The following is a 57,671-nucleotide window of genomic DNA, read 5'->3' on the forward strand; positions in this document are numbered from 1 at the left end:
GCGGAATGGAGAAGCGCCGCGTGAAGGAAATGATACTCTTGAGCTCGGCGCTCTCGCCACCTTTGGAAATCGCCAAGACGACGTCGTCGCGCGCAATCATGCCGAGATCGCCGTGATTGGCCTCCGCCGCATGCACGAAAAAGGCAGGCGTTCCCGTTGAGGCAAATGTCGCCGCCAGCTTGGCGCCGATATGCCCGCTCTTGCCGACGCCGGTGACGATCACGCGTCCGGAGATGTCGCCGATGACTTCGACGGCCCGTGTGAAAGGACCGGCCAAGCCATCGTCAAAGGCCTGTTCGAGCGCTTCAAGACCGCGTCTTTCGGTCTCTACCGTGCGTTTTGCCGACTCGAGCACGCTGTTTTCAACGAGGTTTATCGCTCTTCTGATCATGAAGTTGCGTTAGACCTTTTCACTTTCCAAGTCCACCCCGCAGTCTTTCCGAATTGTGAACAGCGCCGGCCGCCGGCAACGAATGGTTAACCACAAGGCTTTACCTTTGGGTAAGAACCGAAAGCATGTCAGGCGCGAATTGCATGGGCCAGCCAAAACAGACGAGCAGTGTGACGCCGCTCCGCGCCATGAGCTGTGCCGTCTCATTTGCCGTGCTCACTGGCCTGCTTCTCAGCCAGACGGCAGCCTTCGCGCAGTCCGCCTCGCAGCCCGCAAACAGCCGCTCCGCCACCTCTCAGGACAACCACGCCACCAACAATGCGGCATCCGCCGCCGGTTTCGATGACGAGACCGACGATACCGCCACTCCTGCGGCAAACGGCGCGACTGCGAACGCGGACGGTGCCCAGCAGCGGCCCGCCATACCGGATGCCCAAGCCGGCGACGACATTACCGGCTCCATCCTCGACGAGGACATCCGCCGGCTGAACACCCGTGAAGCGCCGGTCGATGAGGCACTGCCGCGCCGCAGGGCTGCCGAAGGCGCCTCGACAGAGGAAACGCCGGGAATCCCGATCGGCACGTTTGTGCTCCGCCCGAGCGTCACCCAGAGCATCAACACCGAGACCACCAAGGACGACAATACGACGCAGCGGCGCGCCTTTCTCGAAACCGATGCGGCAGCGACCCTGACCTCGGACTGGGGCCGGCATCAGTTGACCGTGACCTCGGAAGGCGCCTGGCAGAAGAATGTCAGCGGCGAGGGTGAGGAACAGCCTTCCTTCAAGCTCAACAGCGACCTCAGGCTGGATCTTCCCGACGATACGACCGCGCACCTGACCGCTGGCTATAATTTCTACCGCGAGGATACGGACGATCCCGACGCCATCGCCAACGCCGCGCAGCAGTCGGACGTCCAGGAATTTTCGGCCGGCGCCTCCGTCCAGCGCGATTTTGGCATCCTGCGCGGCACGACTGCACTTGCGCTGACACGCTCGATCTATTCGGACGCTAAACTCTCGAACGGCACGACCGTCTCCCTCAGCGACCGCAATCAGACGACGGGCACGTTGCGTGGCCGTGTGGGCTACGAACTGTCACCCGCGCTCATCCCCTTCATCGAGGCCAACATCGGCCGCACGGTCTATGACGAAACGCAAGACTCCGCCGGCTACGAGCGTTCGGGCCATAGCTACGGCGCCAAGGCCGGCGTCGAGGTCGATCTCGGTGAAAAGCTGAAGGGCGAAGTCGGTGTCGGCTACGAGATGGCGGATTTCGAAGACAGCCGGCTATCCTCGATCGATACGGCCACACTCGATGCAAGCCTGCTCTGGTCGCCGATCCGCGGCACCGATGTCAACCTCGACCTGCAGACGAGCATCCAGCCCTCGACCACGGCGGGCGAAAGCGGCTACGTTTCGCACGCGCTGACGACGACGGTCACCCACCAGTTGCGCGACAATCTGGTCGGCACGATGATCGGTGGCGTAATATGGCGCGATTATCCGACGGATAGCACCATCAACGACGAGCTCGTCTATACCGCTGCGACCGGCCTTACCTGGAACATCAACCGCTATCTCGATCTCACCAGCACACTCGGCTACGAGCTGACGACGCGCAAGGAAGGAAGCGATTCGCAGCAATGGCGAGCCGGCGTCGGTCTCAAGCTGAAACGCTAAGAATGACGACCAAAATAGAGCGCCGCGTATCTGTTGGGACACGCGGCGCTCTATTACATTGAATCTACAACTTATTTCAGGCCGGCAAGCAGTTCCCTGAAGCCGCCTTCGACGGAGGGGCGGATATCGGCGCGTTCGAGGGCGAAGGCGACGTTTGCCAGGATGAAACCGTCCTTGGCGCCGCAGTCGTAGGTCGCGCCGCGGAAGTGGTAACCGGCGAAATCCTGTTCCTTCAGCAGCTTTAGCATGCCGTCGGTAAGCTGGATCTCGTTGCCGGCGCCGCGCTCCTGGGTTTCGAGGATCTTGAAGATCTCCGGCTGCAGGATGTAGCGGCCGTTGATGAAGAAGTTGGAAGGCGCAGTCCCCTTGGCGGGCTTTTCCACCATGCCGGTGATACGGAAACCGTCGCCGATCGCCTCGCCAACGCCGACGATGCCGTATTTATGCGCTTGGTCGGGCGCGCATTCCTCGACGGCGATGATATTGCCGCCGCTCTGGCCGTAGAGGTCGATCATGCCCTTCATGCAGCCCTTGTCGCCCTTCATGATCATATCGGGCAGCAGCAGTGCGAAGGGTTCGTCGCCGACGATCTCGCGGGCGCACCAGACCGCATGGCCGAGGCCGAGCGGCTCCTGCTGACGGGTGAAGCTCACCGTGCCGGCCTTCGGCAATTGCTGGGCGAGAAGGGTGATTTCAGCCTTCTTGGCGCGCTCGCGCAGCGTCTGTTCCAACTCGAAATGGATGTCGAAATAATCTTCAATGACGTGCTTGTTGCGTCCGGTGACGAAGACCAGATGTTCGATCCCGGCCTCGATCGCCTCATCGACGACATATTGAATGATTGGCTTGTCGACGACGGTCAACATTTCCTTCGGAACAGCCTTTGTCGCCGGCAGGAATCGCGTTCCCAACCCGGCAACCGGAAATACTGCTTTACGAACTTTGTTGTGTTGAGCCACACCCGGCCTCCTGCTTCGATCACATCGCTTTGGAAATAGAGCTTTTTAGCTTTAACTAGTATAGAATTGCTACTGTTTTGCAAATGGTGACCGCAGCGGATCGCCATGGTAAAGATTTTGTTGACTCCGTTCCTGTAGTCTCGGGTCTGGGCGGATAGGATGTCCCGCTGCACCAGAAACTGAAGATGACGGATACGACTGTCGATGACCCAGAATCACAAAAACTCCCTTCGTGGTCTTGCTCTCGCCCTCATTGTCGCTGCCCAGGTGGCACTGGTCCCCGACAACGCGAAAGCTGATTCCCGCTTCCAGAAATGGATCGCGGATTTTTACCAAACTGCCGCTCAGAGTGGCATCAGTAAGGCAACTTATCAAAAGGCCTTTTCCGGGGTGAGCGAGCCCGATCCGACCGTGCTCGAAAAGGCCGCCTACCAGCCGGAATTCACCTCGAAGATCTGGGACTATGTCGATTCCCGCGTCAACCCCTATACCGTCAAGATCGGCCGCGAGATGGCTGCCAAGCATGCAAGGACGCTCGCTGCGATCGAGCAGCGTTTCGGCGTCGACAAGACCATTCTGCTGGCCATCTGGTCGATGGAATCGAATTATGGCGCGGTTCTCGACAAGGACGACCGGCTGCACTACGTGCCGCGCGCCCTGGCAACGCTTGCCTACGCCGATCCGAGCCGCGCCAAATTCGCCAAGAAGCAGCTGGTCGCGGCACTGAAGATCCTGCAGAACGGCGATGTGCCGGCACGCGAGATGACCGGCTCCTGGGCCGGCGCCATGGGCCACACCCAGTTCATTCCGACAAGCTACCTGCTTTATGCCGTCGATGCCGACGGCAACGGCCACCGCGACATCTGGAATTCGGTCCCCGACGCGCTGGCGACCTCGGCCAATCTCCTGATGAAGAACGGCTGGGACACCGGCAAGACCTGGGGCTACGAGGTCGTCGTTCCCGCCGCAGTCGCCAAGCAGGCCGGCAAGACCCATACGTTGGCCCAATGGGCGGCACTCGGCCTGACGCGCCCGAACGGCAAGGCCTTCCGCGAGAGCGCCACCAAAGCCATGCTGAAGATGCCGGCCGGGCCCAGTGGCCCGGGCTTCCTGATGACCGCCAACTTCTTCACCATCAAGAACTACAATGCCTCGGATAGCTACGCGCTCGCCGTCGGCTTGCTGGCCGACCAGATCGCCGGCTACGGCGGCATGCAACAGCGCTGGCCGCGCCCGGACGGCGCCCTTGATATCACCGAGAAATTCGAGCTGCAGACCCGTCTGAAGACGCTCGGCTATTACAATGGCGAGGTCGACGGCAATTTCGGGTCGGGTTCGAAGGCGGCAATATCAGCCGTCCAGTCGCGCATCGGCATGCAGCCGGACGGTGAGCCCTCGTTGCCGCTTCTGAACGCACTGCGCCGCTAGATCGGGATGATCCCGGCCGGACCGGCCGGAAATCTCAACCCGCATTTCGATCAACGAAGTAGGGCATGATACCGCCCGAAAACCCCACACACTTTTCGGCATGATGCTCTACAACAGGCCGAACCGTGACCTAGATAGTAGCGGGAGTGGACGCTGGCCTACCCTGCGTGCAAGATGCCGGCAGATGCGGAACTGCCCATGACGAAGAAAACTGATCGCACCCCAATCCGTTGGCTCGTGCTCGCCTTGGCGGCGGCTTCGCTATGCCTTGGCGCTCTTGCGCCGGTGCATGTCGCCGAAGCCCAGGAGCAGCGCTATCAGCGCCGTTCGATCCTCGATTTTTTCCTCGGCCGACGCTATCTCGACGATGCGCCGCAAGCCCCTGATGTCCAGCAGCCGAGGCGCCAGCAGCGCAAGCGCCCACCGCCACCGAAGGCCGTGGTCAATACCCGCACCGCGCCACCCTTGCGGACCGTCGAAGAGGAGCCGGCGGTGCAGAAGCTCGGTGACGCCCGAACGATCCTGATCGTCGGCGATTTCCTGGCCAGCGGCCTCGGCGACGGCCTCACCGCCGCCTTCGAGACCTCGCCAGGCGTCGTCGTCGAAGCCCGCGGCAACGTCTCCTCAGGCCTTGTCCGCGACGATTATTACGACTGGCCGGAACAGCTGCCGAAGATGATCGACGAGCTGAAGCCGGCAATGGTCGTTGTCATGATCGGCGCCAACGACCGCCAGCAGATGGTGACCGACACCGCCAAGGAGAAATTCCGCACCGATGGCTGGTTCACCGAATACCGCCGCCGTGTCCTTTCTTTCGGCAAGGAGGTCACCGGCCGCAAGATCCCGCTGCTTTGGGTCGGCCTTCCTGCCTTCGAATCCGATTCGATGACGGCCGATGCCGTCCAGATGAACCAGCTCTACCGCAACCAGGTCGAAAGCATCGGCGGCGAATTCGTCGATATCTGGGATGGTTTCGTCGACGAAAACGGCAACTTCATCGTCACCGGCTCGGATGTGAACGGCCAGCAGGTACGCCTGCGCACTTCTGATGGCATCAATCTTACCCAGGCCGGCCGGCGCAAACTTGCCTTCTATGTGGAAAAACCGGCCCGGCGCCTTCTCGGCACGCAGGCAAGCCCCGATCTGGTCCGCCTCGACTCCAGCAATCTGCCCGGTCTCGGCCTTCCCGACAATCCGGTCGAACATACCGTGCCGATCAGCCTCTCCGATCCCGATCTCGATGGCGGCGCCGAGCTTCTCGGCGCCAGGCCGCCGCCTATGGCTTTGACGCGGTCGCCGCGCGACCTCCTGGTCGAGCAGGGCGAAATGACGCCCGCACCTCCCGGCCGCGTCGATGATTACCGCCTGCCTGTGGCAAAGGCGCCGGCCGAAGTCTCGGTCAAATAAAAGAGACCGCGCGAGGCGGCCCTCCGCTTCGTCCCGTCTACTTCGCCGTCGCCTGCGGCCAGCTCAGATAATAGTAGTTCTGTCCGATCAGGCCGAAGAAGGCGTTGCTGTCGTTCGTCTGGTCGACATAGCTGCCGTTTTCCTTGACGAAGGCGCCGTCGGAGCCGCGCTCCAGATGCGCATCGAGGAAGTCGCTCCAGCCGCTGACATCAATCTCCTTGCCGGCCTTGCTCTCAGTGTCCGCCTCATCGGGATCATCGACATCCCAGGCGTTGACCGACACACCCTGCGTCGGATCGGTGATGGTGAGCGTGCCCGCTTCCAGGGCAGCCAGCATGTCGTGCGCCTTGCCGCTCTCGCCTTCGGCCGCAGCCGCATCCTGCAGCTGCTGCTTCAGCATCGACATGAAGGAGGCGCTGGTTACGTCGGCGCTATCACCCGTCGTGTCGGACTCATCAGACGTGTCGCTCTGGGCCGAAAGCGTGTCGAGCAGCCCGGAAAGGGCCTGGTTGGAAAGAAGCGAGGCAGAACTCGGATCGAGCCCGTAGCTGCTCAGAATGCTGGCGGCCGACGAACTCTGCGTGTCCTGCGAGCTGTCGTCGGAGCCGCGGAGGTTTTTCAGAGCATATTGGGCCGAAACCAGCCGCGTGCTGTCAAGTGCGGAAACCATTGGAAATGTCCTTGTCGATCATTCGCGGTCTCACGCCGCGGCCGATGGTGAAATGCGTTACGGCCAAAACGGCGGGGCATCTCCGCTTCGGTCGCCGCCGGCTCCTCCTGAGCCCGCGTCCGGCGAAAAATCTCGCTTCCAGGCATTGCCTGAGGCTTGCGGCGCACAGCCTCCGCGTCAAGCCGTCGCACTACAGCGCGGCGCACCATGAAAAAACTCCGCCGGAGGGGCGGAGTTCGTGGTCTTCGGGAAGGTGTGCGGCCGACGGTCAGTTCGGCAGAACGGTCGAACCCATCAATTCCTCGTCGATGGCGCGCGCTGCCTGGCGGCCTTCACGGATCGCCCAGACCACCAGCGACTGGCCGCGGCGCACGTCACCCGCCGTCCAGAACTTGTCGACCGAAGTCTTGTAGTCGCGATCGTTGGCGACGACGTTGGTCGAGCCGCGCTTGTCGGTGTTGAGCGTCAGCTTGCCCTCCAGCTCCTTCAGCACGCTGCCGGTGAACGGCCCGCGGAAACCGATGGCGATGAAGGCGAGATCGGCCCGGATGACGAATTCCGTACCTGGAACCGGCCGCCGGCGTTCGTCGACCTCGCAGCACTTGACGCCGGTGAGCACACCGTCTTCGCCGACAAATTCAAGAGTCGCCACCTGGAATTCACGGACGGCACCCTCGGCCTGTGAGGAGGAGGTTCGCATCTTCGTCGCCCAGAAGGGCCAGACGGCAAGCTTGTCTTCCTTCTCCGGCGGCTGCGGCCGAATGTCGAGCTGTGTGACCTTGACGGCTCCCTGGCGGAAGGCCGTGCCGACGCAGTCCGAAGCCGTATCGCCGCCGCCGACGACGACGATATGTTTGGCGCCGGCAAGGATCGGGTCCGACGGCCAGCCGACGCTGTCGATGTTCTCCCGCCCGACGCGGCGGTTTTGCTGCACCAGATAGGGCATCGCATCATGCACGCCCGCAAGGTCGGTGCCCGGAATGCCCGCCTCACGCGGCGTCTCGGAGCCGCCGCAGTAAAGAACGGCGTCGTGATCGGCAAGCAACTGCTCGACCTTGACGTCGACGCCGACATTGACGCCGCAATGGAAGGTGACGCCCTCGCCCTTCATCTGTTCGACGCGGCGGTCGATGAAGTTCTTCTCCATCTTGAAATCGGGAATGCCGTAGCGCAGCAGGCCGCCCGGCTTGGTCTCGCGCTCATAGAGATGCACCTCATGGCCGGCGCGGCCGAGCTGCTGGGCAGCCGCCATGCCGGCGGGGCCGGAGCCGATGACGGCGACCTTCTTGCCGGTATGGACCGTCGCCGGCTGCGGCCGGATGAAGCCGAGCTCATAGGCCTTGTCGGCGATCGCCTGTTCGACCGTCTTGATGGCAACCGGCGCATCCTCGAGATTCAACGTGCAGGCTTCCTCGCAGGGCGCCGGGCAGACGCGACCGGTAAACTCGGGGAAGTTGTTGGTGGAATGCAGGTTCTGGATCGCCGCTTCCCAGTTGTTGTTGTAGACGAGGTCGTTCCAATCGGGAATCTGGTTGTGAACAGGGCAACCGGTCGGGCCGTGGCAATAGGGGATGCCACAGTCCATGCAGCGCGCGGCCTGTTTCTGCACTTCCGGGTCCGACATCGGGATCGTGAACTCGCGGAAATGGCGGATACGATCCGACGCCGGCTGGTATTTCGCCACCTGCCGGTCGATTTCCAGAAACCCTGTTACCTTACCCATGTTTTCGTCCCTTACCCTCATGACCGCCTCACCGCAGCCAATCTGTCTATCGTCAGTCCCGGTACCCGGGGCAAGTTGCTTGTCTTGACCGTCATTGGACCATATCCCCTGCAAGACATCCGTGCGATCTGAACAGCCTTCGCCGTCGGTATGATCGTCACGGGTCATTGAGATATTTTCGTCATCCGTCACCTGCAGTCAGCTGGTGACGGATGTCCCGGTGCAATTCATTCTGCGGCGATGCCCATCCGGCTGCGCTCCATTTCCTCGAGCGCCCGACGGTATTCGACCGGCATGACCTTGCGGAACTTCGGACGGTAGTCGGCCCAGTTGTCGAGGATCTGCGTGGCGCGGGCCGAGCCCGTATAGTGCAGATGGTTGGAGATCAGTTGGTAGAGGCGCTCCTCGTCATGGCGCGTCATGTCGCCAGAGACGTCGACGCGTCCCTTGTGCATGAGGTCACCACCGTGATGATGCAGCTTCTCCAGCATGTCGTCCTCCTCGGGCACCGGCTCGAGCTCGACCATCGCCATGTTGCAGCGGCTGGCGAAATCGCCGGTCTCATCGAGCACGTAGGCGACACCGCCGGACATGCCGGCCGCGAAGTTGCGGCCCGTGGCGCCAAGCACGACGACAACGCCACCGGTCATGTATTCGCAGCCATGGTCGCCGACACCCTCGACGATGGCGATCGCGCCCGAATTGCGCACGGCGAAACGTTCGCCTGCCACACCGCGGAAATAGCATTCGCCCTCGGTCGCACCATAAAGCACGGTGTTGCCGACGATGATCGAGTCCTCGGCCACGATCCTCGAATTCTCCGGCGGCCGGATGATGATCTTGCCGCCTGAAAGGCCCTTGCCGACATAGTCGTTGCCGTCGCCGATCAGGTTGAAAGTGACGCCGCGCGCCAGGAAGGCGCCGAAGCTCTGCCCCGCCGTGCCGCGAAGCGTCACATTGATCGTGTCTTCCTTCAGTCCGCGATGGCGGAAGCGCTTGGCGACCTCGCCGGAAAGCATTGCTCCCGCCGACCGGTCGACGTTCTTGATGCCGACCTCGAAGGCGACGGGCGTCTTGGCCGTCAGTGCCGGCTGCGCCTGCTCGATCAGCACGCGGTCGAGAATGTCGTCGATCGGGTGCTTCTGCCGGCTCGTCCAGAAGGTCTCTTCCTTGGGAGCGTCGACCTTGTGGAAGATACGGCTGAAATCGAGGCCCTTCGCCTTCCAGTGGTTCAGCATCTCGTCCTTCTCCAGAAGCTCCGAGGCGCCGATGATCTCGTCAAGCCGGGTGAACCCGAGTGAGGCGAGGATTTCGCGCACTTCGTTGGCGACGAAGAAGAAATAGTTGATGACGTGCTCCGGCGCGCCCTTGAAGCGCTTGCGCAGCACCGGATCCTGGGTCGCCACACCCACCGGACAGGTGTTGAGATGGCACTTGCGCATCATGATGCAGCCGGCGGCAATCAGCGGCGCGGTGGCAAAGCCGAACTCGTCGGCTCCAAGCAGCGCCCCGATAATGACGTCGCGGCCGGTCTTCAGCCCGCCGTCCACCTGCAGGGCGACGCGCGAGCGCAGCCCGTTCAGCACCAGCGTCTGCTGGGTTTCGGCAAGTCCGATTTCCCAAGGGCTGCCAGCATGTTTGAGCGACGTCAGCGGCGACGCACCCGTGCCGCCGTCGAAGCCGGCGACCGTGATGTGGTCGGCGCGTGCCTTGGCCACACCGGCGGCAACCGTGCCGACGCCGACTTCAGAGACGAGCTTGACCGAAACATCGGCGGTCGGGTTGACGTTCTTCAGATCGTAGATCAGCTGCGCCAGATCTTCGATGGAATAGATGTCGTGGTGCGGCGGCGGCGAAATCAGGCCGACACCCGGTGTCGAATGGCGGGTCTTGGCAACGGTCGCGTCAACCTTATGGCCCGGCAGCTGACCGCCTTCGCCAGGCTTGGCGCCTTGCGCCACCTTGATCTGCAGCACGTCGGCATTGACGAGATATTCGGTGGTCACCCCGAAGCGGCCCGACGCGATCTGCTTGATCGCCGAACGTTCCGGGTTCATCGAACCATCGGCCAGCGGCATGTAGCGGTCGGATTCCTCGCCGCCCTCGCCGGTGTTCGACTTGCCGCCGATCCGGTTCATGGCGATCGCCAGTGTCGTATGCGCCTCCCTGGAGATCGAGCCGAAGGACATCGCCCCCGTCGAGAAACGCCTGACGATATCGGCCGCCGGCTCGACCTCGTCGATCGATATCGGCTTGCGGCCAATCGCCTCGGCGCTCTTCATCTTGAAGAGCCCGCGGATCGTGTTCATGCGCAGCGCCGAATTGTTCACCATATCGGCGAATTCGCGGTAGCGATCCTCGGCATTGCCGCGCACGGCATGCTGAAGGGCGGCGACCGCATCCGGCGTCCAGGCATGGCTTTCGCCGCGCATGCGGTAGGCATATTCGCCGCCGATGTCGAGCGTCGTGGCAAGAAGCGGATCGGTGCCGAAGGCAGCGTTATGGCGAGCGACGGTTTCCGCGGCGATCGCCTCGAGGCCGACGCCTTCGATCATCGTCGCGGTTCCGAAGAAATACTTGTCGATCAGTTCCGACTGCAGGCCGATCGCATCGAAGATCTGCGCGCCGCAATAGGACTGGTAGGTCGAGATGCCCATCTTCGACATGACCTTGAGGATGCCTTTGCCGACTGCCTTGATGTAGCGGTAGACAACTTCGGAAGCATCCACTTCCTTCGGGAATTCGCCCTTGGCATGCATGTCGAGCAGCGTGTCGAAGGCGAGATAGGGGTTGATCGCCTCGGCGCCGTAGCCGGCGAGCAGGCAGAAATGATGGACCTCGCGCGGTTCGCCGGTCTCGACAACGAGACCGACCGAGGTGCGAAGCCCCTTGCGGATCAGGTGATGGTGCACGGCAGCCGTCGCCAGCAGTGCCGGAATGGCGATCCGGTCCGGCCCGATCTGACGATCGGAGAGCACGATGATGTTGTAGCCGCCCTTGACCGCCGCTTCCGCGCGCTCGCAGAGCCGGTCGAGCATCTCGGGCATGCCTTCGGCGCCACGCTCGATATCATAGGTGAAATCGAGCGTCTTGGTGTCGAAACGATCTTCCGTATGGCCGATCGAACGGATCTTCTCGAGATCGCCATTGGTCAGGATCGGCTGGCGAACCTCGAGCCGCTTGGCGTTCGCCGCGCCCTCGTGGTCGAGAATATTCGGCCGCGGCCCGATGAAGGAAACCAGGCTCATGACCAGTTCCTCGCGGATCGGGTCGATCGGCGGATTGGTCACCTGCGCGAAGTTCTGCTTGAAATAGGTGTAGAGCAGCTTCGGCTTTTCCGACATCGCCGAGATCGGCGTATCCGTGCCCATCGAGCCAATCGCCTCCTGGCCCGTCGTCGCCATCGGCGACATCAGGATGCGTGTATCCTCGAGCGTGTAGCCGAAGGCCTGCTGGCGGTCGAGCAGCGACACGTCGCGGCGCAGCGCCCGCGGCTCCACCGGCTTCAGGTCTTCGAGGATGAGCTGGGTGCGGTTGAGCCAGCTGCGATAGGGATGCGCCGTCGCAAGCTGCGACTTCACCTCGTCGTCGGAGATGATGCGGCCTTCTTCCATGTCGATCAGCAGCATCTTGCCCGGCTGCAGGCGCCACTTCTGGATGATCTTCTCCTCCGGAACCGGCAACACGCCGGCTTCGGACGCCATGATGACGCGGTCGTCATCGGTGACGAGGTAGCGCGCCGGCCGCAAGCCGTTGCGGTCGAGCGTCGCGCCGATCTGCTTGCCGTCGGTGAAGGCAACGGCAGCCGGCCCATCCCAGGGCTCCATCAGCGCCGCATGATATTCGTAGAAGGCCTTGCGTTCTGCGGCCATCGACTGATTGCCGGCCCAGGCCTCCGGGATCAGCATCATCACGGCATGCGCCATCGAATAACCGCCGCGCACCAGGAATTCGAGTGCGTTGTCGAAGCAGGCCGTGTCTGACTGCCCCTCGTAGGAGATCGGCCAGAGCTTGGAGATGTCCTCGCCGAACAGCGGCGAGGAGACCGATGCCTGGCGCGCCGCCATCCAGTTGACGTTGCCGCGCAGCGTGTTGATCTCGCCGTTATGGGCGACCATGCGGTAAGGATGCGCGAGCTTCCACGACGGGAAGGTGTTGGTCGAGAAGCGCTGGTGCACCAGGGCGACCGCGCTTTCGAAGCGCGGATCCGACAGGTCCTTGTAATAGACGCCGACCTGATAGGCCAGGAACATGCCCTTGTAGACCACCGTCGCCGACGACAGCGACACCGGATAGAAATTGCTCTCCTCGCCGTCGAACTCGTCATAGATGCGGTTGGAGATGACCTTGCGCAGCGTGAACAGCCGACGCTCGAACTCGTCGTTGTTTTCGGCATCCTCGCCGGCGCCGATGAAGACCTGCACATGATGCGGCTCGGTTGCGGCAATGGCCGGCGCCTTGGAGAGCGAGGAATTGTCGACGGGCACGTCGCGGAAGCCGATGAAGACCTGACCTTCCTCGGTGATGACGTCCTTGATCACCTTCTTGAAGTGCTCGATCTGCTTTTCATCGCGCGGCATGAAGATATGGCCGACGCCATATTCGCCGACCGGCGGCAGGGTGATGCCCTGCTCGGCCATCTCCTCGCGGAAGAAACGGTCGGGGATCTGCACCAGGATGCCGGCGCCGTCACCCATCAGCGGATCGGCGCCGACGGCGCCGCGATGCGTCAGGTTTTCAAGGATGAAAAGGCCATCCTTGACGATCTGGTGTGACTTCTGGCCCTTCATATGCGCGACGAAGCCGACGCCGCAGGCATCATGTTCGTTGCGCGGATCGTAGAGGCCCTGTTTCTTCGGCAGGCCGGAGGCGGATTTGGACATATTGGCCGTCGCGCGCAGCTCTGCAGCAGCAAACCGGTCAACTTCCATGGATGGCGTCTTCGTCATCATCTTTCCTCCTGTCGAAGCCCGCGGGGCCGCGGGCGGCTTTTCGTCCCGCGCCGCAACCCGAAGATAGGTTCGGCGCATGACAGCGCTGTTGCATTGTGAAGATCGGCCGCAGACATCTGCTTTAAAGGAAAGCAAACCGTCGCGTTCCGCGCCTGCCATTCGCCTCCGCGCGCCGCCCTTGAGGCTTGACGCTCGGAAGAACTATAGCGTGAAAGCCGTTCTGTTCCAGGGCTTTCGGCGCCTCTTCGGTCATAAAGGCCAAAATAGGACAGCAACACTGTCCTAATTCATCAGTTCTATGCCAGAAAGCATTCGGCTCTGCAAGAGCGCTCCGTCAAAAAACGTCAATTTGCGACGGAAGATTGCCTGGGTAGCGGCCATGACGAAAGAAAATTACGTTGTGCCGTATCATTTTGTTTATTAATTGCGTAGTTCAATTTCCGTGATGTGTCGCGGGCGACAACCTTGATCCTGTGAAGCTTTGGCGTAATGTCCGCTGCGGACTTGCCACCCCCTTCCTTTCTCACGGTTTCCCCACATGTTCTTTGCTTCCGATAACTGGGCCGGCGCCCACAAATCCATTGCCGAACGTCTGCTGACGGAATCGACCGGCTTTGCCGCCGCCTATGGCGCCGGCGATCTCGACAGAAAGGTCGAAGCCCGTTTTTCCGAGATCTTCGAGCGTGAGGTTTCGATCTTCTTCGTCGCTACCGGCACGGCCGCCAACTCGCTGTCGCTGGCAAGCGTCCAGCGCCCCGGCGGCATCACCTTCTGCCATTCGGAAGCCCATGTGATCGAGGATGAATGCGGTGCACCGGAATTTTTCTCCGGTGCCGCCCGTCTCGTTGCCGTTGACGGCGAAGCCGGCAAGATCGACCCGGCAAAACTTTCGGCAAAGATCGCAAGCTTTCCCGAGGACGCCGTCCATCACGGCCGCGCCAGCGCCGTGACCATCACCCAGGCGACCGAGATCGGCACCGTCTATTCCCTGCCGGAGATCGGCGAGATCGCCGCCATATCAAGGAAGCGCAATCTGCCGCTCCACATGGATGGCGCCCGCTTCGCCAACGCCCTGGTCGCACTCGGCGCCACCCCGGCCGAAATGACCTGGAGGCGCGGCGTCGACATGCTGTCCTTCGGCGGCACCAAGAACGGCTGCTGGTGTGCCGAAGCGATCATCATCTTCAATCCGGATCAAGCCCGGGAAATGCCGTTCATCCGCAAGCGCGCCGCCCAGCTTTTCTCCAAATCGCGTTTCATCGCCGCCCAGTTCGATGCCTATTTCGAAGACGGTCTCTGGCTCGATCTCGCCCGTCATTCGAACGGCATGGCCGACAGGCTGCGCGCCGGCATCGGCACGAGCAACTCGGCTCGCCTGGCCTGGCCGACCGCATCCAACGAAGTCTTTGCTGTGGTCAGCAAAAGTGCCGCAAAAATTGCGGAGGAAAAGGGGGCCAAATTTTACGAGTGGCCGGTCCCGGCGGCAACGCCCGAACTCGTTTCCGAAAGCGAAACCCTGATCCGCCTCGTCACCAGCTTCGCGACCACCGAAGCGGATGTCGATGGCTTCTTGAAGTGCCTGGCCGCCTGATCGCCTGCCGGAAAGGCCTGCCGGCCCGGCAGGCCTTTCGGTGACGGGCAAGGATTCACGCCGACCTCAGTCCCCTCACCTTTTGCAGAATATCCTCCGACAGTGCTGAAACCAGTGCCTGGTCCGCTCCCTTACGCGGCACCAGCACGAATTCCACGTCCTCCAGCACCGGAAGTTTTCCCGCAGCGATCTCCTTCAGGCCCGATGGTGCCATGCTGCGCGGCTGCACCAGCACGCCCATCCCGGCTCGCGCCGCTGCCGTCAACCCGCTCAGGCTGCCGCAGGTGCAGACGATCCGCCACGGCACCCCGTTTCGCCCGAGCGCTTCGAGCGCGATCACCCGTGTGACGCTCGGCGGCGGAAAGGCGATCAGCGGCAGAGGCCCTGAGGCGAGCACGCGCTCGGGATCGCGCGCCAGCCAGACGAGCGGCTCGCGATAGACGAGTTTTCCGCGCGCATCGCCGAGCCGACGCTTGGCGAGCACCAGATCGATCTCGCCATTGTCCTGCATCTCGTAAAGCACACCGGAAAGCGCAACCGTCAGTTCCAGGTCGACCGATGGATGCGAACGCACGAAATCCTCCAGCACCGCCGGCAGCTGGCTGGTGACGAAATCCTCCGATACGCCGAGCCGCAGACTGCCGCGCAGGCTGTTGCTCTTAAACAGCGACTGCACCTGCCCCTCGATCGAAAGCATGGCGCGCGCATGCGACAGCAGTGCCTCGCCATCGCCGGTCAACATCACCTTATGGGTGTCGCGCGCCAGCAGCCTGCGCCCGAGCGCCGTCTCCAGCCGCTGGATGTGCTGGCTGACCGTCGACTGCCCGAGGCCGAGCCTTTCTGCGGCAAGCGTGAAACTGCCCATCTGCTCGACGGCGACGAAACTGCGCAATTGCGAAAGGTCCAGCATGATCCATATTCTCGATAACTGTTATTCCTTGCATCCTGGATCATAATGGACGACAGAACAATGACTGTTTTATCACGCCGCGAGATCGCCATGCGCCGCTTTCTGCCCGATACATTCACCATCCTGCTCGTCTGCACCGTCATCCTCGCGTCGCTGCTGCCGGCAAGCGGCACATTCGCGGATTATTTCGGTATCGCCACTGACCTTGCCATCGCGCTGCTGTTCTTCCTGCATGGCGCGCGCCTGTCGCGCGACGTCGTCATATCAGGCCTGCTGCACTGGCGCCTGCATCTCGTCATCCTGCTGACCACCTTCGGCATTTTCCCGCTGCTCGGCATGGCGCTCGGGCTGATCCCCGACACGATCCTGCCGCAGCCGCTTTATCTCGGCATCCTCTTCCTCTGCGTGCTGCCGTCGACGGTGCAGTCGTCGATTGCCTTCACCTCGATGGCGGGCGGCAACGTACCGGCCGCCATCTGCTCGGCCTCGGCATCCAACATTTTCGGCATGTTCCTGACACCGCTGCTCGTCGGCCTGCTGTTTTCCGTCGGCGGCCATGGCGGCTTCTCCTTCGATGCATTAGAGCAGATCCTGCTGCAGCTGCTTGCCCCCTTCATTGTCGGCCAGATCCTGCAGCCCTGGATCGGCGACTGGATCCGCGCCAAGAAGAAGATCCTGATGCCTGTCGACCGCGGCTCGATCCTGATGGTCGTCTATCTCGCCTTCAGCACGGCGGTCGTCGAGGGCCTGTGGCACACCTTTTCGATCGCCGATATCGCCGTCGTCATCGTCGCCGACATGGTTTTGCTGGCGATTGTCCTGGTGCTGACGATGTTCGGCAGCCGCTGGCTGGGCTTCAACAAGGCCGACGAGATCACCATCACCTTCTGCGGCTCGAAGAAGAGCCTCGCGAGCGGCGTACCGATGGCGAACGTCATCTTCGCCGGCCAGTCGATCGGCGCGATCGTGCTGCCGCTGATGCTGTTCCACCAGATCCAGCTGATGGTCTGCGCCGTCATCGCCCAGAAATACGCCGCCGCTGCGGCCCGCCGTGCAACGGACAAGGAAATCGACGAAGCCGCCAGCCCGGCATGAAGCATGTCGCGCAAAACTGTGCAGCGGTTTTGCGACAACGACATGCGTAAAAATAAGAGCTAAAGCGCGATGAGCGAATCTGAAAGATCGCGACGCGCTTCAAGCCGAAACAAAAAACGGCGCCCCATAGGAGCGCCGTTCATTTTATCCGATAAGGATCTGATTAGCCGTTGATGATCTGCGCTTCGATGGCTTTCGGAGCCTCGACCGGTTCTGCAGCAATCGTAATCTTGCGGGGCTTCATGGCCTCGGGAATATTTCGCAGAAGGTCGATGTGCAGCAGGCCGTTCTTCAGCGAAGCGGCGATCACCTCGACATGGTCGGCAAGCTGGAAGCGGCGCTCGAAGGCGCGCTTGGCAATGCCGCGGTAGAGGAATTCGCCGCTTTCGGCAGGTTCCTCGTTCTTTTCACCCTTCACGGACAGGACATGGGCATGGGCTTCGATCGAAAGTTCGGTCTCGTCGAAACCGGCAACCGCCATGGTGATGCGATAGGTGTTTTCACCGGTGCGCTCGATATTATAGGGCGGATAGGTCTGCGCCTGCTCCGGCTGGGCAAGGCTGTCGAGCATGGTGAAGAGCCGGTCGAAACCGACGGTCGAACGATAAAGGGGAGAGAAGTCTACGTGACGCATGATGTCCTCCTGTGGAAGCGACGTGTTGCGATGAAGTGCCCCTGAGACCCCATCTTTGGCGGCCTTGGGACGGTTGCGCGGGCCCTGTTCGGCACCCGCAGAAAGGAGATGGTGATGGGATTCGAGGAGTTCAAGACCTTTTCGGAATCGCCTTGATCAGCCCGTGAACCCCGCATGAACGACCGGTTCGGAGCGCGTTCAGGCACATTCGCCTAGAAATTTCCGCGTCGGGTGAATCTGGTCCCGATGGCTGAAGTGCATCCGTCCCTTCTTCTTCAGCCTCAACTTCGGCCGGCCGCGAGCACCCTCATGCTCCTGCCGGCCCTTTTCCTCCAGCCGGCCTTGCGAGCGCCACCGCTTTCCAATCCGGATGCCGTGCGCTATCCCTGAAGGCGAAGCAGTCAGCAGCGGCGCATTGGCAAAGTCATGGATCAGGTTCTCTATTCGACGCCCGACAATCCCGCCCCGGAAAACCGCACGGAGGGGTTCTTCGAAACCCATGACGGCCACCAGCTGCGTTACGCCGTCTTCCGCTCGAGCGCTCTGGTCGCCAAGGGCACGGTCGTCATCCTGCATGGCCGCAACGAATATATCGAGAAATATTTCGAGACGATCCGCGACCTGACGGCCAAAGGCCTCTGGGTCGCGACCTTCGATATGCGCGGCCAGGGCGGTTCGCCGCGGCTGCTGAAGAGCCGCAACCACGGCCACATTCGCCGCTTCGTCGATTACGAGCGTGATCTCGACACCTTCCTCGAAAGGGTGGTGTTGCCGGATACCCGCCTGCCCTTCTATCTGCTCGCGCATTCCACAGGCGGCCTGATTGCGCTGTCGGCCGCGCCCTATCTCACCACCCGTATCGATCGCATGGTGCTGTCGGCGCCCTTTATCGGCCTGACCGGCCAATCGGTCTCGCCTCGCGTCATCCGCGCTCTTGCAGGCACGCTGACGGCCCTCGGCCTTGGTTTTCTGCCGCTGACCTCGAAACTGAAGGAGCCGAACTTCAGCGACAATCCGCTGACCTCGGACGAACACCGGTTCGAGCGCAATGTTGCGATGATGAGGGCTCATCCGGAACTGACGCTCGGGCCGCCGACGGCCCGCTGGCTGATCGAGGCCTTTCGCACGATGGACCGGGTCACCTCGCCCTACCATCTCTTTTCCATCACCATCCCGACCATCGTCATCGCCCCGACGCGTGACGGTGTCGTGCCCTACACGGCGCAGGAGCGGCTTTCGCGTTATTTCCGCGCCGGCCAGCTGGTGCCGATCAACGGCGCCCGCCACGAGATCTTCCAGGAGCGCGATATCTACCGCGCTGCCGCCCTTGCGGCCTTCCACGCCTTCATTCCCGGCAGCGATGCCGAAGAAAACCAAGAAGTCGCCGCCCTCGGCACATGACCGGCCAGCATTGCTGACCGCGGAATCAGCACGGCGGGATCACCGCTGCAGAACGGCGATCGCCTGTTCGTAGACCGCCCGGCTGCCGGCGGCGATGATCGAGCCGCCGTTCTCAGGCCGTCCGCCGTCCCAGGTGGTGATGATGCCGCCTGCCCCCTCGATGACGGGAATGATGCCGCCGACGTCATAGGGTTTCAGACTGTTTTCGATGACGAGATCGATATGGCCGGCGGCAAGCAACGCATAGGCATAGCAGTCGCAGCCGTAGCGGAAGAGCCGCACCTGGCTCTCGATCTCGCGGTATTTCTCCATCTCCTCGCCGACAAAGAGATGCGGCGAGGTGGTGAACAGGATGGCGTTCGAAAGCGCATCACACTGGCGCGTCGCCAGCCGCCGCTCGCCCTCCGGCCCGGTATAGATCGAGCCGTTCTGGTCGGCGAAATAGCGCTCGCCGGTAAAGGGTTGCTCGATCATGCCCATGATCGCCCTGCCATCCCTCTGCAGGCCGATCAGCGTTCCCCACACCGGCACACCGGAGATGAAGGCACGCGTGCCGTCGATCGGATCGATCACCCAGACATATTCGCGGTCGAGCCCGACATTGCCATGTTCCTCGCCGAGAATGCCGTGGCCGGGGAAACTCTCCTCGATCAGCGCCCGGATGGCGAGTTCGGCCGCCCGGTCACCTTCCGTCACCGGATCGAAACCGGAGGAAAGCTTGTTCGTGACATCGAGGCCGGAGCGGAAGCGCGGCAGCGTCTCGGCTCGGGCGGCTTCCGCCAGGCGGTTGAAAAACGAACGGTCAGGAAACATGATGGATCCGTTTGGCTGGCGGGAGTGGCGCTTTTCATAGCGAAAAGCAATGGGAATGCAAACGCAGCAGGCAATTTGGCTCTAACTGCCCAAAGATATCGCAGCGCAATATATTGCTTGACATTTGTGCAATGCAATAGTAGCGTCTCCATACAGTCTTCTGACTGTAAATACCCTCCTTGGGTGTTTCCTCCCTAGACTTAGCCGCGCTCACAAGCGCGGTTTTTTTTGGCCGGGAAGACGAAGGCCAGACGTCAGCGACATCGAAAAAGAGATCTATTCGGCGGCCAGCGCCCGCTCACCGGCAAATTTCTCAACATATTCCGCCATCTGCTGCATGAAGTCCGTGACCGCATCAGCCACCGCAGCGAAATCCTCGCGTTTCTCCAGAGTCAGCTCATCGACGTAGATCGCCCGGTTCACCTCGATCTGCAGCGCGTGCAGTCCGCGCGAAGGCCGGCCGTAATGTTCGGTGATGAAGCCGCCGGCATAGGGTTTGTTGCGGATCGCAGCAAAACCCATTTCCTCCAGGATGGCGATGGCAGCGCGCGAAAGTTCGGCCGAAGCGCTGGTGCCGTAGCGATCACCGATGATGAAATCAGGTCGCGCAGTGCTGCCGGCGACGCGCACATTGCCGGGCATCGAGTGGCAGTCGATCAGCACGCCGAAGCCGAACTGCACATGCGTTCGCGCGATCAGCCGTCGAAGCGCCGCATGATAGGGCTTGTAGACCGCTTCGACGCGGTCGAGCCCCTCCTGCACCGGCAGGCGCCGCGCATAGATCTCCATGTTCTCGGCGACGATGCGCGGAATGGTGCCGAGCCCGCCGGCGACCCTGAGCGAATTGACATTGGCATAGGGCGGCAGCAACCCGTCGAACATCCGCGGATCGAGCTCATAAGGCTCGCGATTGACGTCGAGATAGGCGCGCGGAAAGTTGGCTGCCAGCAGCGGCGCGCCGAGTGCGACGGCCGAGCCGAAGAGCTCGTCGACATAGTGATCCTCGGAACGGCGGATGGCGATGCCCTCAAGCCTGGACTGAGCGATAAATTCCGGTGGATAAATGCGGCCGCTATGGGGGGAGTTGTAGACGAAAGGAATGGTCTGCGACACGGGCTCATGGACCTCAAAAAGCTCGTATTCGCGTATTTCCGGCACTTTCGGCCCTCTTTACCATGTCATGAACTGACTGCTTGGCCCATGTTGCCAGTTGCCCGGCCGCAAGTCCATACTATGTAGGAGGGATGGCGGTCACGCACAGACAATTCACCGGTTGTTTACCGGGTAAAGACTAGTGTAAACGGCTGGCAGCCCACCAAAAACCTATGGATCGCGGTCTGGATTGATGACTCAGAAGATACTTCTCGCCGAAGACGACAACGACATGCGCCGCTTCCTGGTGAAAGCGCTCGAAAAGGCCGGCTACAAGGTCCTTTCCTATGACAATGGCGCCAGCGCCTATGACCGGCTGCGCGAGGAGCCGTTTTCCCTGCTGCTGACCGATATCGTCATGCCCGAGATGGACGGCATCGAGCTGGCGCGACGCGCCACCGAGCTCGACCCCGACCTGAAGGTGATGTTCATCACCGGTTTTGCCGCCGTGGCGCTCAACCCTGATTCGAAGGCGCCGAAGGATGCCAAGGTCCTTTCGAAGCCTTTTCACCTGCGCGATCTCGTCGATGAGGTCAACAAGATGCTTGCCGCGTAAGGCTTGCCGGGCGGCGCGTCACAAAACTGAAAAAAGCCTATTGACGGCTCCGAAGGTTTTGTGATCTATGCGCCGCCATCGGATGGGCGTGTAGCTCAGCGGGAGAGCACTACGTTGACATCGTAGGGGTCACAGGTTCAATCCCTGTCACGCCCACCATTCGAATTCAAAGGCTTAGCGGTGATGGAAAATCCCGCTAAGCCTTTTCAGTAAGCAGCTAGTAAGCAAAAAATCGGGAACTTGAGGGTACGCCTCCTGCCTGTTCGAGAAGAGTTGCTACAGCCACCACCAGTCTCCGATTAGCGGTCAGAATTACTGACCGTCACCCCTTACCGACTCGGCCTTCGACCGTGAGAAATGTCGCGTGTTTCCGATGTGAAAAGCGGAATTGAACGAATTGACGCTCGGTCGGAAGCGAAACCCTACGCACAATCGCATCAAGAGGTTGTAAAACAGCTTCTGTGGCTTTGCTTCTCGCTTTACCCCTTGCTATAGAACAAAACAAGCACTGCGAAATGGGAGCAGCAGGTGGACGATTCTGTACTTCTACGCTTTTTGAACAACGGTCTGATCAATGTCGGAGGCGACGATACTAAACTAGCGAAACTCTCGCAGGCGGCAAACGACCTGGCAAGCGAACTGAAAAAGTCGCCGTCAAAAGCGCAGAGCTTTTCTCTTATCGCATTCGATCCCGAAGCTCCGGAAAACGATCCGATCGTCGTTGAGGCACTCGCCGCTCTCCAAGCACGCTGGACGACCTACCGCAACACTTTCTCTTCGACGCCAATCGCCGTCATCCGGGCGATGCTACTTGACGCTCTCGTGACTGCGGCTGAGGATGACGATCGAGTCGGCGTCTGTTTCGTCGCCTCCGCCCGCAACGCCCTGCCGCGTCTGCAGGCCGATAATGAGCGGGATATCTGGGCGGATGTTGTCAACCGCATCGAGGCGAAGGTCGATATCCGCGCCGAAGCGGAATGGGCGACGCCGGCATCCGTGACGATTGCACCGATGTCCTACGACCTGCCTAAGATCAAGGCGCTGAGTGTAACCGCTGGTACAACGGAGCGAGACCGGCTCCAGAACGAAATGATGGCCGCGGCGGGTCCTCAATATCACGACTCTCGAAGTGGAAACGCCCAAACCGGCGGAAATCAGTACTGGCCACAGGGTTCTCCAACGCAGTGGGTCAGTGATTTTGGACGACTATCGGCGGCTGCGGTTGCCGACGCCGTTGATGCTGCGATAGCGGAGATCGAGATTACGCAGCCAGATCTAAGCGGTCCCCTGAACCAGTTGGCAAAGCAAGTCTCAAGCTACGTCGACGACACGCTCAAGTCGGTAAGTGCGGCAACCGCGGGTCTACAGCGCCGTACCAGCCTGTTGTGGTGGAAAGAAGCCTTGTTTTCGCCTACTGCACGGAGAAGCTATCGAGCACTTCCGGTCAACGTGGCGGCTGCCCACATGGCGCTCGATCTCTTCAATGAGGTTCCGTTGTTCTCCCCCGCGAGCGTCGTCGCCTTCCTAAGTGAAACAGTCCGGCAGTTACCTGGAACTGAGCAGGGCAAAGACCGGATGATCCGCGAACTCGTTACCGAGGCGCAGGACGAGGCTAGCCTTGCGTCACTGAGGTCGGCTGCTGCCGATTTGGTAGGTGCTCCTGACGGACGCGGTCCGTTACTCGCCCTGATTGGCCATCCTGATCACGCTAGGGCACGCGCTGAAGACGCCTTCCAGATTTTGACAGGGGTTCCAGCGGACGCTCGTCTCGATCCTGTCGCATGGGCGTGCTGGATTTTCCGAGAACTGCAGGCTTCGAAGGCCGCTTCGGACAGCTCATCGGCGAAGCGTCGCTCAAAGAAGGGCTGACACATGGACAAGTGCACGCGGGAAACCTGCTTCGTCCCGGACACAGGCTGCGACCTTGGCCACACGAATCTTTCTAAGTGCCCCGTCTGGCATGGGACAATTCGAAATGATGCCCCTGCGGGCGACTTGTCTGATGAGGTCTTGCTTCCTTGGTCCGGCAGCGCTCTTGGTCTTGCCGACCTAGGCTTCGTCTCCGGTCGCGCGCGTCCCTTCGTCATTGGGATCGTCGGCGCACAGAACGCCGGGAAGACGACTTTGCTTGGCGCATGGTACCTACTTCTCGGGCGAGGCCTCGCCAATCTCGGCGGCCGCCGTTTCGCCGGCTCCTACTCTCTTTCCGGTTGGGAGGCCGTCGCCGGCGCTATGCGTTGGGCACCGGGACACCCGCCTCGCTTCCCACCGCATACTTCGAGCCGCAGCGGCCGCGCGCCTGGCATGCTACACCTCGCGCTTCGCGACGAGGATCAGGGGCGTCCCGTCGATTACCTGTTCACGGACGCGCCTGGCGAATGGTTCCAGAAATGGGCTGTCAACGCAGACTCCCAAGAGGGAATAGGAGCGCGCTGGGTGTCCGACCATGCTGATGCCTTCCTCGTGGTCGCGGATCGCGAAGCGCTATCAGGCGAAGCCATGGGATCAGCAAGAGGCTCGCTCCAGCTTCTTGCACGACGCCTCGGTTCCGAACTCCGGGAACGTCCTGTGGCTCTTGTCTGGACGAAGGCCGATGTCAAAATTGCGCCGGCGATGAGTACCGCCATACGGAAGGCCGTCTTCGACGTCATGCCCAGCGCCACAGAGTTCTCGGTCAGCGTGATCGACCAGAGTGAGGGCGACCCGGCACCCAGCGAGGGAACCGGCCTTGTGGATCTGCTTCGGTGGGCAGTGGACCTGCAGCGCCCGACCGTGAAGCTGCCGCCGCCGATGGCCACCTCTGAAGACCCCCTCTTCGTCTACGGCTCGAGGCGGTAATGACCCCCACTAGCTCATCCATCCTTCTCGTTGGCGAGAGCGGCGTGGGAAAGACCCACTACGGAGCTCAGCTCCTCCGCCGCCTAATGAAGGGCGACGACCTCCTACACATGGATGGCGCCGCCACCAACGTCGAACCGTTCGAGGCGGCGCTTGATAGCCTGAATGAAGGCCGCGCGGCTGGACATACCGCCACGGCGACCTACGTCGACAGCGTGTGGCCGGTCGCCGACGCCGAAGGTCATCGGGCTGAGCTCGTCTGGCCGGACTACGGCGGCGAGCAAATCAAGACCATTATTGAGACGCGCCGCGTGCCGTCCGCTTGGCAGACGCGCATCGAGACCGCGGGTGCATGGCTCTTGCTTATCCGTCTCCAGCAGACGCGGATCGGGGACGACATCTTTTCGAAGCCGCTCGGCGAGCTTGGCGGAATTTCCATGGATAGCAATGAGGTGCATCCGTCTGATCAGGCAAGATTGGTCGAACTCCTCCAAATGTTACTTTTCGCCGGCGGTCTCAGCGGCCTGACCGACAGGCTGCCCCGCCTCGGTGTCCTTTTAACATGTTGGGATGAGGCCGCATTTAAAGGCAGGCCCGAGGAGGCTCTCGACGCCAGACTTCCGCTCGTTTCGGCTTTCGTCCGTTCGGTATGGCAGACCCCACTTATTATGGGCCTATCGGCGCTGGAGAGACCCCTCAGCCCCACCGCACGCGACATGGACTACGTGGCACAAGGCCCAGAGCACTTTGGTTATGTGATCGCGCCAGACGGTACGCAATCCAACGACCTAACTGCGCCGATCCATGCGATGCTCGGCACCTTCGCTCCAAGGACGCCACCGCTGTGATTGTTCAACAGGCGATATACGGAGTCGTCCAAAGCGGACACGGCCTACGGACTTCAAGCGGAGACCGAAGGCTTGCAGCAGAGCTTGCCAACCGGCTTGACCTTCCCGACACCGCGCCACCGGGCGCGGAGTGGTCGCCCTACGTCTCCGGCTTCCCCCACCAGGACCTTTACGTACTCGCGAGGACCTTTCACGACACCTCGGCTAGCCGGGCCGGGATGGTTCTCACGCACGCGCTGTTCGTGCCACTGGACACGATCATCACGACGATCGACCTGCGCCGTTTCTTGGAACGCCTGATCACCTTGCCCGATCTCGCTCCCGCAGAAGCAATGCCACTCGAGATAGAGACAGGGGACGACATGTCACCTCCCAGTCCTGATCTCTCCGATGCTGCGGCCGCGCTTGTCACCCGCGGCGCTGGACCGGTAGTGCGGATCGGAACCTCGGGATTCGAGGAGCTCGTTACCGCACTTTGGGCACGGATGTGGCCCGCCCTGCGACGTCGCTTCTCCTTCCGCCTCAGCTTCGGTCCCGGCGACGTCGTCGAGAGCCCGGCTCCGACGATCGTCTGCACCCCCGCCTCGCTGATAGGCCGCTGGCAGCAGCACCGCATCGTTGGGCGAATGGGCGGCGCGAAACCTCACGCCGCTGCAGTAATCGACGGCTCAGAAGCCGGGGCGGCAATCCGCGCTTTCGCGAAGTGCATCGGAGCCGAACTCGCCACGTTCGAAGAGTTACCTCTGTTGGAGCAGGCTCATCGGATGGCGTCGACAAACGACGCCGGCATCTCACGGGTCCTCGCCGCCATCAGGCTTGTCGAGCGTCTCTCACCCGACGCAAGCCGTGGCGAGGATAACAAGCGCGAGCTCGTCAATCGGATCGTCGAAGCGCTCCCACGGGCGAAGCCATCCGACATCCTCGCACTACGCAATCTCTCTCTTATCGGCTTCCCCGCTGCCCGGAGCGTCTGGAAAGCTCTTGAGGCATGGGCAGGAAAATACGCGTTCCCTCCTTGCGAAGATGACGACGTCCTTCTCATCCTTCGCGACGCCCTTCTCGACTGTGACGCTCGCGCGGAGTGGCGGCATGCCTTGACGGAAGGGCTATATCAGTCCGCCCACAGCACTTCGGGCAGGTTCGCAATTGGCTTCTGGCGATGGGCGACGGTGGATCACGCGATTTCGGCTCCGCTCCTAGCGCTCGCCCAAGTGGACCGTGCCGTCGAGGGGCGACTCGTCGAAGCGGCCCCAGTGCAGCTAGACCCAAAGGCCGCCGACCCTGTCATCGGTTACGCGTCGAAGCACGAGCTCCTCTCTCTCCACTCGGTCACAGTCAGTGCGGGCTTGCCGCCGATCGAAGCCGCCCGACTCCAGTGCAAGCTTCAATCTAGCTCAGATCTCACCACCATGCGGCTCGCTCTGCGCCGCGCGAATCAAAACGAGATCATCGATTGCGCGGTCGAGATCGGAGACCAGCGGATAATGCGCATCGCTGGTGAGAAGGTCGCCGAGACACCTTCGCTGCTATCCGGCCTAGATCTTGCTGTGGCCGCGAACCGCTCGATTTGGGCGATCGCCCTTGAGATCAACCCTGCCGCGTGGCAAGGGCCGAAAGATCCGCGCGCTGCCTTTGAAGTGATTCTTCTTGACCTAATTGGCGGTCGCCCCGTGCCGATCTCGATCCTGGAACGCTTATCGGAGACGCCACTCGCCGACCTATCCTCTTTCGCTCGAAGACCAGAGCTGTGGCGTCATGTCGGGGGGCAGCTCCGCACCCGTCTGCTCGCAGCCACGGCTGACGCATGGTTCGAGCGTGCAGGCGAAGAGGCGCACGATCCCTACGTCGAGAGGGAACTGGAACAGCGAATTTTGAGCGATTCAAAGCTGGATTGCCTGCTCGCCCAGCTCGCAGATGGCGCGGTTCTGCCCGGTCTTCGCGTGATGGCCGTGCTCCCCGGCCTCGACGACGCTCTGTTCCGCCGCTGGGTCGGTTCCGCCGTGCGGAAGCACAATCCGCTTGTTCAGCAGGAAGCGGAACAGCTCGGTCAAAGTATCTTCGCACGCAGGCGGCGCGAGATCGTCGACGACCTCATATCCCTTCAGCGATCCGGCCGCAAAGACCTCAACCCCGCGCTGCGCGTTTGCCTCGACCTGATCGGCATGTGGGATCGATGGCTACTGGCTCTCTCGCCTATTACCAACGCTGACAAATGGGAGTCGTTTACTCAGCTAGCTGCTGATCTATACCCAAGCGGTCCAGACCACGAAAGTCTTTGGGAACGGGCTGGAGGCCGCGGCTCCGACCTGAGCCAAAGCGGCACCGGTATCTGGCGTTGGCGCGAAGCGGTACGCTCCATCCAACGCGGAAAGCCGCCTAGTATCAATCGGCTGATATGGGAGATGCGCCGAGACTACGAGGCCAATGGCCAGCTTCGCATTCTTGCTGACGATCCCCTCTTTAACGGGCCTTAACCTCAAACAACCCACAGTACCGGGAGCAACTGATGAAGTTCAACCAAGGGCGCGCGTTGGTAATCGGCGTGGCGAATTATCAGGACGTAAGCAAACTTCCAGAAGCGGTTCTCAACGACGCGCGTGATATTGCGAACGTCCTAAGATCGCCCGACCTTTGCGGTTACCCTGAAGATAACGTCACCGTCCTCCTCGATGATGAGGCGACGCTTGCCGGTATTCGCAAGGCCCTCGCCGATCTCGCCGCCGATGCGAAGCCCGACAATACTGTCGCTATCTTCTTCTCCGGCCACGGCGCCCGCTTCGGAATAGGAAATTCTGAGACAAGCGCCTTGCTTCCCTACGACTGCAAGATGAACGACGCGCTGGCAACCACGCTCAGCGAAGCCGAGCTCTCGAACGCCCTCGCCGCCATCACGGCGTCCCGCCTGCTGGTAGTGATGGATGCGTGCCACGCCGGCGGCGCGGCGACACTGAAAACCGGCTCGCTACAGAACTTCGTGGAGGGTTTCGACGAAAAGTCGCTTCAGCGTCTCTCGCAAGGAACCGGGCGGGTCGTGCTGGCCTCTTCTCGCGCTAGCGAAACATCGCTCGTCCTTCGCTGCGAGCGAAACAGCGTCTTTACAACAGCCTTACTCGACGGGCTGAGGGGAGGCGCACCAGCCAATGCCGACGGAACGATCCGCATCTTCACTCTCTTCAATCACGTCTCGGAGAAGGTGCGTCGAGCAGTGCCTGGCAGGCAGCATCCCATCTTCAAGGCGTCCGATCTCGAGGACGACTTCCCAGTCGCGCTTTCGCTTGGCGGTCGAAAGTCGCCAGGCAGCATTACGCCCGCATCTGAAAACGCGCGGGATCTTGAGCAGGTTATGGCCGACCTCTATCCGGCGGGGCCGACCGACCAGGACATCTGGATTCGGGCCGGGGGCGACCCCGCTCGCCTGAAGGCAGGAGGCACTGGACGCGCGGCTTGGTTCGCCGCCCTGCGCACTTTGTCGCAGGGCGGCGGCGGCCCAAATATCTCTAAGCGAAGCCTTATCGAGGCGGCCTTGGGGGAATTTCCGAACCACGGGAGGCTTTCCGAACTGGTCGATTAGCTAGGTCGCCTCACACTACTTTCCCCTCACTGCGCGTTTGGGAAAGCGATGGATACCAGTTGCCTATAATCCAGCTTCAACACTGAGCAGGTCTTGCCGCCTGAGCGGTCTTGATAGAAAGGGCTATTAACCCGTCCCATGAGCAGACCCGGAACGTTGCGAAGTGTCTGTACGACGTGTTGGGCACTACTGTCGAATGCCTCCTGAACATGGCTTTTCTCGATGATGATCCACTTGCCCTTCGCGGTGACCTCAAGTGTTGCAAGTGCTTCACCGTTGCTGACTTCGCAATCGCTGTGGGATGTCGATTTAATGTTCGCACAGGCAATTCGAGCCAGAATTACTCGTGCCAAGGCTTTTAGCTCGCCATCAAACTTCGGAGAACTGGAGCGCTTTTCTTCCATGTCGATGTCGTAAAATTTGTGTGCGACTTCCTCCGCCCGACCCTTCGGCCACGCGATTATATCGGCACGGCGCATAGCTTGTCCGCACGCGGCGAACCAAGCGAACTTCAACGCGATATCTCGGTCAAGGTTGGATGCAGACGGGCCTGCGAGTTTGTTAGTAATGACCTTGCCCCCAAGTTTTATCCAGTTTTGAGTTCGCTCCAGCGGTTTTGGGTTGCTGTATTCTGGGCGGTAGCGGCGTGAAGCGGTGCGGAGCCGTTCCGGCTGCGTAGCGCCGCATCACGTCGCGGGTTGATTGTCTGAGCGAACTCGGCAGGTGTCATCCAGCCGAGTCCAGAGTGCGGTCGATGATCGTTGTAATCGCTGCGCCAGTTTGAAAGCGCTGATCGAACATGGGTCAGTGACGAGAAGAGCGTTTCATTCAGGAACTCGTCTCGCAGCCGCCCATTGAAGCTTTCGATGAAGGCGTTCTGGATCGGTTTGCCCGGTGCGATGTAGTGCCATTCCACCTTGGTCCGATCCGTCCATTGCAGGATCTTGTTGCTGGTGAACTCGCTGCCGTTGTCGCTGACGATCATCTTCGGCTTGCCTCGTCCCTCGATGATCCGGTCCAGCTCACGGGCAACCCGCAGGCCGGAAAGGGACGTATCGGCGATGAGGCCCAGGCATTCCCTGGTACAATCGTCGACGACCGTAAGCACCCGGAACCTGCGTCCATCGGTGAGTTGATCCGACACGAAGTCCAGTGACCAGCGATCATTGGCGGCAAGCGGGATCAGCATCGGTGCTCGTGTGCCTATCGCTCGCTTCCGCCCGCCGCGCTTGCGCACGGTGAGCTTCTCCTCCCGATAGAGCCGGAAAAGCTTTTTGTGGTTCACAAGGTGTCCCTCGCGCCTGAGCAGTACATGAAGGCGTCGATAGCCAAAGCGGCGGCGTTCATTCGCCAACGCCTTCATGCGCTCGCGAAGGCCATGATCGTCGCCGCGGCTGGTTTCGTAACGGATCGTCATTCGGCAAAACCCGATGGCTTTACACGCCCGCCGTTCGCTCATCTGGTGGTGATCCATCAGATGAGCGACAGCTTTCCGCCTTGCTGCGGGCGTCACCACTTCTTTCCCAAAAGGTCCTTCAAAGCCGCATTGTCGAGCATCGCATCTGCCAGGAGCCGTTTCAGCTTCGTGTTCTCGTCTTCCAGCGTCTTCAGCCGCTTGGCTTCGGATACGTCCATGCCGCCGAACTTGGCTTTCCATTTATAGATGCTGGCATCGCTGACGCCGTGCTTGCGGCAAAGCTCCGAGACCGGCGCGCCAGCCTCGTGCTCCTTCAGAATGCCGATGATCTGTTCGTCTGTGAAACGATTGCGCTTCATTCCCTGGTCCTCTCAATGGGCCAGAGCTTACTTCAAAATGGATTATTTCAACGGGGCAAGGTCACCGGGCGTAGCCGATTTTTGTCATGTGTCACCTCAAGGTTTAAGCCCGAGGCTACCCTGTCACAAATAGTCGACGTCAAGACTGATGTGACGGCCGTGGTGTCACGTGCCGAGCGTCGCAACTGGCTATACCGCAACGTTACGACAATTCGATTGGGCCCGCCGCGTGCGGGCCCAAGGGACGTCTACTCAAGCGAAAAGCAGTTGCCCCCAGGTTTGAGGTTCGAAGCTTTTCCGCGCGCATAATCTATAGTGAAGGCCGCCCTTCGAGCGGCCTTCACTCTCTTAAATATTGTCCAAGTTCGTCCAAATACGCCAGCTCTATTAGTGGTTATCAGGCATTCTATTACTGACTACAGCCACAATTTGAGGAGAGTCGCTATTGTCCACCGCCGTAATAGTATTGGTAGCATCGTCCCATTTCACGTCGCTGGTTTCCTTATGATACGAACCTCCAAAGCCAAACGGACCAATTGAAAAACCACCGCCGGCATTGAAGCTTGTGTGAACTGAGGCATAATCTGACGCCGATAGAGTAACCTTAACTTGTGGCCTGAACGCGACTAGGATCTGCGTAGGGACGAGATTGAAAACTCCTTGGGGTCCGTACAAATTGATACTCCCGCGCGCGACGGGACCGTCAGGAACCCAGGGACCATTAGCGAGAGCAGCTACCGCAGTTCCGTTGTACCAGCCTCCTGGCTGAATAGTAAACAAAGCTGTTGATTTCCACTGAGAGCTGACCCGGCGTTTCCACCGAGAAGTGACCCGCCTTTAGGTATCGTTTGTGTTGGTCGTGGTGGTCAAGTTCCTTCGTTTCTCCTTCGTTGTTTTGGGCTCATGAGCCGAGCTGTTCTTGAAGCGGAAGCTGTCGTTTCCGGTTTCCAGGATGTGGCAGTGGTGGGTAAGCCGGTCGAGCAGCGCGGTCGTCATCTTGGCGTCGCCGAACACGCTGGCCCATTCACTGAAGCTCAGGTTGGTGGTGATGATGACGCTGGTGCGCTCGTAGAGTTTGCTCAGCAGATGGAAGAGCAATGCACCGCCTGAGGCGCTGAACGGCAGGTATCCCAGCTCGTCGAGAATGACGAGATCGGAATGGACGAGTCGATTAGCGATCTGCCCAGACCGACCCTGCGCCTTCTCTTGCTCGAGAGCGTTGACCAGTTCGACCGTTGAGAAGAACCGGACCCGTTTATGGTGATGCTCGATGGCCTGGACGCCGATCGCGGTGGCAATGTGTGTCTTGCCCGTGCCGGGACCGCCGACCAGAACGATGTTGTTGGCGTCGTCGAGGAAGTCGCAGCGATGAAGCTGTTGCACGAGCGCCTCGTTGATCTCGCTGCTGGCGAAGTCGAAGCCGTTCAGATCACGGTAAGCCGGGAAGCGTGCGGTTTTGAGCTGATATGCGGTCGATCGGACCTCTCGTTCCGCAGTCTCCGCCTTGAGAAGCTGGGACAGGATCGGAATGGCAGCCTCAAACGCCGGCGATCCCTGCTCGGTCAGATCACCGACGGCGTGGGCCATGCCGTGCATCTTCAGTTGCCGTAGCATGATGACGATCGCGCCGCTTGCCGGATTATGACGCATGGCGAACCTCCGTCTTTCTCAAGGTATCGTATCGTTCGACATTGGCCTTGGGCTCATTGGTGAGCGTCAGTGCCTGAGGTGCGTCGAGGGTCGGCGGCGTGAAGGATTTGCCGTCGACCAGGCGATGCAGCAGGTTCAACACATGCGTCTTGGTCGGAACGCCGGACTTCAGCGCCATGTCGACGGCCGAGAGCACTGCCTGTTCGTCGTGCTGGAGAACAAGTGCCAGGATATCGACCATCTCGCGGTCGCCACCTGGCTTCTTGAGCAGATATTGTTGCAAGGTCCGGAATGCGTCTGGAAGCTCGGCGAACGGTGCGCCGTTGCGAAGAGCGCCGGGCTTTCGCTGCACCACCGCCAGATAATGCCGCCAGTCATAGATGGTCTGCCCCGGTCGATCATGGGAACGATCGATGACGCGACGGTGCTCGCAAACGATCTGACCTTCTGCCGCGACGACGACACGATCCGGGTAGACTCGAAGGCTCACCGGTCGATTGGCAAAGGATGCCGGAACGCTGTAGCGGTTGCGCTCCAGATGCACGAGGCAGGTTGGCGTGACCCGCTTCGTGTATTCGACAAACCCGTCGAACGGCCTGGAAACGGGCATCAAAGCTGGTGTTTCCTCTGCCCAGATGTCGGCGATGGTGCCACGCATCTGACCATGCGGGGTCTGTGCCCAGAACTCCTTGCAACGCTGCTCAAGCCAGTCATTCAGGGCTTCCAGTGATGGAAAGCGCGGGACCGGTTGGAAGAAGCGATGACGCGCATCCTGAACGTTCTTCTCGACCTGTCCTTTCTCCCAGCCGGAGGCCGGATTGCAGAACTCGGGCTCGAACACGTAGTGGCTGGCCATTGCCATGAAGCGGACGTTGACGTCGCGCTCCTTGCCACGGCCGACCTTGTCGATTGCAGTCTTCATATTGTCGTAGATGCCGCGGCCAGGAATGCCGCCGAAGACGCGGAACGCGTGATTATGGGCATCGAACAGCATCTCATGCGTCTGCAGGAGATAGGCTCGGACGATGAAAGCCCTGGAGTAGCTCAGCTTCGTATGCGCCACCTGCAGCTTGGTGCGCTCATTGCCGATGATCGCCCAGTCTTCCGACCAGTCGAACTGGAAGGCTTCACCAGGCTCGAACGCCAAGGGCACAAACGTGCCGCGGCCTGTCGTCTGCAATTCCCTCTGCCGATCATCACGCCATTCCCGAGCAAATGCCGCCACGCGATTGTAGGAGCCCTCGTAGCCGAGGCTGACCAGGTCAGCATGTAATTGCTTCATCGTCCGCTTCTGTTTGCGGCCCTTCTTGGATTCCGTCTTCAACCAAGCTGACAATCGATCCGCAAACTGGTCAAGCTTGCTCGGTCGCTCCGGGACGTTGAACTTCGGCTCCACGCCGCCGGCACGCAGGTATTTGCGGATGGTATTCCGGGACAGGCCGGTCCTGCGGCAAATCTCCCGGATCGATAGATGCTCTCGAAAATGCCAGCGTCGGATTACGCTCAGTAATGCCATGTCGATCACTCCAGAGCCCCCGCTGAAAACATGCGAGGGACGGTTGAAACATGGGTCAATTCTCAATGGAAATATCTGGCTGCGCCGGGTCAGCTCTCAGTGGAAATCAACACGATAGGAGGTCTTAACATGCAGGTGTCTCAAGCCGTCAATGCCTTATTTGTTATTCTTGCCGGCAGCACGCTGCCCGTAGCAGCGGATGAGATCGCGCCTCGGCCCTATCGCCTGGAGAGCTATCCAGACGCGATCGCAGCTGCACTGGAAGTGAAGGAAAAACAGCTGTCTGTCGCAATTCAGAACGTTCATGCTCAGCCATTTTACCTGATCGTGCCATCTCTAAATCGATGGGAACCGGGGTCCATCGTTAAGATTGCGTTCAACGGCGGTGATGATGCGCTTCTGGACCAGTTGGCCGTCGAGGCATCGGAATGGACAAAGCCTGGTCGAGCTAACCTTCGCTTGCAGTTCAAAGATGCATCGGGCAACTACTTACGTTGGACGCCCGCCGACAACTCCTATGTCGCTGAAATACGTGTCGCATTTCAGTCGGGCGCTCAGGGAGGCTATTGGTCTCATGTCGGGAGAAACAGCATCGACCGCAATCTAGCAGGCGGCAACCCTGGGGAGGCATCATTGAATCTGGATTCTTTCGACAAGTCACTTCCGCCCGACTGGAAGGCGGTTTCTCTCCACGAGTTCGGTCACGCGCTGGGTTTTCAGCACGAGCATCAAAATCCGACGGGTGGCTGCGATTTTCGGTTCGAAGACGATCCTGGCTATATCCCTACGAAGAATGCTCAAGGCTGGTTCATCAATGACAGCAACAACCGACGGCCGGGTCTCTACACCTATCTTGGCGGGTATGCGAACTACTGGCCCAAATGGAAGGTCGACAACAATCTCCGCTCGATCGCTGTTTCATCTGCCTATCTCGTCGGCACTTTTGATAGGATATCGATCATGAAATATTTCTTCGACGCTTCGATGTTCTCCGCTGGGGAGAACAGCCCGTGCTACACAAAGACGGAGAATCTGGTATTGTCACCTCAGGATGCGCAGGGTGCCGCGGCGGCTTATCCTGCCGCTCCCTCGGCGATCGAGGCCATCCTGTCGACCCAGAAAAAAACGCTGAGCGAGATACTTTCCAGCTCGCAAGTCTCCGGTGCGCTGCGTCAGAGCCTGCAGCTCAACCTGGACCGGCTTCAATAGCAAACTCTAAAAAGAGAATCGCGACCTGACAGATACCGCCGCATTCTCGATACAAGCCGCAGCTATGGTTTTGCGGACGCGGGTATTCTTTGTCCGCCAAAGAGCAAATGCGATCAACGCTCTTCGCGGCCATTTGACCGAATTCGGCCTCGTTGCAGATCGCGGTATCCCCAACGTCAGCAAACTGGCGGCCGCGCTTCCAAAGGAGGGCGATACTCGCATTCCTCCGGGCGCGCGCTCCGTACTTGGTGAGATCATCGCGGAGATTGAGGTGCTCACATCGCGTATTGAGCGCATTGATAGACAGATCGCATCAGAAGCGAAGAAGGACAAGGATATACGGCGCCTGACAGCTATTCCCGGTATCGGAACCCTGACGGCATCGACCATAAAGGCCTACGTGCCTGATCCTGCCGCATTCAAATCCGCTCGCCACTTTTCAGCATGGCTCGGTCTCACGCCGAAGCTCAATTCAAGCGGTGGAAGACTGCGATCTGGGCGCATTTCTAAGATGGGAAACCCCGAGCTGCGCTCCCTTCTTTACCTGGGAGCGGTGTCGGTCCTCATTGCCGCTCGCAGACGTGGAACGCCATGGACGTGGCTGCGAAGGCTTATGGATGGGCGTCCGCTCAAAGTGGCGGCAATCGCAGTAGCGAACAAGACCGCAAGGATTGTCTGGGCGTTGCTCACCAAGGGCGGAAGCTGTGAAGCGCCGGGTGAACGAGCGGGAGCTTGACTTCCAGCCAAGCCCATTCCTAAGCAACATCAATAGGTGCAGGACGGTATAAGCGGCACGCGTGATAAGTATGAAGTAGGACAGGCCGGGACAAAATCCGCACCGACTAGAGTGCGCGGAACCACTTTGCCGCCTACTTCCCGCTTCGCACATGGACCAGCGCCTTAAACAGGCGACTAGGCGGGGTATGCGTTTGGAACACTGCTATGGCCGCTCGATCCAAACCCTGCACCGCGGGTCGTTCAGTTTTACGCTGAGCGGCCCGCTCCCGGTTAGGCCTCCTTTTGTGATTTATGTGTTGTGTGAGGATTTCAATGAGAATAACGAGCTAGCATTTGCTCAAGCAAATCTGTAGGCAACTGATCGAAATCGTGCCAACCGAAGTAGTCGCTCTGGCTTCCGTCGGACACATAGGCAGGCTTTTCATCTAGTGCCACGTTGCTCCGGTGTCGCCCTTGAATACGCCCTCGACGAAACCACTGCTCCCTTTCAATCGGCGATAAACTCGTCTGGTGCATGTCAGTTTGAATGCAGCCACGGCACGTCACGCCGTGGTATAGCCAGTTGCGACATCGGCAACGTTATAGCATGCAATGTCACATCGATGTTGACATCGGCGATTTGTGACAAGGTTGCCCTGGGTCTAAAGTTCGAGGTTACACATCTCAAAAATCGGTGCTGAGGCATTCATCTTTAAAACGGTAATGAAAGGCGGCGTGTTGATGGAAGTCCGTAAGCATACGGTGAAGGCCGCTGGTCACGCCGCTTGAGCGTCGATGGTCGGAGGTGTCCAGTTCCATGGAAGCAGTTGCTCCAACCTGGTGATCGGAGTGTCGGCTATGCGGGCGAGGATGTCGGCAAGCCACGCCTGCGGATCAATGTCGTTGAGCTTTGCCGTTTATGCCGACCGGCGAACTATGCCGATTAATCAACTTTTTGCCAACGTTTCCAGCACCATAGCGGCCGCCTAGTCGGCATAGCTTAGGGTCTCTCCGTCGCAATTGTCGCGAAGGAGAGGACACATGAACGCAACTGACTATTTGAATCGCAGCGCCCTATACCGGAAGCTGGTCTACGGTCCGTATCGGGAGTTTGCGGGCGTTTACGCCGCCAAAATGTCGAACGAAGGTTTGGGGCGGCAATGCACGTGGCGGTCGCTGAGCCTGTTTCGGGATCTGATGGACTGGCATGTTGGCAATGGACATGCTCCGCAGGATTTGAATGAGGTTCACGCCGACCGCTTTCTTGAGCATCGTTTCAAACACTGGAAGCCCGACTCGGGCGATCGATCGGCGCTCCGCCGCTTGCTTTTGGCGTTACGGGAGAAAGGCTTAATACCAGCCGCGCTTCCGATTCAGCGCAGTGAGCACGAGATGATCGTCGATGTATTCGGGCAATATCTCTCGAATGAGAGAGGGCTCGCCGCCGCGACAGTGGGGAGCCACAAGCTTCTGTCGCTTCGATTTCTCCGGGAGGTGTGTCCTTTCGGCGCAGACGAGTTTGCAGCGCTCACCCCGGAGATCGTTATCGGTTATGTCGAGCGACATGCGCTCGACGGTTCCGCCGACAGTGGCAAAGCCATGTGCGGGGTTGTGCGTGCTTTCCTGCGCTATTTGCATCTGAAGGGCTTCATCTCGACGCCGCTCGCTGACTGTGTGCCGTCCATCCGCCGCTGGCGACTTGCCGGCCTTCCAACCTTCCTGCCGCCCGAGAAAGTCCAGAAGGTTCTCGATGCCTGCGATCGGACGACGGCAATGGGTCGTCGGGACTATGCGGTTCTGATGATCCTCGCCAAGCTCGGTTTGCGCGCCAGCGAAGTGGCCACCCTCAATCTTGACGATATCGACTGGCAGTCGGGCACGATCCTCGTACACGGAAAGGGACGACGACAAGCGACTATGCCGCTGCGTCACGACGTCGGAACAGCGATCGTCGCTTATATCCGGCATGGGCGCCCAGCTTCGGCATGTCGGCGAGTCTTCTTGCGAACACTTGCGCCGCATGTGGGCTTTGCCTCCGGCTGCGCCATCACGATGATCGCGAAGCAGGCACTCGAACGGGCAGGCATTGACGGCTATGCGCATCACGGTGCCCATCTTTTCCGCCACAGCCTTGCGACCGACCTTTTGCGGTCGGGCGCCAGCTTTGCCGAGATCGGTCAACTGCTCCGCCATCGAAGCATCGACAGTACAAGAATCTATGCAAAGCTCGATATTGAGAAGCTGCGGGAACTGAGCCTACCCTGGCCGGGAGGTGTCCAATGAGCCGGCTTCGCACCGCGCTTGAGCGCTACATCGGCATGCGCCAAGGGCTGGGATACAAATATGACGGTCCGGCAAAACGATTGTCGGAGTTCGTCGCTTTCATGGAAGCCCGCGGCGCCGAGACCATCACGGCGGACCTGGCAATGGAGTGGGTCACCTCGATGGGCCGGCAGCCGAGTTGGTCAATCCGACTGGCTGATGTGCGCTGCTTTGCCCAGCACCTCAGTCATTTCGATCCTTTGACGGAAGTGCCACCGAGCGACGCTGTGGCGCCGGCACGGCGGACAAAACCCTACATCTATAGTGAGGTCGAGATTCAGGCACTTCTGGCGGCAGCACTGTCGTTGCCGCCGGCCAACGCCCTGCGGCGCTGGACATATCACTGCCTGTTCGGGCTGATAGCGGTCGCCGGACTGCGCCATTCCGAAGCGCTCAGCCTGCTCCGGGCCGATGTAGATCTCGACCAGGGCGTCCTCACCATCCGAGAGACAAAGTTTGGCAAGTCACGGCTGGTGCCGCTGCATGCCACGACAATTGCTGTCCTTTCAGGCTATGCCGCCCGACGCGATGCACACCTTGGTACGCCGCGTAGTCCCTATTTCTTCGTCGCCGAACAGGGCGGCAGATTGCTGCATCAATACGTGCACCGCGTGTTCTGGCGACTATCTCGGCAAATCGGATTACGGCAGGAGGGGAAACGAGATGGCCCACGGATTCATGATCTTCGTCACCGTTTCGCCGTCCAGACCCTGATCAACTGGCATCGCGCCGGCGAAGATGTGGAACGCGAGCTGCCGGTTCTCTCGACCTTCCTCGGCCATGCGAATGTTCGCGACACCTATTGGTATCTGTCCGCCACGCCGGAACTGATGAACCATGCCGTACGGCGATTGAATAAGCGCTGGGAGGTACGGTCATGAGACGCACGAAAGACCTGGCCGTGCTGATCGAGCGGTGGTTCACAGATCGGCTCATGAAGCATCGAGGTGTAAGTTCTAACACCATCGCCTCCTATCGCGACACCTTCAGGCTCCTGTTTGCGTTCGCACAGACGCGCCTTGGGAGATCCCCATCGGAGTTGACGCTGCGGGATTTGGACGCTCCCTTCATCGGCGCATTCCTGGAGGATCTTGAGACGAAGAGATCCGCCTCGGTGCGGACCCGGAATCTCCGCCTTACAGCCATCCGCTCTTTCTTCCGATATGCGGCGTTCGAGGAGCCGGCACATAGCGCCCACATTCAGCGTGTGCTCGCGATCCCCAGCAAGCGATGTGACAAGCGGCAGCTTCAGTTTCTAACTAGGCCCGAGATTGAAGCGATCCTGGACTGCACGGATCGAAGCACGTGGCTGGGACGCCGCGACTACACTCTGCTGTTACTGGCCGCCCAAACGGGGCTGCGGGTCTCGGAGATCATCGACCTTGACCGAGATTCGGTAATGCTCGGCCGCGGTGCGCATGTGCAATGCATCGGCAAGGGCCGCAAAGAGCGAAGTACGCCGCTCACAAAGGTTGCACAGCAAGCCCTCCGTTATTGGCTCAAGGAACCAGGGAAGCGAGGCTCAACAGCCCTCTTTCCGAATACGCACGGTGGCAGGCTCAGCGCCGACGGCGTGCAGGCACTGCTGAACAAATATGTCGCCAAAGCACGTGAGCACTGCGTCTCCCTTCGCTCAAAGCGGGTGTCGCCCCATGTCTTGCGGCACTCTGCTGCCATGGAGTTGCTGCAGGCGGGCGTCGACTGCTCCGTCATTGCCCTGTGGTTGGGCCATGAAGCGATGGAAACGACGTTGACCTATCTTCATGCGCATCTCGAACTGAAGGAATCTGCACTCGCAAAGCTGAAGCCGTACGAAGGCGCCAAGGCCGAGCGATTTCGACCAAGCGACCGGCTTCTGGAATTCCTGAACACCCTCTGAGCATGAGAACTATGCCGAGTGCCAAACAACGGCGACCCGCCAAACTGGCTCGGAACGCACGGTTTGCCGTTCCTGCCAGAAGACGCACTCGGCATAGTTCGCCGGTCGGCATAAACGAGCTTATGCCGCGCGCGGCATAAGGCGGTCATGATCAGCGTAGCCATGAAGGCGGCACGGTCAGCGCCACGATCCGATCCGGCGAATAGCCATGATTTCCTGCCAAGTGCGAAGCCTCTGAGCGCGCGCTCGGCGGCATTGTTGGTCAGGCAAATCCTGCCGTCGTCCAGGAATGACGTGAAGCCATCCCAACGCTTGAGCATGTAGTCGATCGCCTCTGCGACCGGAGAACTGCGCGACAGTTTTGCACGCTCGGTTTGAAGCCAAGCCTGGAGATCGTCGACGAGCGGCAGGCTGTCTCTGCGGCGTCGGTCCAGGCGTTGACCGGCGGCAAGCCCGTTTATATCCCGCTCGATATCGAACAGGGCGTCGATCCGTTTGACGGCTTCCAGCGCCATGGGCGAGATCGGCGCAGCGTTCTTTCCACGCTTGGCATTCGCCGCGATGTCGGCGAGCACGAAGAACTTACGTCTCGAATGTGACCAGCAAAACGCCTGCCTTAGCGGATTTGGATCGCGATCAACCTTGAACAGCGGATTATAGCCGCCATAGGCATCCGCCTGCAGAATGCCGGTGAAGGTCTTCAGATGGCGTTCCGGATGCTCCTGTCGCCGGTCCCGCGATGCATAATACAGCGCGGCCGGCGGTGAGAGCCCGCCGAATGGTCGGTCATCCCGGACATAGGTCCATATGCGACCGGTATCGGTCTTTCCCCTCGCCAAGATCGGCACTGTCGTGTCGTCGCCATGAAGCCGCCCGGCGGCCAGAACGTGCGCTTCGATCAGTGAATGGATAGGCTTCAAAGCCGCGGCGCATGCTCCGACCTGGTCGGCCAATGTCGATAAGCTGAGGTCGATGCCCTCGCGGGCATAGCGTTCGCTTTGGCGATTGAGCGGCTGGTGCTGGGCGAACTTCTCAAACAGGATCATCGCCAGCAGGTTCGGCCCGGCAAAACCGCGGGGCGTCACATGGAAGGGTGCTGGTGTCTGGGTGATCTTCTCACACTCGCGGCAGGTAAACTTCTCCCGCACCGTCTGGATAACCTTCCACTGGCGCGGGACGACCTCCAGGGTCTCGGTGATATCCTCACCGAGTTTCGACAGTTTGGTCGACCCGCAGCAGGCGCAATTCGTGGGAGCAGCGATGACGATGCGCTCGCGCGGCAGGTGTTCTGGAAAGGGTTTGCGTGAAGGACGCTTGCGCTCAAAGGCTTTGACGGCTGAAGCTTTGGCTGCGATCTCCGCGACCAGTTCATCTTCACCGGCATTTGCTTCTAGCTCCTCGAGCTGCAGCTCCATCTGCTCAAGGAGCCGCGCCTTACGCTCGGACCGGCTGCCGTAGAGTTCGCGGCGAACCTTGTCGATCTCCAGCTTCAGCCGCGCGATCAGCGCCTCGGAATGTGATACGAGTGCCTTTGCACTGGCGGCTTCTGCCTTGGCAGTTGCTGCTTCAGCCTCGGCTGCAACACGCCGAGCACGTTCCTTGGCCAGCAGTGCAAGCGCACTGGTAAGGTCGTCCGGAAGCTCTTCGGTCGCATTGCTCATGACAGGATGGAATCATATTCGACCCTGTCATTCCAGTGTTTTTGCTTATCCGGCCGACGTCGGCCGCCAGGTCTTTTGCGGCATCCGCCAGTCGATGCCTTCCAGTAAATAACCGAGCTGCGCGGGCGTGATCACCACCGTGCCATCGGCTGCCGAGGGCCAGATGAAGCGTCCCCGTTCTAACTTCTTTGTAAACAGACAGGCTCCCTGGCCGTCATGCCAGATCACCTTGATCAGACCGCCACCGCGGCCGCGGAATACGAACAGGTGCCCACACATCGGGTCACGCTTCAGCGCCTCCTGCACCATCAACGATAGACCCGGAAAGCCCTTTCGCATGTCCGTATGGCCTGTCGCCAGCCAGACCTTTACACCAGTAGGGACCGGGATCATCGACGACCCAGCACGCAATCGAGAATGCGCCCAAGCGCTTCCGTGTCGATATCGCTATCCACGCGTACGCGTCTGCCCCGACCCAGCTCAATCGTTACATCGCTGCGTTTGCGACGAGGATGGGATGTGGTGGGCGGTTCCGTTTGAACGGGAGAGACTGCCGGCGCGGTCTCGGACACGATCACCGGCACCAACGTGGTTGCCGTCTCGGTCTTCAGCTCCTCGATCCGGCACAGCTCCTTGCGCCAACGGAACAACTGGCTGACATGGATACCGGCCGCGCGAGCAATCTCAGAGATAACCGCGTCCGGCTCAAAGCAGGCAGCGACGAGGCGCTCTTTGTCCTCGCGTGACCAGCGCCGACGGCGCTCTACGGACGTGATCACCTCAATTGGATGCTTCGTCATATGACTACTCCTAGCGTTACCACTAGGACTGCCAGTCAGTAGCCCGTCATCGCAAGACGGCTTTCACCGTGGGCTTACGGAAGTCCCGGGTGCCATGTCATAGCTCCGCGACTATCGCTCCTGCATCGCCTCGGATGCAACTTCAGCTAGCGGCGAATAGAGATATTCAAGGATGCGCCGGCTGCCAGTCTTGACCTCGACGGTGACGGACATGCCCGGTGAAAGCGCAACGCGTGTTCCGTCGATGTCGATGCCCGCCGTATCCGGCTCGATGGTGATCGGAAAGACCAGGTTCTGGACACGTTGCGCATTGCCGATCGGGATCACGCTCTGCAGCTCCTTTGTCGGTTGGCCTTCGAGCTGCTGCGCATCCGGTTCCGGAATGGCATCGGTCGCGACACGGGTAACCTTGCCGTTGAGGATGCCATAGCGAGTGAAGGGAAAGGCTTCGACCTTGATGACGGCAGGCTGTCCGGGTGAGACGAAGCCGATGTCGCGGTTCGGCAGATAAGCTTCGATCTCTAGAGAGGCGTCATCCGGGACGATCCGCATCAGTTCGGCGCCCGCGGTCACCACCTGACCGACGGTGGTGATGGCCGATGTCTGGACGATGCCGTTGATCGGGCTTTTGATCGTCATCGACTCAAGCCGTTTGGCCGCCTTGACCAGTTGCTGTTCCTTCTCGTCGATCTCTCGGGATGCTGCCGCCTGCTTCTCAGCGTTGTCGGCGACGAAGGTCTTGATGGCTTTCAGGCCTTCACTCGCTGCCGTAATGATCGCAGTCTCCGCCTCCGCCCGCTGACCGATCTGTTCGGCAAGCGTTGCCTCTTCCTTCTGCTTGATCTCGACGGCATCGATGACGCCTGATCTCGATCCGGCGCTGAGATCGACGAGGTTCGAGCGCATGGCAACACGCTCCGCAAGCGTTGCCACCAGCGCCTGCTGGGCGGCGACCATCTCGGTATATCTCGTCAGCGCGGCGAACTGCTGATTGCGCTGAGCCGCGAGACTGTCGAGTGTCGATGCGAGCTGCTCGAGATCGGACGTGTAGAGCAGCGCCTCGCGCGTGCGGATCTCCGCTGGTATGGATTCAGGGAATTCCGGGACGATCTCAATCCTTCGCGTTCCGCTCCAAAGATCGCCACGCTGCCAAGCGTTAACCTCAGCCAATGCCGCACCGCGCCTCGTGACCTCGGCCCGCAGTGCCGCGAGGCTGGTGGATAGCGTGTTGACTTCGACCCGGGCTTCGGTCGGATCAAGCTCGACGAGAATATCTCCGGCTTCCACCTTGGCGCCGTTCGAGACAGGGACCGCGATCGTCTTTCCGATTTCGATCGATTGGATGACCTTGACGCGGCCGGTCGGCTGGATCTTGCCCTGCGCTGTCGCGACAATATCGAACGTGCCGATATAGCTCCATGCCAGCGCGCCGGCGGTGAGCAGGCAAATGAACCAGATCAGCGCCGTGCGGATCGGTGACGCCGGCGTCTCGAGAATCTCGAGTGCGGCCGGCAGGAACTCGTTGTCCACCTGCAATCGCTTCTGTGGCTTCGGTGGAAGCCGGGGAGACTGGACGGCCTGGTTCATGACTGGATTGGTCCCGTCTGCAATTGCCACAGATGGGCATAGAGGCCGTTCGGACGGGCAAGCAGCGTCTCGTGTGTTCCTTCTTCGACGATGCGTCCGTCCTTCATGCCGATGATCCGGTTGCAATGCCGCACGGTCGCCAGGCGATGGGCGATGATGATGACGGTGCGGCCGCGGACGATCTCGCGCATATTGCCGAGGATGATGCGCTCGCTCTCATAGTCGAGCGCGCTCGTCGCTTCATCGAGGATGAGGATCGGCGGATTGGTGGCAAGGGCGCGTGCGATAGCCAGACGCTGCCTTTGGCCGCCGGAAAGATTGGCGCCGCGCTCTTCGATCAGCGTGTCGTAGCCGCGCGGTAGTTTGGCGATGAACTCGTCGGCGCCTGAGAGTCGCGCCATCTGAATGGCGGCGGCCCGAGACATGGCCGGATTGACCATGCAGATATTGTCGTGGATCGTCCGGTTGAACAGCATGTTTTCCTGAAGCACCACGCCGATATTCGACCGCAGCCAGGCCGGGTCGACCTGGGCGATATCCTGTCCGTCGACGAAGACCTGGCCGTTGTTCGGGATATAGAAGCGCTGCACCAGCTTGGTCAGCGTCGACTTACCGGAGCCGGAGGGGCCGACGATGCCGATCACTTCGCCCGGCCGGATCGAAAAATTGATGTCCTTGAGCACGTCCTGGCCATCAGGAGAATAGCGGAAGTTCACCGCCTTGAAGCCGATCGCCCCCTTCGGCGGCGGCAGACTGACGGCAACGCTCGGACGCGGCTCCTGCGGGGCATTCAGAATATCCGAGAGCCTGGCGATCGAGACCTGCACCTGCTGGAAATTCTGCCAGAGCTGCGACAGGCGCAGGATCGGCTGCGAGACCTGTCCGGCGATCATATTGAAGGCGACCAGTGCCCCGACGCTCAATTCGCCATCGATGACCGCCTGTGCGCCGAAGAGAAGCAGGGCGGCGGAGGTGATCTTGTTGACGTACTGAATGGCATTCTGCCCCTTCGCCGCCAGCATGGTCGCCAGGAATGATGAGCGCACATAGGCGGCCAGCCGCTCCTCCCATTGCGAGGAGACCACCGGCTCGACCGCCGATGCCTTCAGGGTCTGAATGCCGACCACGGTCTCGACGAGCAGCTGCTGGCTGAAGGCGCCACGCTCGAACTTCTCGTCGATCCGCTCCTTGAGGAAGGGGCGGATCAGAAATCCGATCGCCATGTAAAAGGGGATCGAGGCGACGACGATCCAGGCGAGCTTCGAGGAATAGGAAAACAGCACGAAGATGAAGATGATGGTGAAGATCAGGTCGAGGCCGGAGAACAGGCCCTGACCGGTCAGGAAATTGCGGATGGTTTCGAGCTCGCGAATCCTTGCGACGGTCTGGCCTGTGGCGCGTGTTTCGAAATAGCTGAGCGGCAGGTTCAACAGATGCCGGAACAGGCGGCGGCCGAGCTCGACATCGATGCGGTTGGTCGTGTGCGACAGCGCATAGGTTCTGAGATACTGCAGCACGACGTCGAAGAGCCCGACGGCGGCAAGGCCGACGACGAGGACGATCAGGGTCGAATAGCTGCGGTGCGCCAGCACCTTGTCGACGACGACCTGGAAGAACAGCGGCGTCACCAGCGCGAAGATCTGGATGACGAGGGAGGCGATCAGCACATGGCCGAAGGCCCGTCGATAGCGCCAGATCGCCGGCAGGAACCAGCGGAAGCCGAAATTCTGCTGCGAGGCGCCGGGACCGGCGAAACGGCGCTGGACGAGGATGAATTCGCCCGAGGTCAGCGCCAGTAGTTCGTCCGCCTCGACATTGCGGGCTGAAAAATCGATGGGGTTGATCAGCCGATATCGCCCCTCGGCAGCCACGCCGGCAAAGACGGCGAAAGTGCCGTCCTTCAACGAGGCAAGCGCCGGCGCCGGAAGTGTCGCCAGCCGCGCGATCTTGTCCGCACGGACGATGCGCGCCTTCAGGCCGATGATCTTGGCCGCCCGCAGCAAATCATCGCGCGCTGCCGGTGCGGTCAGCGCAAGCTCGCGGCTCAGCGTTTCCGGACGCGATGCGATCCTGAAATAACCGGCAACAGCGGAGATCGCCGCCAGTCCGCTGTCGGCGATTGCTGCGTCGGGTACGGCGCTTCGTTCGCCATTATCCTCCGCCGCCATCGCATCACGGTCGGGTGCTGTCTGAATGTCTACCATGTGCGGGATCAACGAAAGGCGGATATGCCGGCGCCATGAGGCACCGGCATGAGGCGGAGGATCTTGTTGTTATGCGACATTGGCCGTCCGAGTGGGCCGCGAGATAAGAACCGCGTCACCGACCAGATGCTGGCTACCGTCGAGGCTCTGATAAGAGCTGGTGCCGGTGATCATCGAGCCATCGGTAAAGGCTTGCGCCCCATCGCTTGTCGGCATCAGGTTGATCAATCGGATGCCGGCGTCCGTCATCGTCTGCAGTTCACCGGCGTCGCTGACTCCGTTCTGGTTGAGATCGCACCAGACCCTGAACTCGCTCCAACGATCGTCGTTCAGGTCGAGGACGTTGTCGTGGTTGGTATCGAAGGCAAGGCGGAGGCCGTCAAGGTCGGAGGTCGCACCGTCGTTCCAAAGACTGAACGCCAGCTCCCGCGCCTGGTCGATCTGCCCATCGGCACCAGCCGTTCCGTCGGCACCGAGATCGATTGCCAGGAAGCCGTCCTGAGGGCCAACCCAGGCTGTTTCATCAGCCACACCATCGCCATCCCAATCGTAGCCCACCGATGTGGCAAGCGAGTCAAGAGGACGAAGGTCGATGTGGCTGTCGCCATCCAGGTCGAGGAGAACTGGTGAATTAGCAGAATAAGATGCTATCTGATTGCCACTCGAATTATACCGACGCCACCACTGCAAAGCGCCGCCGGCACCGGAATTATACTCGTAGTCCGTCCAGCCACCATCATCATTTACATCATGTCTGTTATCGAGGACGTTGTTCTTATAGTTGATCCTCGCCGTTACCCAGGGCTCGCCTGTACCGTAATCATAATAGGTATACGTCGATTTGCTCGTATCGTCCCACAGGACGAAGTTCCGCAACATGACGTTAGTGGAAGCGTTAGTTGTATTGACTTGATATGACCACGTGTAGTTATTGCCGAGGTCATAGGTGTACTCGTCCCTGCGGCCATCATCGTAGTAATTGTTCTGCTCCAGTGTCTGTCCGGCGCTGTTTTGGATGATGTTATAGGAAGCCCACGGCTGAGAATTCGTCACATCCCAGAAAAACAAGCGTTTGGTGCCATTGTCGTAATTGATGTTCTGACGGAAGAGTCGAGCACTTGAGTCGTAGAAATATTCAACGCTGGACCACTCCGCGACATTGGTGGGATCGTAGTTAATGGTATAACGTGTACTGTCGTCATTGGTTTGATCGACCGCAATCAGCCTGTCTCCAGCATCATAAGTTTGCATGATGGTCGACCATGAGGCGTTGGCGACGTCATAGGTGTAAACCCTCTTCGTCCCATTGTCGTTGCTTTCTATTCTAAGCGTGCGCTGTCCGGCTGCATTGTAGTTCCACTGCTCCTGCGACCATGTCCCTGAGTTGGCGACATCGTAGCGGAACTCGATCCGAGTTCCGTCGTCGTTGAACTGTGTTTCCAGCGTCTTCCTGCCGGCGGCGTCGTATTGCTGCTCGACCCTTGTCCATGCCTTCGTATTGAGCGGGTCATAAAGCGTGGAGCTGGCCAGCAGTCCGGCCTTGGTCGCGTTAGCCACACTCAGCTGCTGGCCGCTTGCCCCGTCATAGGTCGTCGTCACAGAGCTTCCGTCGGCCGCGACGATGGTCTCAGCGGTCCTGTGGCCAGCCGGGTCCGTCGTGAGGCTGGAGACAAGCGAGCCGAGGGCGGTGACGATATTAGTGGTCGTCTGCGTCATTGCTCCGCTGGCGTTGAGATCGACCTTGGTCAGGGTGATCGAGCCGTCGGCATGCGTCACCGCCGTCTCAGTATGATCGATGGTGCCGTTATTGCCAGCATCCTTCGACAGCTTGGTGATCAGGCCATCGGCGCTCGTCGAGATCGTGCCCTTGGCCGTCACCGTGCCACTGGCGTTGGTTTCGGTTACCGCCGTGACGATGGAGCCGTCGACTTGGATCGTCGACTGCATGACGGTCTCGTAGACACCATTGCCGTCGTAGTCGTATTTGGCGATCTTGGTGCGGCCATCCGCTGAAGTGGTCGTCTCGATCTTCGCGGCGATCGCCTGGGTCCAATAGACACCACCCGGCGTCAGGTTGGAAACCAATCGCGCCGTCGCGTTGTTGGTGACAACGGAGACCGAGGCGCCCGTAGAATCGATCGTGACGGTTTGGTTCTGGTCGGGCGTTCCGTCGCCATTGATATCCTTCGACGTCGTCTTCACCCTGCCATCGGCAGAAGTCTGGATTGTCGTCTTCGCGGCCAGCGTGCCGGCCGGAAGATCAGTATCCGAGATGACGGTCGTGCTGCTTCCGTCGGCATTGGCGGTAAAATTCGTCACCCGCTGACGATCGATCGTGCCATTGCCGTCGAGATCCCAGGTGGTCGTCGTCAGGCGGCCGTCGGCGGATACGACGACAGTCGACTTGTCCTTGACCGTTCCATCGGCCTTGAAGTTGGTGGTGACCGATGTCTGGATGCCGGAATTGGCGGTGACTGTCTCCTGGCGCTGGTCGACGATGCCGTCGCCGTTGCCGTCACGGTCGATCGTGACGGTCAGCTTGTCGGCGCTGGTGAGGGTGACAATCTTGCCGATCAAGGCGCCGGCGCTGTCCTTCGTCTCGACGCTCTCGCGGACAGCGCCGTCCGCCAACACCGTGGTCGTGTCGATCTCCGTCTGGCTGCCAAAGCCGGGACGCTCCTGGCTGGATGTTATGATCAGGCCGTTCGCGCTGATCGTGGTGGTGGTCTTGGAGATCAGCGAACCATCGGCCTTCTTGCTTTCCACCGTCCTCGTCTTGGTGCCATTGGCATTCAAGAGCGTAACATCGGTCCCCGTCTGGCTGTAGGAGCCGGCGCCGGTCGGATCGATCTGGGTGGTGACCGACAAGCCGTTGGCACTGGTGGTGACAAGAGTGCGGCCGGTCAGCGTCGTGCCGGTCAGGTTGCTAATCGTCTGCGTCTTTGAACCGTCGGCGTTCAGAACCGTGACGTCGGTCCGGCTCTTGTCGAACGTCGCGCCGTTGCCGGTGCCTGTCGTATCCCACTTGGTGGACACGGTCAGACCATCGCCGGAAACATCCGTCACCGTGATAGTCTTGGTAACGCTGCCGACGATATCCTTCGTCGTGATCGTCCTGCTGCCATTAGCATTCAAAGCCGTGGTGCTGGTCGTCTTCTTGTCGACCGTAGCATTGCCGTCGGTGTCGTATTCGATGGTCTGCGTCAGGCCGTCGGCAGAGGTCGTGACCTTCTTCGTATCCTTCAGCACGGCATTGGCGCCGAAGTCGCTCAGCATCTGGAGAGTCGACCCGTCAGCCTGCTTTGTTGTGACCGACTTCTTGTCGACGTTGTTATCGCCGTCGACATCGATGGTTACAGTGGTGGAGAGCTGATGTGCCGCGACCGCGGTGACGGTCTTGCTTTCGAGCGCTCCGCCAGCCTTGAAGTAGGACAGCGTCTCCGTCGTACCGCCATCGGCATTGAGGGCGGTGACGTCGCTCATGGAGCGAACCACATTGCCGCTGGTATCGGCCCAGCTCGTCGTCTTGCTCAAACCGCTGGCGCTGACATTGGCTGTTGTGCGGGAGATCAGCGCATCGCCGATACCCTTCTTCGAGACCGTCTCCGTGCGGCTGCCGTCGGCATTCAGCACCGTGACATCGGTGGTGACGAGTTCAAAAATGCCGTTGCCATCGAGGTCGGAACTCGAGGTCTTCGACAGCCCGTCATCGGAGGTGGTGACGACCGCCTGGCTTTCTAGCGCGGCAGCAGCATTATACTGCTTGATTTCGTCAGTCTGCACTCCAGTGGCGGCGATGGTTATCGTTTCCAGACGATCGACAACCGTGTCGCTGTTGATCTTGGAGCTGATCGTCGTGGTTTTCTGATCGGCGCTGACCGTGGTGATCTTCTGGGAGATCAGCGTCGCGGCGGCGTCGGATGCCCTGACCGTTTCGGTCGTGATGACCGATCCGGCGGTATCGGGCAGCGCTTTGTTCCACGACGAGGTTTTATCGACCGTGCCGTCGCCATCCAGATCGTAATCGGTCTGGCCGGAGAGACCGTCGAGATAGGTGGTAACCTTGGTTGTTCCGACGAGGGTCGTTCCCTGGAAATCAGAAACGGTCTGGAATTGCTTGCCGTAGGTGTCAAATGTCGTAACGTCCGTCGTCTTGGTATCGACGACGCCGTCGCCGTTGAGATCCTCGCTCGTGGTGATCGACACGCCGTTGCCGGTGGTGACGATGGTTTTCTTGTCGAGAAGCGTGGCGTTGCCGCTCTCCAGAGAAATCGCCTGGGTCTTGCTGCCGTCGGCATTCAGCACGGTCTGGTCGGTCGTGACCCGGTCAACGACACTATCGCGATTGAGATCGACGGAGGTGGTCGTCGTCAGGCCGTTACCGCTGACGGTGACGATGCTCATAGTCGTACCGGTGACGGTGTCATTAGGGGTGTAAGCCGTTTCCGTGGTCGTGGTCGAGCCGTCCACTGCAACGACCTTGATCTGGCGTGTATCGATCTTGCCGTCGCCATCGGCATCCGTCGTGACCGTGGTGGTCCGGCGATCGGCGCTGACTTCGGTAACGGATTGGGCGTTAAGTGTTCCGTTGGCGCTCCTGTTCGTCACCGTTTCCGTGCGCTTGCCGGCACCGTCGAGAACGATTATATCGGTCGTCGTCTCCTCGAAGACACCATTACCATCTGCATCGGTCTTGACGATCTGGGTCAGGCTGTCGGCCGATGTGTTGGTGATCGTCGTGGCGATCGTCGCGCCATTGGCATTCTTCGACGTTACCGTTTCGGTGCGGCTACCATTGGCCTCAGTGGTGATGACGTCATCCACCACGAGTTCGTTGACGTTATCGCCATTTGCATCAGTGCCCGTCGTTTTCGACGAGCCGTCCGCCGTCGCGGAGGTGACGGTCTTGCTGACCGTCGAGGAGTCGGCATTGAGCGTCGTAACAGTGTTGGTCGTCTTTCCGTCGGAGCCGACCAGAATTGTGGTCAGGCTGTCGTTCTTACCATCACCATTCGCATCCTCGGCAATGGTGATCGACTTGCCGTCAGCGCTGGTCGTCGTGACGGTCTGGGATAGAAGCGTATTGTTGCTGCTGCGATGCTGGACCGTTTGCGTGCGGTTGCCGTTGGCGTCGACCACCGCAATATCGGTGTCGGTGAAGTCGATGATGCCATCGCCATTTACGTCGCTTGTGACGGTCTTCGACAGTCCGTTGGCGGTGGTGACTGTCGTCGCTCTTGAGCGCAAGGTAGAGGACGCGTCCGTATTGTAGGTCGACGTTTGCAGCGTCACGTCGCCAGATACCGCGACAGTAGAGATATTGATCGTCCGCGTTTCCGCGTTTCCGTTGCCGTCTGCATCGGTCTCTACGGAAATGGTCCGGTTGTCGGCGCTGGTGGAGGTATAGGCAGTGGAAAGGACTGTATTGTTCGAGCTGCGATCGACGGTCGTTTTGTTGCGGGTGCCATCCGCGGCGATCGTTGTGGTCTCTGTGACGATATCGTCGTAGATCCCATTGCCGTCGCGATCGAGGCTGGTCGTCTTTACCAAGCCGTCGGCGGACGAAGCGACCATCGTCTTTGTCAGGAGAGTCCCGTTGACACTGAGCTGCTCCCTGGTGGTCGTGGTCGAGCCATCGGCGTTTTGGATGTAGGTCTGCCGTTGGTTGAGGATGCCGTCGCCGTCCTGGTCAACCGTGGTCGTCACCGTCAGATGATCGGCGCTGGTGACCATCGTGGTGCGATCCGCAAGCGATCCGTCGGCATTGAAGTTGGAGACGGTCTTTGTCTGGATGCCGGCGGCATCGACAGTCAGCACATTGGTCTGCGAACGGTCGAATGTGCCGTTGCCGTCGTCGTCGAACTGCGTTTGGACGCTTTTGCTATCGGCACTTGTCGTCACGATATTGCGGAAAGCAAGGCTGCCGTCCGCATTGTAGGCAAGGATCGTCTTCTCGACCGAGCTGTCGGCCTTGGTCACGCTGCTTGGCTTGACGATATAGGCAGCGTCTTCATTCGCCAGCTTGGCGTCGCCGACCGTGCCCGTCGTGCCATCGGCGCGGGTGAAGATGGTCGTTCCGGTGATGGCGGAGCCGTCGTCGTAGGTCTGGCCGCTGCCCTTCGGCGTCAGGTCGATCGAGGTGATGCCGAGACTGTCAAGCGTCACCAGTTGGCCATTCACTTCCACCCGGAACATCGACCATTGCGCATCGCCGGAGTCGAGCTTGCCGTTGCCGTTGGTGTCGAAGATATGCTTCAGCGCCTCGAGGTCGCTCGTCGCAGAAGAATCCCACTCGGTGAAAGCGAACTCGTTTGACTGGCTGATCTTGCCGTCGCCATTCGCGTCGATGATCAGGACGCCGGTGCCTGCACCTGCCCAGGCGGTGCGATGCTGGTAGCCGTCACCATCGAGATCCAGGAACTTGGACGAGGCTGACAAGGTCTCGACGCTTAAGCCATTGCCGCTCAAATCAAGAAGAACCGGCCTCGAGGAGGAGCCCCAATTGCCGCTGGGGCTCGGTCCGTAGTCACTGCCAGTGCTCGAAGAAAAGTTACCCTTACTGGATTTAGAACTGCTACCGGACGAGGAAGAGCCTGACGAGCCGGATAATCTTGCCTCATTCAGGGCGCGGTGCTTATCCAGGGCCTGATAGGGCCCATCGGAATAAATAGAAACCTTGGCCAGAGACGCATACGTTTCCAGAAAGCTGTAGCCACGCGCGAAAGCACGATCGGCGATATGTTCGGGGGAGCCGAGCTTTTCGCCATATCTGGCAGGACCGAGAGATTCATAGAATCCTTGCTCAGATATCTTCCCGTGAGCGGCCTCCACAGTTTGCACGTATTGATTGCCACTATATGAAAGATATCTTTGAGTATCTGGAGTATTATACTTTCCAGCCATTTCCGCGTAAGCCACGCCGAAGATCGCTTGAGTTAGAAAGCCGCTGGCGCCGGTGAAATTAGCCGTAGCCGCCGCGGTCAGACCCCAGCCGATCGCTGTCCCCGCAAAACCGTTCGCGCCGCCTAGGGAATTGTAATAGTGATCCAGCGCATCTCCGTTGAAGACCTGATTTCCGTAGCCGGGCACATTGTATGCCACGGCGACGCTTCCCCAATCATCGACGCCCATCTGGTTGTGGGCGGCTGGATCAGATATGTTATGCACCCTGACGCCGCCCGCAACATATGTGTGCAAGTCTTCAACTTCAAAGTTGTATGTCTGCCATCCTTCGATTTCGACAGGCTGAAGTGCTGCGCTGTCGGCGCTCATCCCTGTAACAATCGCTCGCTCAAACAGGTGCGACGTTTCTACAGAATAGACGATCCTCTCTGCCGTAACTTCGGTCAATTGCCCCGATTCTAAAACGACCATAGCTTTACCGGCGTTGATCATTTGCTCGATCGGAGGGAAGGTGCCAAACCGGTCTAGGAAATGGTGACCGGGAGTGCAAAAGAGTTCATGTGGTTGGCCGTGCTCATGCCAGCTTAGCCGAATCCATTCCATTGTCGCGTTTCGGAAGATCCGCGTCACTCTCCGAAGGACGAGGTCGCCGCGGCCACCAGATTCCGCTGGATCGAAGACGAGTACTGTGTCGCCCACACGGATTTCGTCGATTCGCTTGGTCTCCGTCCGGCTGATTCGAATTTGCGTTGCGCCGGCGAAGCACTTGGGGGTTGCTGGAACCAAAGTATAGGTGTCGAAAGCACCAAATTGATGGAGCTGAAACGTCCCAGAGACAGGAACTCCGGTACCAACAAACTCAATTTTGTACGGAGTACCTGGCCCAGTCAACACGGAGCCGACGGCTCGAATGGCTTCAAGCATCGGATTCCAAGTATTGTGTGAGAAATCGAACTGTTCGTTGAACGGTCTTATTTCTCCTTTGACGGCTATCCGGTCATTGCCAAGCGCTGTCACGTCGCCGCGAAATCCAGCCGATGTATTGCCCCAAACAAACGAACGATCGCTTAGGAAGCCGGTGTTCGGATAATAGCTGTATGTCGCGTTTGCAATACTTGCTCCCGACGCAGCTGCTGCCTTCGCATTCGTTTCGAAATGGACTACCGTACCTGGCGGCAAACCCCGAGTAGCTACACCAAACGAACTCGCGAAGCTCCCGACCGAGAAGACCGAGCCTCCACCCTGAGTCATATGTGAATACATATCAACGTAGACAGTGGCTCCGTTGCCGATTTGCCACTGCACCTGCGCGTCTTGTCGTCCAAAACTCGTCTGAGGATTTCTTTTCGAACCTGGTCCCATTATTTCTCGCCTCTCGACATATCCGTAAATTCAACCTGCCCGCGAACACCGAACGCCACTGAGAGAGCAATGGGGTCTGCCGAAAGCGGCTCCTTAACCTCGCACCCAATATAGAAGCTCACATTTGGAAGCCGCTCGGTTTTTGACACTTCGATTCTGGAGCAATTCGCAAAACGCATTCGATCGACTTCTCCGGATTCAGTAAGGTATTTTTTCAATATATCCCTCGCCTGTTCGTCCGGACTTTTATGTGACTGGAGTGTTTCTCCATATATATATATGGCTAGCATACAAAGTACGAAGGACATTACTATCCATGGATATTTACCAGACGGAAACTTCATTCTGCACCTGTAGGTGCGACTGATTTACTACCGTGTGTATTTTCACAAAGCTCTGATTTAATCTTCAAATAAACTTGCCTAGAGTTGCCAAGTAACAATACGGTCTCGCTGGCATAGCGGCTAGGTTCACTCTGGTCTGACATCTTCCGCTCCCCGCTTCCACAACCTCACATTCGCCAAACCGTCAGTGCGTCAGACGCAACGCCGGTCGATGCAAGCAACTTAACAAATCGATCAAACCGGGCAGGCCAGCCCCAGCAGACATCATCAGCCGATTGGTCGCTGTTGTGTTCGAGCCTGCCGTCGCGCGATGATGAACAATCTGACCCGCCACAGGCATATCGTACCCCTCGAAAAGCCTATCTTTCAGATCATTATTCCATTTTATACTTGCCATGAGTATAAGGCGAACGGCCTTCGCTAGATCGCATTCTGTAAAACATTCAACGAGAAATCTAACTTATCCCCCTGCAATTTCCCAAAAAAAGCCAGCTTTGGTTGAACGAGTCAATCGGCGGTTGGGAAATTTTTAACGAAAAGAAACTTTTTCAACAAGGAAATATTATAGAGATAGTCTCAGGATGAAGAGTAGACGTGTTCCGATAAAATGCAGCGCAGCGAAATGGAGATTGGAGTTATCTTACAGCGCGAAATGAGCTTAACCGCTATAGAAACGGCGGAACGATATACGTTGTGGTGAGGCCTATAGTCGTCATTGTCGGTTAAAATGCGCTCACAGCGCGCCTTTCGTTAAATTATTCCGGATATAGACATCAGTATTACTTCGGCCTGCATTTGCAAATTCTATCGCAAACTCGCTCACGCCGATTTTGTGCCGCGACTACTGGTAGCTTAATTGGTCAACGAGCGGAGGCCGCCACTGACTTGTTGAAGCACGCCTTGAATTTGGACACAGCCTCGTTGGCGCCGGTAAGGCCGACAACAACGCGCTCGCCCTTTGCGCCCGCTATGGCCAATTCCTTGCCCGCTGACATTTGCTCAAGCAAGTCTGCCGGCAACTGACCGAAATCGTGCCAACCGAAGTAGTCGTTCTGGCTTCCGTCGGACACATATGGTGGCTTGTCATCTACGTGCCACGTCGCTCTGGTGTCGCCCTTGAAGATGCCCTCGACGAAACCAACGAGATGCTCGCCGGGTGAGCCCATGAAACCCACCCTAACGTCACCCTTCTGCGTTTCCGCGTAGCAGGTTTCCCCCCAGTCTTCCTCCTCAGCGCTGAACCGCCATTGCGCGGAGGGGGCGACAGTTTCGGCCTCATCGGTCGCTTGGCTGTTGGCGGTAGGTGACGCCGGAGAAGCCTCGCCTTCAACCCTGCCTGATGGTTTCAAGGGGGACGTGCTGCTCAAGGGCATGCTGCCGCCGCCGGCAGTATCCGCCGCCATTTGACTCAGGTCGGACAGGCATTGTTCGTACGCTTTGAAGGAGATCTTCTGCTCGAATTTCTCAACCGAGGCCGGATTCCATGGTGGTTCGTTCCCGTCGATAAACCGGAACCACAGCGTCGAGCCGTATTTTGTTCGAACAAATATGCCGTTGAGCACTGCGTTTGCCATTTCTAACTGCCAACTCGGTTCATAGTCGGCAATAAGCGAAGCCATCGAATCGGTGCTTTCAACCTTGAATGTCATTGGCGGGCCCTCGACGATCTGATTGCCCTCGACGACTCTGACAAGGTTTCCCATCTTGATCTTGGCGCTAGCTCCAACCGGCAGTTGCCATCCCAGCTTTCGAAGTTTGATGACCGTTCGGTACATACCTGCTTCTTTCGACAGCGAGGATTGAATCGCGACGGATCGTGGCTCGAAAGACGTCGTTTTAACTTCGCAGTAGGCAGGTTCGCTAGACGCGTTGCCCGCGCCTTTCACCATCTGGATCGTCCACGACGTCCCTTGATAATAGGTTGTCTCTTGAGAGAAAGCCTGCCCAGTGGGCAGGCATACCGACAGCACAAAGCAGCTCGCGAATCCGATTGTTCTGAGCTCAATCATGCGATCAGCCTTTTCTTGGCGGACCGCCACGTGAAGAACGCCATCACGGCCAGTACCAAGGCGATGAAGCCCCAGATCGTTATGTCGGAGAAGCTGCCCGACGTAGATGCAATGAACGCGAAGGCAGCGGCCAACGCGAACATGATCGCGCCGACGAGTGGCAGGGCGAACGAAAAAGCCCCGGCGATGAAGAACAACAGGCCTACCAGCATGCCGATGGCGCCGGCACCTCCTGTTGCCTTGTCCTGAAGCAGGCCACTGCCTGCGGTCACCGCGCATGATTGCATCAGCACGAGCAGGCCCAAGAACAGGCCAATAATTCCGACTGCTATTTTCATGATTTCCCTCTCGATAGACTCACGACGCACCAGCTCGTGATGAAGTTGCTATAATATGGGACTGTCAGTCCGTCGATTGTCAAGCCGTGAATATGGCTTTGTTGCCCCATGGACGCGCGACAAACCATTGGCTGGAACTTGCGACGCTTGCGGGTAGCCAAGGGGCTTTCGCAGGAGCGGCTGGCGTTGGCCGCCGAAATTGACCGCTCTTACGTCGGTCGCGTCGAGCGCGGCGCAGAAAACGTCACCGTTTCGACGCTTGAGGCTCTTGCGGGAGTTCTCCAAGTGCATGTCTCGGCTTTGCTTCAGCAGGTGGATGACGCAGCGGCAAAACCCGCTGCGCTGCGATCCGGGCGAAAGCCAAAGGCGGGTTGACCACATCAGTATTCATGCGCCCGCATGATCGTCAGCACGCGGCGTGTGACGTGCGGATTGGCGGGGTCGGATGACCCCATCTCGTAGTCCTGGTCGAAGTAATCGATCTTCCAGAAGTAGCTGACGCCATCCTGCTCGATCGCGCCGAAGTCGTGCTCATTGTAAGGATCATTGCCGGCGTCAAAAGCAGTGAAGCCGACGACAGCCCTCAGTAAGGTCAATCGTTGATCGTGAGGGAGAGCGCCAACCCCCGGGGTTATGACGATCCTACCGGCGGTTGGATTGCGCCTGAAAGCGTCGTTGAGGCCCCGAATGGTGGCCGTCCTTTCGACGGCCGCCTCTTGAGGAGCTGATGAAGTCATAGCGAGGCTCCGCATCGACCGGCCTCACAGCTTCAT

General features: G+C 59.7%; 41 protein-coding genes, 1 tRNA gene and 2 pseudogenes (2 of these 44 running past the window's edge). 19 read left to right on the forward strand and 25 right to left on the reverse strand.

The annotated features are described in order from the left end of the window. Positions 1 to 391 carry the 5' portion of a KpsF/GutQ family sugar-phosphate isomerase gene (locus AB8B31_RS18015; protein ID WP_018243531.1) on the reverse strand. It extends 605 nt beyond the left edge of the window, so 391 of the gene's 996 nt are visible here — the first part of the coding sequence; the start codon lies at positions 389 to 391; its stop codon lies off the left edge, out of view. A gap of 143 nt (positions 392 to 534) precedes the next feature. Here AB8B31_RS18015 and AB8B31_RS18020 point away from each other — a divergent pair, with 143 nt between their 5' ends. After that, the gene (locus AB8B31_RS18020) at positions 535 to 2,073 is read left to right on the forward strand and encodes an outer membrane beta-barrel protein (RefSeq protein ID WP_018243532.1); all 1,539 of its coding nucleotides are present in this window, start codon (positions 535 to 537) and stop codon (positions 2,071 to 2,073) included. A 71-nt stretch (positions 2,074 to 2,144) separates the two neighbouring features. Here the strand turns inward: AB8B31_RS18020 and galU are convergent, their stop codons facing one another. Further along, positions 2,145 to 3,032 carry a UTP--glucose-1-phosphate uridylyltransferase GalU gene (galU, locus tag AB8B31_RS18025; protein ID WP_018072820.1) on the reverse strand — a complete coding sequence of 296 codons (888 nt, stop codon included), beginning with the start codon at positions 3,030 to 3,032 and terminating at the stop codon, positions 2,145 to 2,147. 204 nt (positions 3,033 to 3,236) lie between these two features. On the opposite strand from galU, the gene AB8B31_RS18030 reads away from it, so the two are divergent. Both AB8B31_RS18030 and AB8B31_RS18035 read left to right on the forward strand, forming a co-directional pair. Beyond that, entirely contained in the window at positions 3,237 to 4,460 is a 1,224-nt protein-coding gene (locus AB8B31_RS18030; protein ID WP_018243533.1) for a lytic murein transglycosylase, read from the forward strand. A 174-nt stretch (positions 4,461 to 4,634) separates the two neighbouring features. Then, on the forward strand, positions 4,635 to 5,867 hold the full coding sequence (locus AB8B31_RS18035) for an SGNH/GDSL hydrolase family protein (protein WP_018243534.1): 1,233 nt from the start codon (positions 4,635 to 4,637) through the stop codon (positions 5,865 to 5,867). A 37-nt stretch (positions 5,868 to 5,904) separates the two neighbouring features. On the opposite strand, the gene AB8B31_RS18040 is transcribed toward AB8B31_RS18035, so the two are convergent. The 3 genes from AB8B31_RS18040 to gltB form a co-directional block, all read right to left on the reverse strand. Beyond that, positions 5,905 to 6,537 (reverse strand): hypothetical protein, encoded by a 633-nt coding sequence (locus AB8B31_RS18040; RefSeq protein WP_018243535.1) that lies wholly within the window; start codon positions 6,535 to 6,537, stop codon positions 5,905 to 5,907. Between the two features lie 268 nt (positions 6,538 to 6,805). Then, on the reverse strand, positions 6,806 to 8,260 hold the full coding sequence (locus tag AB8B31_RS18045) for a glutamate synthase subunit beta (RefSeq protein ID WP_026188524.1): 1,455 nt from the start codon (positions 8,258 to 8,260) through the stop codon (positions 6,806 to 6,808). A 227-nt stretch (positions 8,261 to 8,487) separates the two neighbouring features. Then, positions 8,488 to 13,212, reverse strand: a complete 4,725-nt coding sequence (gltB, locus tag AB8B31_RS18050) for a glutamate synthase large subunit (RefSeq protein WP_020493408.1) — start codon at positions 13,210 to 13,212, stop codon at positions 8,488 to 8,490. Positions 13,213 to 13,750: 538 nt separating this feature from the next. Between gltB and AB8B31_RS18055 the strand changes: the two genes are divergently transcribed. Next, positions 13,751 to 14,803 carry a threonine aldolase family protein gene (locus tag AB8B31_RS18055; protein WP_018243538.1) on the forward strand — a complete coding sequence of 351 codons (1,053 nt, stop codon included), beginning with the start codon at positions 13,751 to 13,753 and terminating at the stop codon, positions 14,801 to 14,803. 55 nt (positions 14,804 to 14,858) lie between these two features. Here the strand turns inward: AB8B31_RS18055 and AB8B31_RS18060 are convergent, their stop codons facing one another. Then, on the reverse strand, positions 14,859 to 15,713 hold the full coding sequence (locus tag AB8B31_RS18060; RefSeq protein WP_018243539.1) for a LysR substrate-binding domain-containing protein: 855 nt from the start codon (positions 15,711 to 15,713) through the stop codon (positions 14,859 to 14,861). Between the two features lie 45 nt (positions 15,714 to 15,758). Here AB8B31_RS18060 and AB8B31_RS18065 point away from each other — a divergent pair, with 45 nt between their 5' ends. After that, on the forward strand, positions 15,759 to 16,808 hold the full coding sequence (locus AB8B31_RS18065; protein WP_018243540.1) for a bile acid:sodium symporter family protein: 1,050 nt from the start codon (positions 15,759 to 15,761) through the stop codon (positions 16,806 to 16,808). Positions 16,809 to 16,971: 163 nt separating this feature from the next. On the opposite strand, the gene AB8B31_RS18070 is transcribed toward AB8B31_RS18065, so the two are convergent. Beyond that, positions 16,972 to 17,442, reverse strand: coding sequence for an Hsp20 family protein (locus tag AB8B31_RS18070; protein ID WP_018243541.1), 471 nt, complete (start codon positions 17,440 to 17,442; stop codon positions 16,972 to 16,974). Positions 17,443 to 17,868: 426 nt separating this feature from the next. Between AB8B31_RS18070 and AB8B31_RS18075 the strand changes: the two genes are divergently transcribed. Further along, positions 17,869 to 18,843 carry an alpha/beta fold hydrolase gene (locus AB8B31_RS18075; protein ID WP_018243543.1) on the forward strand — a complete coding sequence of 325 codons (975 nt, stop codon included), beginning with the start codon at positions 17,869 to 17,871 and terminating at the stop codon, positions 18,841 to 18,843. Between the two features lie 39 nt (positions 18,844 to 18,882). On the opposite strand, the gene hisN is transcribed toward AB8B31_RS18075, so the two are convergent. Further along, positions 18,883 to 19,656: a histidinol-phosphatase gene (gene hisN / locus AB8B31_RS18080; RefSeq protein WP_018243544.1), complete on the reverse strand. Its 774-nt coding sequence runs from the start codon at positions 19,654 to 19,656 to the stop codon at positions 18,883 to 18,885. A 276-nt stretch (positions 19,657 to 19,932) separates the two neighbouring features. Further along, on the reverse strand, positions 19,933 to 20,814 hold the full coding sequence (locus AB8B31_RS18085; RefSeq protein WP_011653502.1) for an N-formylglutamate amidohydrolase: 882 nt from the start codon (positions 20,812 to 20,814) through the stop codon (positions 19,933 to 19,935). A gap of 187 nt (positions 20,815 to 21,001) precedes the next feature. Between AB8B31_RS18085 and cpdR1 the strand changes: the two genes are divergently transcribed. The 7 genes from cpdR1 to AB8B31_RS18120 all read left to right on the forward strand — a co-directional run bounded on the left by cpdR1 (position 21,002) and on the right by AB8B31_RS18120 (position 28,621). Next, complete coding sequence (gene cpdR1, locus AB8B31_RS18090) at positions 21,002 to 21,364, forward strand: response regulator CpdR1 (protein WP_003542883.1); 363 nt, start codon at positions 21,002 to 21,004, stop codon at positions 21,362 to 21,364. Between the two features lie 84 nt (positions 21,365 to 21,448). Next, positions 21,449 to 21,523, forward strand: a tRNA-Val gene (locus AB8B31_RS18095). Positions 21,524 to 21,892: 369 nt separating this feature from the next. Next, positions 21,893 to 23,233, forward strand: coding sequence for a GTPase-associated system all-helical protein GASH (locus tag AB8B31_RS18100; protein WP_439007481.1), 1,341 nt, complete (start codon positions 21,893 to 21,895; stop codon positions 23,231 to 23,233). A 141-nt stretch (positions 23,234 to 23,374) separates the two neighbouring features. Beyond that, positions 23,375 to 24,202, forward strand: coding sequence for a TRAFAC clade GTPase domain-containing protein (locus AB8B31_RS18105; RefSeq protein WP_439007482.1), 828 nt, complete (start codon positions 23,375 to 23,377; stop codon positions 24,200 to 24,202). After that, the gene (locus tag AB8B31_RS18110) at positions 24,202 to 25,050 is read left to right on the forward strand and encodes a hypothetical protein (RefSeq protein WP_131703025.1); all 849 of its coding nucleotides are present in this window, start codon (positions 24,202 to 24,204) and stop codon (positions 25,048 to 25,050) included. Before AB8B31_RS18105 ends, AB8B31_RS18110 begins: the two co-directional genes overlap by 1 nt. Continuing rightward, positions 25,047 to 27,524 (forward strand): GAP1-N1 domain-containing protein, encoded by a 2,478-nt coding sequence (locus AB8B31_RS18115; RefSeq protein WP_131703024.1) that lies wholly within the window; start codon positions 25,047 to 25,049, stop codon positions 27,522 to 27,524. The genes AB8B31_RS18110 and AB8B31_RS18115 overlap by 4 nt, the downstream gene beginning before the upstream one ends. Before the next feature lie 32 nt (positions 27,525 to 27,556). Continuing rightward, the gene (locus tag AB8B31_RS18120) at positions 27,557 to 28,621 is read left to right on the forward strand and encodes a caspase family protein (RefSeq protein ID WP_131703023.1); all 1,065 of its coding nucleotides are present in this window, start codon (positions 27,557 to 27,559) and stop codon (positions 28,619 to 28,621) included. Positions 28,622 to 28,647: 26 nt separating this feature from the next. On the opposite strand, the gene AB8B31_RS18125 is transcribed toward AB8B31_RS18120, so the two are convergent. The 4 genes from AB8B31_RS18125 to istA form a co-directional block, all read right to left on the reverse strand. Beyond that, entirely contained in the window at positions 28,648 to 29,025 is a 378-nt protein-coding gene (locus AB8B31_RS18125; protein WP_131703022.1) for a hypothetical protein, read from the reverse strand. Between the two features lie 182 nt (positions 29,026 to 29,207). Beyond that, positions 29,208 to 30,397, reverse strand: a protein-coding gene (locus tag AB8B31_RS18130; RefSeq protein ID WP_130747538.1) for an IS3 family transposase whose coding sequence is annotated in 2 segments (ribosomal slippage) — positions 29,208 to 30,148 and positions 30,148 to 30,397 — 1,191 coding nt in all. Because the reading frame shifts where the segments join, the coding sequence is not laid out codon by codon here. A gap of 837 nt (positions 30,398 to 31,234) precedes the next feature. Continuing rightward, the gene (istB, locus tag AB8B31_RS18135) at positions 31,235 to 32,047 is read right to left on the reverse strand and encodes an IS21-like element helper ATPase IstB (protein ID WP_130660431.1); all 813 of its coding nucleotides are present in this window, start codon (positions 32,045 to 32,047) and stop codon (positions 31,235 to 31,237) included. Then, the gene (istA, locus tag AB8B31_RS18140; RefSeq protein WP_130713392.1) at positions 32,037 to 33,563 is read right to left on the reverse strand and encodes an IS21 family transposase; all 1,527 of its coding nucleotides are present in this window, start codon (positions 33,561 to 33,563) and stop codon (positions 32,037 to 32,039) included. The genes istB and istA overlap by 11 nt, the downstream gene beginning before the upstream one ends. Positions 33,564 to 33,692: 129 nt before the next feature. Here istA and AB8B31_RS18145 point away from each other — a divergent pair, with 129 nt between their 5' ends. Both AB8B31_RS18145 and AB8B31_RS18150 read left to right on the forward strand, forming a co-directional pair. Further along, a complete protein-coding gene (locus AB8B31_RS18145) occupies positions 33,693 to 34,772 on the forward strand; it encodes a hypothetical protein (RefSeq protein ID WP_439007483.1) in 1,080 nt (359 codons plus the stop codon). A gap of 49 nt (positions 34,773 to 34,821) precedes the next feature. Further along, complete coding sequence (locus tag AB8B31_RS18150; RefSeq protein WP_439007523.1) at positions 34,822 to 35,508, forward strand: IS110 family transposase; 687 nt, start codon at positions 34,822 to 34,824, stop codon at positions 35,506 to 35,508. A 665-nt stretch (positions 35,509 to 36,173) separates the two neighbouring features. Here AB8B31_RS18150 and AB8B31_RS18155 read toward each other — a convergent pair. Beyond that, a complete protein-coding gene (locus tag AB8B31_RS18155) occupies positions 36,174 to 36,308 on the reverse strand; it encodes a hypothetical protein (RefSeq protein ID WP_439007484.1) in 135 nt (44 codons plus the stop codon). Next, a pseudogene (locus AB8B31_RS18160) lies at positions 36,266 to 36,406 on the reverse strand (transposase domain-containing protein); the annotation flags it as partial. The gene AB8B31_RS18155 and the pseudogene AB8B31_RS18160, both read right to left, overlap by 43 nt. A gap of 124 nt (positions 36,407 to 36,530) precedes the next feature. Here AB8B31_RS18160 and AB8B31_RS18165 point away from each other — a divergent pair. From AB8B31_RS18165 to AB8B31_RS18175, 3 genes are read left to right on the forward strand one after another with little or no spacing between them, the layout of a single operon-like run. Further along, complete coding sequence (locus tag AB8B31_RS18165; protein WP_096772357.1) at positions 36,531 to 37,772, forward strand: site-specific integrase; 1,242 nt, start codon at positions 36,531 to 36,533, stop codon at positions 37,770 to 37,772. Continuing rightward, positions 37,769 to 38,692, forward strand: coding sequence for a tyrosine-type recombinase/integrase (locus tag AB8B31_RS18170; RefSeq protein WP_086083856.1), 924 nt, complete (start codon positions 37,769 to 37,771; stop codon positions 38,690 to 38,692). The genes AB8B31_RS18165 and AB8B31_RS18170 overlap by 4 nt, the downstream gene beginning before the upstream one ends. Continuing rightward, positions 38,689 to 39,690: a tyrosine-type recombinase/integrase gene (locus tag AB8B31_RS18175; RefSeq protein ID WP_096772358.1), complete on the forward strand. Its 1,002-nt coding sequence runs from the start codon at positions 38,689 to 38,691 to the stop codon at positions 39,688 to 39,690. The genes AB8B31_RS18170 and AB8B31_RS18175 overlap by 4 nt, the downstream gene beginning before the upstream one ends. 140 nt (positions 39,691 to 39,830) lie before the next feature. Here the strand turns inward: AB8B31_RS18175 and tnpC are convergent. The 8 genes and pseudogenes from tnpC to AB8B31_RS18215 form a co-directional block, all read right to left on the reverse strand. Continuing rightward, a pseudogene (tnpC, locus tag AB8B31_RS18180) lies at positions 39,831 to 41,351 on the reverse strand (IS66 family transposase); the annotation flags it as partial. Between the two features lie 45 nt (positions 41,352 to 41,396). Further along, positions 41,397 to 41,744, reverse strand: a complete 348-nt coding sequence (gene tnpB, locus AB8B31_RS18185) for an IS66 family insertion sequence element accessory protein TnpB (RefSeq protein WP_018241646.1) — start codon at positions 41,742 to 41,744, stop codon at positions 41,397 to 41,399. Then, a complete protein-coding gene (tnpA, locus tag AB8B31_RS18190) occupies positions 41,741 to 42,151 on the reverse strand; it encodes an IS66-like element accessory protein TnpA (RefSeq protein ID WP_018241647.1) in 411 nt (136 codons plus the stop codon). Before tnpA ends, tnpB begins: the two co-directional genes overlap by 4 nt. A 111-nt stretch (positions 42,152 to 42,262) precedes the next feature. Then, the gene (locus tag AB8B31_RS18195; RefSeq protein ID WP_131703325.1) at positions 42,263 to 43,738 is read right to left on the reverse strand and encodes an HlyD family type I secretion periplasmic adaptor subunit; all 1,476 of its coding nucleotides are present in this window, start codon (positions 43,736 to 43,738) and stop codon (positions 42,263 to 42,265) included. Continuing rightward, positions 43,735 to 45,906, reverse strand: coding sequence for a type I secretion system permease/ATPase (locus AB8B31_RS18200; protein WP_439007524.1), 2,172 nt, complete (start codon positions 45,904 to 45,906; stop codon positions 43,735 to 43,737). The genes AB8B31_RS18195 and AB8B31_RS18200 overlap by 4 nt, the downstream gene beginning before the upstream one ends. 105 nt (positions 45,907 to 46,011) lie before the next feature. Further along, the gene (locus AB8B31_RS18205) at positions 46,012 to 52,380 is read right to left on the reverse strand and encodes a hypothetical protein (RefSeq protein WP_245515252.1); all 6,369 of its coding nucleotides are present in this window, start codon (positions 52,378 to 52,380) and stop codon (positions 46,012 to 46,014) included. A 3,031-nt stretch (positions 52,381 to 55,411) separates the two neighbouring features. Beyond that, on the reverse strand, positions 55,412 to 56,560 hold the full coding sequence (locus AB8B31_RS18210; protein WP_131703328.1) for a hypothetical protein: 1,149 nt from the start codon (positions 56,558 to 56,560) through the stop codon (positions 55,412 to 55,414). Then, positions 56,557 to 56,898 (reverse strand): hypothetical protein, encoded by a 342-nt coding sequence (locus tag AB8B31_RS18215; RefSeq protein ID WP_131703329.1) that lies wholly within the window; start codon positions 56,896 to 56,898, stop codon positions 56,557 to 56,559. The genes AB8B31_RS18210 and AB8B31_RS18215 overlap by 4 nt, the downstream gene beginning before the upstream one ends. A gap of 108 nt (positions 56,899 to 57,006) precedes the next feature. Between AB8B31_RS18215 and AB8B31_RS18220 the strand changes: the two genes are divergently transcribed. After that, positions 57,007 to 57,273: a helix-turn-helix domain-containing protein gene (locus AB8B31_RS18220; protein WP_131703330.1), complete on the forward strand. Its 267-nt coding sequence runs from the start codon at positions 57,007 to 57,009 to the stop codon at positions 57,271 to 57,273. A 5-nt stretch (positions 57,274 to 57,278) separates the two neighbouring features. On the opposite strand, the gene AB8B31_RS18225 is transcribed toward AB8B31_RS18220, so the two are convergent. Beyond that, positions 57,279 to 57,650 (reverse strand): DUF3768 domain-containing protein, encoded by a 372-nt coding sequence (locus AB8B31_RS18225; RefSeq protein WP_131703331.1) that lies wholly within the window; start codon positions 57,648 to 57,650, stop codon positions 57,279 to 57,281. 9 nt (positions 57,651 to 57,659) lie between these two features. After that, positions 57,660 to 57,671 carry the end of a hypothetical protein gene (locus tag AB8B31_RS18230; protein WP_131703332.1) on the reverse strand. The gene runs 564 nt beyond the window's last position, so the window shows 12 of its 576 coding nt (coding positions 565-576); the start codon falls outside the window, past its right edge; it ends in the stop codon at positions 57,660 to 57,662.

Source organism: Rhizobium sp. 62_C5_N11_2, from assembly GCF_051811185.1.
Lineage (GTDB): Bacteria > Pseudomonadota > Alphaproteobacteria > Rhizobiales > Rhizobiaceae > Rhizobium > Rhizobium leguminosarum.

Excerpts from the sequence above, each read along its gene's own strand:
- cpdR1 (WP_003542883.1), top strand. The coding sequence starts at position 21,002 with ATGACTCAGAAGATACTTCTCGCCGAAGACGACAACGACATGCGCCGC.
- AB8B31_RS18065 (WP_018243540.1), top strand. The coding sequence starts at position 15,759 with ATGGACGACAGAACAATGACTGTTTTATCACGCCGCGAGATCGCCATG.
- tnpB (WP_018241646.1), bottom strand. The coding sequence starts at position 41,744 with ATGATCCCGGTCCCTACTGGTGTAAAGGTCTGGCTGGCGACAGGCCAT.
- AB8B31_RS18220 (WP_131703330.1), top strand. The coding sequence starts at position 57,007 with ATGGACGCGCGACAAACCATTGGCTGGAACTTGCGACGCTTGCGGGTA.
- hisN (WP_018243544.1), bottom strand. The coding sequence starts at position 19,656 with ATGTTTCCTGACCGTTCGTTTTTCAACCGCCTGGCGGAAGCCGCCCGA.
- AB8B31_RS18020 (WP_018243532.1), top strand. The coding sequence starts at position 535 with ATGGGCCAGCCAAAACAGACGAGCAGTGTGACGCCGCTCCGCGCCATG.
- AB8B31_RS18155 (WP_439007484.1), bottom strand. The coding sequence starts at position 36,308 with ATGGAACTGGACACCTCCGACCATCGACGCTCAAGCGGCGTGACCAGC.
- gltB (WP_020493408.1), bottom strand. The coding sequence starts at position 13,212 with ATGATGACGAAGACGCCATCCATGGAAGTTGACCGGTTTGCTGCTGCA.
- AB8B31_RS18040 (WP_018243535.1), bottom strand. The coding sequence starts at position 6,537 with ATGGTTTCCGCACTTGACAGCACGCGGCTGGTTTCGGCCCAATATGCT.
- AB8B31_RS18210 (WP_131703328.1), bottom strand. The coding sequence starts at position 56,560 with ATGATTGAGCTCAGAACAATCGGATTCGCGAGCTGCTTTGTGCTGTCG.
- AB8B31_RS18045 (WP_026188524.1), bottom strand. The coding sequence starts at position 8,260 with ATGGGTAAGGTAACAGGGTTTCTGGAAATCGACCGGCAGGTGGCGAAA.
- AB8B31_RS18075 (WP_018243543.1), top strand. The coding sequence starts at position 17,869 with ATGGATCAGGTTCTCTATTCGACGCCCGACAATCCCGCCCCGGAAAAC.
- AB8B31_RS18120 (WP_131703023.1), top strand. The coding sequence starts at position 27,557 with ATGAAGTTCAACCAAGGGCGCGCGTTGGTAATCGGCGTGGCGAATTAT.
- istB (WP_130660431.1), bottom strand. The coding sequence starts at position 32,047 with ATGCGTCATAATCCGGCAAGCGGCGCGATCGTCATCATGCTACGGCAA.
- AB8B31_RS18035 (WP_018243534.1), top strand. The coding sequence starts at position 4,635 with ATGCCGGCAGATGCGGAACTGCCCATGACGAAGAAAACTGATCGCACC.
- AB8B31_RS18110 (WP_131703025.1), top strand. The coding sequence starts at position 24,202 with ATGACCCCCACTAGCTCATCCATCCTTCTCGTTGGCGAGAGCGGCGTG.
- AB8B31_RS18060 (WP_018243539.1), bottom strand. The coding sequence starts at position 15,713 with ATGCTGGACCTTTCGCAATTGCGCAGTTTCGTCGCCGTCGAGCAGATG.
- AB8B31_RS18055 (WP_018243538.1), top strand. The coding sequence starts at position 13,751 with ATGTTCTTTGCTTCCGATAACTGGGCCGGCGCCCACAAATCCATTGCC.
- AB8B31_RS18165 (WP_096772357.1), top strand. The coding sequence starts at position 36,531 with ATGAACGCAACTGACTATTTGAATCGCAGCGCCCTATACCGGAAGCTG.
- tnpA (WP_018241647.1), bottom strand. The coding sequence starts at position 42,151 with ATGACGAAGCATCCAATTGAGGTGATCACGTCCGTAGAGCGCCGTCGG.
- AB8B31_RS18200 (WP_439007524.1), bottom strand. The coding sequence starts at position 45,906 with ATGGCGGCGGAGGATAATGGCGAACGAAGCGCCGTACCCGACGCAGCA.
- AB8B31_RS18170 (WP_086083856.1), top strand. The coding sequence starts at position 37,769 with ATGAGCCGGCTTCGCACCGCGCTTGAGCGCTACATCGGCATGCGCCAA.
- AB8B31_RS18070 (WP_018243541.1), bottom strand. The coding sequence starts at position 17,442 with ATGCGTCACGTAGACTTCTCTCCCCTTTATCGTTCGACCGTCGGTTTC.
- AB8B31_RS18195 (WP_131703325.1), bottom strand. The coding sequence starts at position 43,738 with ATGAACCAGGCCGTCCAGTCTCCCCGGCTTCCACCGAAGCCACAGAAG.
- AB8B31_RS18125 (WP_131703022.1), bottom strand. The coding sequence starts at position 29,025 with ATGGAAGAAAAGCGCTCCAGTTCTCCGAAGTTTGATGGCGAGCTAAAA.
- AB8B31_RS18030 (WP_018243533.1), top strand. The coding sequence starts at position 3,237 with ATGACCCAGAATCACAAAAACTCCCTTCGTGGTCTTGCTCTCGCCCTC.
- istA (WP_130713392.1), bottom strand. The coding sequence starts at position 33,563 with ATGGCATTACTGAGCGTAATCCGACGCTGGCATTTTCGAGAGCATCTA.
- AB8B31_RS18175 (WP_096772358.1), top strand. The coding sequence starts at position 38,689 with ATGAGACGCACGAAAGACCTGGCCGTGCTGATCGAGCGGTGGTTCACA.
- AB8B31_RS18215 (WP_131703329.1), bottom strand. The coding sequence starts at position 56,898 with ATGAAAATAGCAGTCGGAATTATTGGCCTGTTCTTGGGCCTGCTCGTG.
- AB8B31_RS18225 (WP_131703331.1), bottom strand. The coding sequence starts at position 57,650 with ATGCGGAGCCTCGCTATGACTTCATCAGCTCCTCAAGAGGCGGCCGTC.
- AB8B31_RS18145 (WP_439007483.1), top strand. The coding sequence starts at position 33,693 with ATGCAGGTGTCTCAAGCCGTCAATGCCTTATTTGTTATTCTTGCCGGC.